General features: G+C 65.5%; 52 protein-coding genes, 2 tRNA genes and 8 pseudogenes (2 of these 62 running past the window's edge). 13 read left to right on the top strand and 49 right to left on the bottom strand.

All coding sequences use genetic code 11. From position 1 onward, the window contains the following. Positions 1 to 332 carry the 3' portion of a CNP1-like family protein gene (locus ACFJI0_RS02930; RefSeq protein ID WP_382323377.1) on the top strand. The gene continues 205 nt to the left of window position 1, outside the view, so 332 of the gene's 537 nt are visible here — the last part of the coding sequence; its start codon lies beyond the left edge, outside the window; its stop codon occupies positions 330 to 332. Between the two features lie 21 nt (positions 333 to 353). On the opposite strand, the gene proB is transcribed toward ACFJI0_RS02930, so the two are convergent. The 4 genes from proB to rplU all read right to left on the bottom strand — a co-directional run bounded on the left by proB (position 354) and on the right by rplU (position 3350). After that, positions 354 to 1484 carry a glutamate 5-kinase gene (proB, locus tag ACFJI0_RS02925; RefSeq protein WP_382325898.1) on the bottom strand — a complete coding sequence of 377 codons (1131 nt, stop codon included), beginning with the start codon at positions 1482 to 1484 and terminating at the stop codon, positions 354 to 356. Between the two features lie 69 nt (positions 1485 to 1553). Further along, positions 1554 to 2627 carry an Obg family GTPase CgtA gene (gene cgtA / locus ACFJI0_RS02920; RefSeq protein ID WP_382323376.1) on the bottom strand — a complete coding sequence of 358 codons (1074 nt, stop codon included), beginning with the start codon at positions 2625 to 2627 and terminating at the stop codon, positions 1554 to 1556. A gap of 140 nt (positions 2628 to 2767) precedes the next feature. Continuing rightward, positions 2768 to 3025: a 50S ribosomal protein L27 gene (gene rpmA, locus ACFJI0_RS02915; RefSeq protein WP_297397423.1), complete on the bottom strand. Its 258-nt coding sequence runs from the start codon at positions 3023 to 3025 to the stop codon at positions 2768 to 2770. 13 nt (positions 3026 to 3038) lie between these two features. Next, entirely contained in the window at positions 3039 to 3350 is a 312-nt protein-coding gene (rplU, locus tag ACFJI0_RS02910; protein ID WP_382161335.1) for a 50S ribosomal protein L21, read from the bottom strand. A 264-nt stretch (positions 3351 to 3614) separates the two neighbouring features. Between rplU and ACFJI0_RS02905 the strand changes: the two genes are divergently transcribed. From ACFJI0_RS02905 to ACFJI0_RS02870, 8 genes and pseudogenes are all read left to right on the top strand, one after another. Continuing rightward, positions 3615 to 4544, top strand: a complete 930-nt coding sequence (locus tag ACFJI0_RS02905) for a polyprenyl synthetase family protein (RefSeq protein ID WP_382325896.1) — start codon at positions 3615 to 3617, stop codon at positions 4542 to 4544. 51 nt (positions 4545 to 4595) lie between these two features. Then, a tRNA-Pro gene (locus ACFJI0_RS02900) sits at positions 4596 to 4672 on the top strand. A 158-nt stretch (positions 4673 to 4830) separates the two neighbouring features. Continuing rightward, a complete protein-coding gene (gene pilB / locus ACFJI0_RS02895; RefSeq protein WP_382161347.1) occupies positions 4831 to 6564 on the top strand; it encodes a type IV-A pilus assembly ATPase PilB in 1734 nt (577 codons plus the stop codon). 41 nt (positions 6565 to 6605) lie between these two features. Further along, positions 6606 to 7823, top strand: a complete 1218-nt coding sequence (locus tag ACFJI0_RS02890) for a type II secretion system F family protein (RefSeq protein WP_291121454.1) — start codon at positions 6606 to 6608, stop codon at positions 7821 to 7823. Further along, positions 7823 to 8686 carry a prepilin peptidase gene (locus ACFJI0_RS02885; RefSeq protein ID WP_382323375.1) on the top strand — a complete coding sequence of 288 codons (864 nt, stop codon included), beginning with the start codon at positions 7823 to 7825 and terminating at the stop codon, positions 8684 to 8686. Before ACFJI0_RS02890 ends, ACFJI0_RS02885 begins: the two co-directional genes overlap by 1 nt. Beyond that, positions 8683 to 9297 (top strand): dephospho-CoA kinase, encoded by a 615-nt coding sequence (gene coaE, locus ACFJI0_RS02880; RefSeq protein WP_382323374.1) that lies wholly within the window; start codon positions 8683 to 8685, stop codon positions 9295 to 9297. Before ACFJI0_RS02885 ends, coaE begins: the two co-directional genes overlap by 4 nt. A 43-nt stretch (positions 9298 to 9340) precedes the next feature. Further along, a pseudogene (gene zapD / locus ACFJI0_RS02875) lies at positions 9341 to 10097 on the top strand (cell division protein ZapD). A gap of 8 nt (positions 10098 to 10105) precedes the next feature. Next, entirely contained in the window at positions 10106 to 10309 is a 204-nt protein-coding gene (locus ACFJI0_RS02870) for a DNA gyrase inhibitor YacG (protein WP_382323373.1), read from the top strand. A gap of 30 nt (positions 10310 to 10339) precedes the next feature. Here the strand turns inward: ACFJI0_RS02870 and ACFJI0_RS02865 are convergent, their stop codons facing one another. The 5 genes and pseudogenes from ACFJI0_RS02865 to ACFJI0_RS02845 form a co-directional block, all read right to left on the bottom strand. Continuing rightward, the gene (locus tag ACFJI0_RS02865; RefSeq protein WP_382323372.1) at positions 10340 to 10792 is read right to left on the bottom strand and encodes an NUDIX domain-containing protein; all 453 of its coding nucleotides are present in this window, start codon (positions 10790 to 10792) and stop codon (positions 10340 to 10342) included. Beyond that, positions 10789 to 11667: an ATP-binding protein gene (locus ACFJI0_RS02860; protein ID WP_382161360.1), complete on the bottom strand. Its 879-nt coding sequence runs from the start codon at positions 11665 to 11667 to the stop codon at positions 10789 to 10791. Before ACFJI0_RS02860 ends, ACFJI0_RS02865 begins: the two co-directional genes overlap by 4 nt. Then, a pseudogene (gene argJ / locus ACFJI0_RS02855) lies at positions 11664 to 12912 on the bottom strand (bifunctional glutamate N-acetyltransferase/amino-acid acetyltransferase ArgJ). Before argJ ends, ACFJI0_RS02860 begins: the two are co-directional and overlap by 4 nt. A 78-nt stretch (positions 12913 to 12990) precedes the next feature. Next, a pseudogene (secA, locus tag ACFJI0_RS02850) lies at positions 12991 to 15775 on the bottom strand (preprotein translocase subunit SecA). A gap of 146 nt (positions 15776 to 15921) precedes the next feature. Beyond that, positions 15922 to 16873 (bottom strand): annotated as a pseudogene (locus ACFJI0_RS02845) (M23 family metallopeptidase). A 79-nt stretch (positions 16874 to 16952) separates the two neighbouring features. Here ACFJI0_RS02845 and ACFJI0_RS02840 point away from each other — a divergent pair. Beyond that, a complete protein-coding gene (locus tag ACFJI0_RS02840) occupies positions 16953 to 17243 on the top strand; it encodes a hypothetical protein (RefSeq protein WP_382323371.1) in 291 nt (96 codons plus the stop codon). A 29-nt stretch (positions 17244 to 17272) separates the two neighbouring features. On the opposite strand, the gene ACFJI0_RS02835 is transcribed toward ACFJI0_RS02840, so the two are convergent. The 6 genes from ACFJI0_RS02835 to petA form a co-directional block, all read right to left on the bottom strand. Then, a tRNA-Thr gene (locus ACFJI0_RS02835) sits at positions 17273 to 17348 on the bottom strand. Positions 17349 to 17365: 17 nt separating this feature from the next. After that, entirely contained in the window at positions 17366 to 17899 is a 534-nt protein-coding gene (locus tag ACFJI0_RS02830; protein WP_382323370.1) for a ClpXP protease specificity-enhancing factor, read from the bottom strand. A 39-nt stretch (positions 17900 to 17938) separates the two neighbouring features. Next, entirely contained in the window at positions 17939 to 18550 is a 612-nt protein-coding gene (locus tag ACFJI0_RS02825) for a glutathione S-transferase N-terminal domain-containing protein (protein WP_291121425.1), read from the bottom strand. A gap of 115 nt (positions 18551 to 18665) precedes the next feature. Further along, the gene (locus tag ACFJI0_RS02820; RefSeq protein ID WP_382323369.1) at positions 18666 to 19421 is read right to left on the bottom strand and encodes a cytochrome c1; all 756 of its coding nucleotides are present in this window, start codon (positions 19419 to 19421) and stop codon (positions 18666 to 18668) included. A 31-nt stretch (positions 19422 to 19452) separates the two neighbouring features. After that, a complete protein-coding gene (locus tag ACFJI0_RS02815) occupies positions 19453 to 20853 on the bottom strand; it encodes a cytochrome bc complex cytochrome b subunit (RefSeq protein ID WP_291121420.1) in 1401 nt (466 codons plus the stop codon). 37 nt (positions 20854 to 20890) lie between these two features. After that, a complete protein-coding gene (gene petA, locus ACFJI0_RS02810; RefSeq protein ID WP_291121418.1) occupies positions 20891 to 21499 on the bottom strand; it encodes a ubiquinol-cytochrome c reductase iron-sulfur subunit in 609 nt (202 codons plus the stop codon). Between the two features lie 207 nt (positions 21500 to 21706). On the opposite strand from petA, the gene mscL reads away from it, so the two are divergent. Next, positions 21707 to 22135: a large conductance mechanosensitive channel protein MscL gene (gene mscL, locus ACFJI0_RS02805; protein ID WP_382161377.1), complete on the top strand. Its 429-nt coding sequence runs from the start codon at positions 21707 to 21709 to the stop codon at positions 22133 to 22135. A 58-nt stretch (positions 22136 to 22193) separates the two neighbouring features. On the opposite strand, the gene pdxA is transcribed toward mscL, so the two are convergent. Together pdxA and ACFJI0_RS02795 are read right to left on the bottom strand one after the other, a co-directional pair. After that, the gene (gene pdxA, locus ACFJI0_RS02800; RefSeq protein ID WP_382323368.1) at positions 22194 to 23198 is read right to left on the bottom strand and encodes a 4-hydroxythreonine-4-phosphate dehydrogenase PdxA; all 1005 of its coding nucleotides are present in this window, start codon (positions 23196 to 23198) and stop codon (positions 22194 to 22196) included. 44 nt (positions 23199 to 23242) lie between these two features. Continuing rightward, positions 23243 to 24028 (bottom strand): Nif3-like dinuclear metal center hexameric protein, encoded by a 786-nt coding sequence (locus ACFJI0_RS02795; RefSeq protein WP_382323367.1) that lies wholly within the window; start codon positions 24026 to 24028, stop codon positions 23243 to 23245. A gap of 164 nt (positions 24029 to 24192) precedes the next feature. On the opposite strand from ACFJI0_RS02795, the pseudogene ACFJI0_RS02790 reads away from it, so the two are divergent. Further along, positions 24193 to 25342 (top strand): annotated as a pseudogene (locus tag ACFJI0_RS02790) (Do family serine endopeptidase). Between the two features lie 13 nt (positions 25343 to 25355). On the opposite strand, the gene tatC reads toward ACFJI0_RS02790, so the two are convergent. The 7 genes and pseudogenes from tatC to hisI form a co-directional block, all read right to left on the bottom strand. Further along, positions 25356 to 26156, bottom strand: a complete 801-nt coding sequence (gene tatC / locus ACFJI0_RS02785) for a twin-arginine translocase subunit TatC (protein ID WP_382161387.1) — start codon at positions 26154 to 26156, stop codon at positions 25356 to 25358. Then, positions 26156 to 26641: a Sec-independent protein translocase protein TatB gene (gene tatB, locus ACFJI0_RS02780; protein ID WP_382323366.1), complete on the bottom strand. Its 486-nt coding sequence runs from the start codon at positions 26639 to 26641 to the stop codon at positions 26156 to 26158. The genes tatC and tatB overlap by 1 nt, the downstream gene beginning before the upstream one ends. A gap of 93 nt (positions 26642 to 26734) precedes the next feature. Then, positions 26735 to 26982 (bottom strand): annotated as a pseudogene (tatA, locus tag ACFJI0_RS02775) (Sec-independent protein translocase subunit TatA). Positions 26983 to 27096: 114 nt separating this feature from the next. Continuing rightward, positions 27097 to 27459: a histidine triad nucleotide-binding protein gene (locus ACFJI0_RS02770; RefSeq protein ID WP_382323365.1), complete on the bottom strand. Its 363-nt coding sequence runs from the start codon at positions 27457 to 27459 to the stop codon at positions 27097 to 27099. 13 nt (positions 27460 to 27472) lie between these two features. Then, positions 27473 to 27862 (bottom strand): hypothetical protein, encoded by a 390-nt coding sequence (locus ACFJI0_RS02765; RefSeq protein WP_291121402.1) that lies wholly within the window; start codon positions 27860 to 27862, stop codon positions 27473 to 27475. 12 nt (positions 27863 to 27874) lie between these two features. After that, positions 27875 to 28255, bottom strand: coding sequence for a phosphoribosyl-ATP diphosphatase (locus ACFJI0_RS02760; protein WP_382323364.1), 381 nt, complete (start codon positions 28253 to 28255; stop codon positions 27875 to 27877). 6 nt (positions 28256 to 28261) lie between these two features. Continuing rightward, a complete protein-coding gene (gene hisI / locus ACFJI0_RS02755; protein ID WP_382163743.1) occupies positions 28262 to 28660 on the bottom strand; it encodes a phosphoribosyl-AMP cyclohydrolase in 399 nt (132 codons plus the stop codon). Positions 28661 to 28769: 109 nt separating this feature from the next. Here hisI and ACFJI0_RS02750 point away from each other — a divergent pair, with 109 nt between their 5' ends. Continuing rightward, positions 28770 to 29270, top strand: coding sequence for a LapA family protein (locus ACFJI0_RS02750; protein WP_382323363.1), 501 nt, complete (start codon positions 28770 to 28772; stop codon positions 29268 to 29270). A 9-nt stretch (positions 29271 to 29279) separates the two neighbouring features. On the opposite strand, the gene hisF is transcribed toward ACFJI0_RS02750, so the two are convergent. From hisF to pilQ, 25 genes and pseudogenes are all read right to left on the bottom strand, one after another. Beyond that, on the bottom strand, positions 29280 to 30059 hold the full coding sequence (hisF, locus tag ACFJI0_RS02745; RefSeq protein ID WP_382323362.1) for an imidazole glycerol phosphate synthase subunit HisF: 780 nt from the start codon (positions 30057 to 30059) through the stop codon (positions 29280 to 29282). Between the two features lie 8 nt (positions 30060 to 30067). Beyond that, complete coding sequence (gene hisA, locus ACFJI0_RS02740; RefSeq protein ID WP_291121393.1) at positions 30068 to 30808, bottom strand: 1-(5-phosphoribosyl)-5-[(5-phosphoribosylamino)methylideneamino]imidazole-4-carboxamide isomerase; 741 nt, start codon at positions 30806 to 30808, stop codon at positions 30068 to 30070. 27 nt (positions 30809 to 30835) lie between these two features. Continuing rightward, positions 30836 to 31498 carry an imidazole glycerol phosphate synthase subunit HisH gene (gene hisH / locus ACFJI0_RS02735; protein ID WP_382323361.1) on the bottom strand — a complete coding sequence of 221 codons (663 nt, stop codon included), beginning with the start codon at positions 31496 to 31498 and terminating at the stop codon, positions 30836 to 30838. A gap of 13 nt (positions 31499 to 31511) precedes the next feature. After that, positions 31512 to 32132, bottom strand: coding sequence for an imidazoleglycerol-phosphate dehydratase HisB (gene hisB, locus ACFJI0_RS02730; RefSeq protein ID WP_382161405.1), 621 nt, complete (start codon positions 32130 to 32132; stop codon positions 31512 to 31514). Beyond that, positions 32129 to 33217, bottom strand: a complete 1089-nt coding sequence (hisC, locus tag ACFJI0_RS02725; RefSeq protein WP_382323360.1) for a histidinol-phosphate transaminase — start codon at positions 33215 to 33217, stop codon at positions 32129 to 32131. Before hisC ends, hisB begins: the two co-directional genes overlap by 4 nt. Next, positions 33214 to 34605, bottom strand: coding sequence for a histidinol dehydrogenase (gene hisD, locus ACFJI0_RS02720; RefSeq protein ID WP_382323359.1), 1392 nt, complete (start codon positions 34603 to 34605; stop codon positions 33214 to 33216). The genes hisC and hisD overlap by 4 nt, the downstream gene beginning before the upstream one ends. Next, complete coding sequence (gene hisG / locus ACFJI0_RS02715) at positions 34602 to 35255, bottom strand: ATP phosphoribosyltransferase (protein ID WP_382323358.1); 654 nt, start codon at positions 35253 to 35255, stop codon at positions 34602 to 34604. Before hisG ends, hisD begins: the two co-directional genes overlap by 4 nt. Further along, positions 35252 to 36532, bottom strand: a complete 1281-nt coding sequence (gene murA / locus ACFJI0_RS02710) for a UDP-N-acetylglucosamine 1-carboxyvinyltransferase (RefSeq protein ID WP_382323357.1) — start codon at positions 36530 to 36532, stop codon at positions 35252 to 35254. The genes hisG and murA overlap by 4 nt, the downstream gene beginning before the upstream one ends. 8 nt (positions 36533 to 36540) lie before the next feature. Further along, entirely contained in the window at positions 36541 to 36786 is a 246-nt protein-coding gene (locus tag ACFJI0_RS02705) for a BolA family protein (RefSeq protein ID WP_291118478.1), read from the bottom strand. 9 nt (positions 36787 to 36795) lie between these two features. Continuing rightward, positions 36796 to 37551 carry an ABC transporter permease gene (locus tag ACFJI0_RS02700; protein WP_382323356.1) on the bottom strand — a complete coding sequence of 252 codons (756 nt, stop codon included), beginning with the start codon at positions 37549 to 37551 and terminating at the stop codon, positions 36796 to 36798. Beyond that, on the bottom strand, positions 37548 to 38486 hold the full coding sequence (locus tag ACFJI0_RS02695; protein ID WP_382161421.1) for an ABC transporter ATP-binding protein: 939 nt from the start codon (positions 38484 to 38486) through the stop codon (positions 37548 to 37550). The genes ACFJI0_RS02700 and ACFJI0_RS02695 overlap by 4 nt, the downstream gene beginning before the upstream one ends. A 119-nt stretch (positions 38487 to 38605) precedes the next feature. After that, the gene (locus ACFJI0_RS02690; protein WP_382323355.1) at positions 38606 to 38881 is read right to left on the bottom strand and encodes an STAS domain-containing protein; all 276 of its coding nucleotides are present in this window, start codon (positions 38879 to 38881) and stop codon (positions 38606 to 38608) included. A 4-nt stretch (positions 38882 to 38885) separates the two neighbouring features. Beyond that, complete coding sequence (locus ACFJI0_RS02685; RefSeq protein WP_382323354.1) at positions 38886 to 39515, bottom strand: phospholipid-binding protein MlaC; 630 nt, start codon at positions 39513 to 39515, stop codon at positions 38886 to 38888. Between the two features lie 122 nt (positions 39516 to 39637). Next, positions 39638 to 40375 (bottom strand): VacJ family lipoprotein, encoded by a 738-nt coding sequence (locus ACFJI0_RS02680; RefSeq protein WP_382323353.1) that lies wholly within the window; start codon positions 40373 to 40375, stop codon positions 39638 to 39640. A gap of 109 nt (positions 40376 to 40484) precedes the next feature. Continuing rightward, entirely contained in the window at positions 40485 to 40973 is a 489-nt protein-coding gene (gene mlaD / locus ACFJI0_RS02675; RefSeq protein ID WP_382323352.1) for an outer membrane lipid asymmetry maintenance protein MlaD, read from the bottom strand. A 15-nt stretch (positions 40974 to 40988) separates the two neighbouring features. Next, positions 40989 to 41771, bottom strand: coding sequence for a lipid asymmetry maintenance ABC transporter permease subunit MlaE (gene mlaE, locus ACFJI0_RS02670; RefSeq protein ID WP_297397875.1), 783 nt, complete (start codon positions 41769 to 41771; stop codon positions 40989 to 40991). Next, positions 41768 to 42595 (bottom strand): ABC transporter ATP-binding protein, encoded by an 828-nt coding sequence (locus ACFJI0_RS02665; RefSeq protein ID WP_382323351.1) that lies wholly within the window; start codon positions 42593 to 42595, stop codon positions 41768 to 41770. The genes mlaE and ACFJI0_RS02665 overlap by 4 nt, the downstream gene beginning before the upstream one ends. An 89-nt stretch (positions 42596 to 42684) precedes the next feature. Further along, entirely contained in the window at positions 42685 to 44151 is a 1467-nt protein-coding gene (locus ACFJI0_RS02660; protein WP_382323350.1) for a glutamate synthase subunit beta, read from the bottom strand. A gap of 35 nt (positions 44152 to 44186) precedes the next feature. Beyond that, positions 44187 to 48966, bottom strand: a pseudogene (locus tag ACFJI0_RS02655) (glutamate synthase-related protein). A 190-nt stretch (positions 48967 to 49156) separates the two neighbouring features. Continuing rightward, the gene (locus tag ACFJI0_RS02650; RefSeq protein ID WP_382323349.1) at positions 49157 to 49858 is read right to left on the bottom strand and encodes a transposase; all 702 of its coding nucleotides are present in this window, start codon (positions 49856 to 49858) and stop codon (positions 49157 to 49159) included. Next, positions 49837 to 51114 carry a CynX/NimT family MFS transporter gene (locus tag ACFJI0_RS02645; protein WP_382323348.1) on the bottom strand — a complete coding sequence of 426 codons (1278 nt, stop codon included), beginning with the start codon at positions 51112 to 51114 and terminating at the stop codon, positions 49837 to 49839. The genes ACFJI0_RS02650 and ACFJI0_RS02645 overlap by 22 nt, the downstream gene beginning before the upstream one ends. Further along, positions 51111 to 52301, bottom strand: coding sequence for a deoxyguanosinetriphosphate triphosphohydrolase (locus ACFJI0_RS02640; protein ID WP_382323347.1), 1191 nt, complete (start codon positions 52299 to 52301; stop codon positions 51111 to 51113). Before ACFJI0_RS02640 ends, ACFJI0_RS02645 begins: the two co-directional genes overlap by 4 nt. Then, positions 52301 to 53422 carry a 3-dehydroquinate synthase gene (aroB, locus tag ACFJI0_RS02635; protein ID WP_382323346.1) on the bottom strand — a complete coding sequence of 374 codons (1122 nt, stop codon included), beginning with the start codon at positions 53420 to 53422 and terminating at the stop codon, positions 52301 to 52303. Before aroB ends, ACFJI0_RS02640 begins: the two co-directional genes overlap by 1 nt. Positions 53423 to 53467: 45 nt before the next feature. Next, positions 53468 to 54031, bottom strand: a complete 564-nt coding sequence (locus ACFJI0_RS02630; protein ID WP_382323345.1) for a shikimate kinase — start codon at positions 54029 to 54031, stop codon at positions 53468 to 53470. Next, positions 54028 to 54783 (bottom strand): annotated as a pseudogene (gene pilQ / locus ACFJI0_RS02625) (type IV pilus secretin PilQ) (it continues 1381 nt past the right edge of the window). Before pilQ ends, ACFJI0_RS02630 begins: the two are co-directional and overlap by 4 nt.

The following is a 54783-nucleotide window of genomic DNA, read 5'->3' as shown; positions in this document are numbered from 1 at the left end:
GCTACGGTATCGACCCCAAGACCTTGAGCGTGGGCGAGGACGGTGTGGTGCGCTATGTGCTGGTCGCCCGCAGCTCCAGCGGGGCGCTCAATGTGCTGTACCAGGGCCTGCGTTGCCAGACGGCCGAAGTCAAGACCTATGGACGCTGGAACAACAACGCGTCCAGCTGGAACGTCAACGCCAAGGAAGCATGGCAAGAGCTGTCGTTCTCCGGACCCACCCGCCCCGCCATGTTGCTGGCACGGGCGGGCATCTGCGAAGGCCGAACCATCAACGGCAGCGCGCAGAAAATCCTGCACACCCTCAAACACGGCCGCCCGGAAACGCGCTGAGCGGGCCCGGGGGCGCTGGCCTTAGCCGCGCGCCAGGACGAGGTTGTCGCGGTGGATCATTTCGGGTTCAGCCACGTAACCCAGCAAACGCTCGAAGTCCTGCGATGACTTGCGGCAGATGAGCCGGGCCTCGCTGCTCGCGTAGTTGGCCAATCCGCGCGCCACTTCGGCCCCGCGCGCATCGCGCACCGCGATCACATCCCCTCGGGAGAACTCGCCGTCGACGCCCGTCATGCCGATAGGCAGCAGGCTCTTGCCTTCGCCCACGATCTTGCCGACCGCGCCATCGTCCACCACGACGGCGCCACGCAACTGCAAATGATCGGAAATCCAGCGCTTGCGCGCCTGGTGCTTGGGTGTCTGGGCCACGAGGCAGGTGCCGATGGCTTCACCCGCCGTCAGTCGCAACAGCACGTCGGGCTCGCGGCCCCAGGCGATGACCGTGGAGGCCCCGGAACCGGCGGCGCGTTTGGCGGCCAGTATCTTGGTGATCATGCCGCCCTTGCCAATGCCGCTGCCCGCGCCGCCCGCCATGGCTTCCAGGCGTGCATCGCCAGCGCGGGCCACGTGAACAAACTGAGCGGAAGGATCGCGCCGGGGATCGGCCGTGTACAAGCCCTTCTGGTCGGTCAGGATCACGAGCACGTCGGCCTCCACCAGATTGGCCACGAGCGCGCCCAGTGTGTCGTTGTCGCCAAACTTGATTTCGTCGTTGACGACGGTGTCGTTCTCGTTGATCACCGGCACCACGCCCAGCTGGAGCAATGTCAACAGGGTCGAGCGGGCATTGAGATAACGTTCACGGTCCGCGAGGTCGGCGTGCGTCAACAGCACTTGCGCGCTGCCGACGCCACAACCGCGCAGCTTGGTCTCGTACATCTGCACCAGGCCCATCTGCCCTACGGCCGCCGCAGCTTGAAGTTCGTTGATCTCCTTGGGCCGCACGGTCCAGCCCAGGCGTTTCATGCCTTCGGCCACCGCGCCGCTGCTGACCATGATGACCTCACGCCCCTGCTGCACCAGGGCCGCCAATTGCTGACTCCATTGCCCGATGGCTTCTTCGTCAAGGCCGCGGCCCTCGTTGGTCACCAAGCTGGAACCCACCTTGACCACGATGCGGCGAGCGGTCTTGAACACGGCCGCCGGGGCCATGCCATGCACATTCATTGAATCAACAGGCGGAGAAGTCGAGGCGGTGTCCATGGGTGGGCAGAATCGAAATCAGAGGGTGTCCGGACCATTCACGAAACGGGGATCCACATCCACAGGCGCTTGCATCGACTGATGCACCTGCGCGATGTGCTGGTAGATCTTCTGCACCAGCAGTTCGCAACCCTCGCGGGTAAGCGCTGAAATTTCGAAGACGGGCCCCTTGTATTTCAGGCGTTTCACGATGTCCTTGACCCGGGCCTCCCGCTCCTCGGTGGGCACCATGTCCAGCTTATTGAGCACAAGCCAACGAGGTTTCTCGTACAGCTTCTGATCGAATTTCTTCAACTCCGCCACGATGGCCTTGGCCTGCGCGACAGGATCGACCCCTTCATCGAAGGGCGCCACATCCAGCATGTGCAGCAGCAGGCGCGTGCGTTGCAGGTGCCGCAGGAACTGGTGTCCCAGGCCAGCGCCCTCCGACGCCCCTTCGATCAGCCCGGGTACATCGGCCACCACGAAGCTCTTCTCCGGCCCGACGCGGACCACACCCAGATTGGGATGCAAAGTGGTGAAAGGGTAGTCGGCGATCTTGGGGCGCGCGTTGGAGATGGCCGCGATCAAGGTCGACTTGCCCGCGTTGGGCATGCCCAGCAAGCCCACATCGGCCAGCACCTTGAGCTCCAGCTTCAGGCTACGCTTCTCGCCGGGCCAGCCGGGCGTCTTCTGACGCGGCGCGCGGTTCGTCGAGCTCTTGTAGTGCATGTTGCCGAAGCCACCATCGCCCCCCTTGGCGATCGTCACCTGTTCACCGGGCTGCAGCAACTCGAACAGCACTTCGCCGGTCTCCGCATCCGCGATGATGGTGCCGACCGGCATCTTGAGCACGATGTCGTCGCCCTTGACGCCAAACATGTCCGAACCCTTGCCGTGTTCGCCGCGATGCGCTTCGAAGCGGCGGGTGAACCGGAAATCCACCAGGGTGTTCAGGCTGGCGTCCGCCACGGCGTACACATCGCCACCACGGCCACCGTCGCCGCCGTCGGGCCCCCCGAACTCTTTGTATTTTTCATGCCGGAAAGATGCGCAGCCATTGCCGCCATCGCCCGCAGCGACATCGATCGTGGCTTCGTCCACAAATTTCATGACATGCTTTCCAGGAAGGAACTGCTAGAGAAGGGCCAAACAAAAAGCCCGCACGGGCGGGCCTTTTGCATTCAACGTATCACATGTGCCTCATCGCACTGCACCGATTTTTCAATCTTGCAGCACGGGAGCACGCCCGCTCAGACAGGGGTGATGCTGACAACCTGACGGTTCAGCGCGCCTTTGATGGCGAAGCTCACGTGGCCATCGACCGTTGCAAAAATGGTGTGGTCCTTGCCCACGCCCACGTTCATGCCGGGGTGGAATTTGGTACCGCGCTGACGCACGATGATCGAGCCAGCACTGACCAGCTCGCCACCAAACGCCTTCACGCCGAGCATCTTGGGCTTGGAATCGCGCCCGTTTCGCGTTGAGCCGCCGCCTTTTTTCTGTGCCATGTTGACTTACTCCTCAGGCTGCGATCGAAGCAATCTGCAGTTCGGTGAAATTCTGACGGTGCCCTTGGCGCTTCTGGTAGTGCTTGCGACGGCGCATCTTGAAGATGCTGACCTTGTCGTGCCTGCCGTGGGCCAACACCGTGACCGTGACCGTTGCGCCGGAAACCAAGGGAGTGCCAACCTTGATATCGGTGCCGTTGCCGACAGCGAGTACCTGGTCAAACACGATCTCTTGGCCCACATCCGCAGCAATCTGTTCTACTTTAATTTTTTCGCCAGCAGCAACACGATACTGTTTGCCACCGGTTTTTATGACCGCGTACATATGAACCTCTTTAAAAATTCCACGAATGGAAGCTCGGCGGACCCAATTCCACCAAGCCCTAGATTTTAGCATGTGCCCGGAAAACCGGCAAGCGGCTGGCATGCTACCGCCCTCGCGGCTCCCTGGCGCGGCCATTTTCAGAGGGCCTGGGGCACCGTTCCTATAATCCCAACCCGGCCCGACACCCCCTACCGATCCCGCGTTTCCACCTTGACCACCCCCATCAATTCCCCCGCCAGCCCCTTGGAGCTGATCCAGCCCGACATGCAGCGGGTGGACCAAGTCATCAGCGAACGCCTGACCACCGAGGTACCGCTGGTCCGGGAAGTTGCCCAGTACATCATCTCGGCGGGCGGCAAGCGCTTGCGCCCGGCCTTGCTGCTGCTGGTCAGCGGCGCGATCAACAGCCAGAACCCCCAGCGCCACACGCTGGCGGCCGTCGTGGAGTTCATTCACACCGCGACCCTGCTGCACGACGACGTGGTGGACGAGTCCACCTTGCGCCGGGGGCGCGAGACCGCCAACGAGCGGTTTGGCAATGCCGCCAGTGTGCTGGTGGGTGACTTTCTTTACTCCCGCGCCTTTCAGATGATGGTGGACATCAACGACATGCGCGTGATGCAGGTGCTGTCCGACGCCACCAACGTGATCGCCGAAGGCGAAGTGCTTCAACTCATGAACATGCACGACGCCACCATCGACGAGGCCGCGTACCTGCGCGTGATCCGCTCCAAAACGGCCAAGCTGTTCGAAGCCAGCGCCCGCTTGGCGCCCATCCTGGCGGGCACGGATGCCCATACCGAGGCCCTGTGCGCGGAGTACGGGCAGGCCCTGGGCACTGCCTTTCAGGTCATCGATGACGTGCTCGACTACGAGGGCAGTGCCGATGAACTGGGCAAGAACCTGGGGGATGACCTGCGCGAAGGCAAGGTCACGCTGCCCATCATTTGCGCCCTGCGTTCCGGCTCCGAGGCGCAGAAGGCGCTGCTGCGTCAGGCCATCGAACAGGGCGACGTGGCGCACCTCGATGCCATCAGGGACATCATTCTTCAAACGGGTGCCCTGGATGCGGCTCGGGTCAGTGCGCACGCGGAGGCCCAACGGGCAATCGAGGCCGCCAAGCAACTGCCGGTCAATGCCTACAGCGCAGCTTTGCTACAATTGGCGGCTGGCCTGCTTGAGCGTCGATCTTGAGCAGCCACGGAAGGCCAACGGCCTTCAGACGATCGACCATTTTCGGTCCATCGGGGTGTAGCTTAGCCAGGTAGAGCGCTACGTTCGGGACGTAGAGGCCGGAGGTTCGAATCCTCTCACCCCGACCAGTTTCCCCCTTTCAGACATTGCCGTTCAGACCGAGCCAACGACCGGCCGGTCGGATTTCGCGTCCTCGATACAACGGCCAGCGGGGGAATCCGCATTTCCGACACAAGTTGCCTCAATAATGGCGGGCAAGTCCTTGATTTACGATAAATAGAAATCTATGGCGTCCGTCGAAACCGTCCCCCAGGAGACCCCGTCCATGGCCTTGCCAGGCCTGGGCCGCGCGCTCGTGTCTGCGGGGAAGCTTGGCCAGAAGGCGGCTGAAGATCTTTATCGCAAAGCACAAAGCGGCCGCTCCAGCTTCATCGCAGAGCTGACCGGCTCAGGGGCTGTGTCCGCTTCGGATCTGGCCCACACCATGTCGGTGGCGTTTGCCGCGCCACTGCTCGATCTGGACGCGATCGACGTGCAACGCCTGCCCGCCGGCCTGCTCGATCCCAAGATCTGCAGCGACTACCGCATCGTCGTCCTGAGCAAACGCAACAACCGCTTGATGGTCGCGACGGCCGATCCAGCCGACCAACAGGCCGCCGAGAAGATCAAGTTCGCGACCCAGATGGGCGTGGACTGGGTGATTGCCGAGTACGACAAGCTCAGCAAACTGGTGGAGACCCAGACCACCAGCGTCAACGACACGATGGACAACATCATCGGTGGCGAGTTCGAGTTCGACGAGGCGGCCACTGAGACGAGCGTGAGCGACGTGACCGACAAGGCGTCGGAGGTCGACGACGCGCCCGTGGTCAAGTTCCTGCACAAGATGCTGATTGACGCATTCAACATGCGGGCATCCGACTTGCACTTTGAGCCTTACGAGCACAACTACCGGGTCCGTTTTCGGGTGGACGGCGAACTGCGTGAAATTGCGTCGCCGCCGATCGTGATCAAGGACAAGCTGGCGTCGCGGATCAAGGTGATCTCCCGCATGGACATCTCGGAGAAGCGTGTGCCCCAGGACGGGCGCATGAAACTCAAGATCGGACCGGACCGCGTGATCGACTTTCGGGTCAGCACCCTGCCCACCTTGTTCGGCGAGAAGATCGTGATCCGTATTCTGGACCCGAGCAGCGCCAAGGTCGGCATCGATGCCCTGGGCTACGAACCCGAGGAAAAAGAGCGGCTGTTGAACGCGATCAGCCGGCCATACGGCATGGTGCTGGTCACCGGCCCCACGGGGTCGGGGAAAACGGTGTCGCTGTACACCTGCCTGAACATCCTGAACAAGCCAGGCATCAACATTTCCACGGCGGAAGATCCGTCGGAAATCAACCTGCCGGGTGTCAATCAGGTCAACGTCAACGAGAAGGCGGGCCTGACCTTCGCGGCGGCCCTCAAGGCATTTCTGCGCCAGGATCCCGACGTGATCATGGTGGGTGAGATTCGCGATCTCGAAACGGCGGACATCTCGATCAAGGCCGCACAAACCGGTCACATGGTGCTGTCCACCCTGCACACGAACGACGCGCCGACCACACTGACGCGGATGATGAACATGGGCATTCCCACGTTCAACATCGCCTCCAGCGTGATCCTGATCACCGCCCAGCGGCTGGCCCGTCGCCTGTGCGCCACCTGCAAGGCGCCGCTGGACGTACCGCGCAAGGCCCTGGTGGACGCCGGATTCAAGCCGGAAGACCTTGATGGCACCTGGACGCCCTACAAGCCCGTGGGGTGCTCGGCCTGCAACAACGGCTACAAGGGCCGCGTCGGCATCTACCAGGTGATGCCCATTTCGGAAGAAATCCAACGCATCATCCTGCGTGGTGGCAGCGCGCTCGACATTGCCCAGCAGGCCGGCAAGGAGGGCGTTCGCACGCTGCGCGAATCGGGTCTGCTCAAGGTGAAGCTGGGCATGACTTCGCTGGAAGAAGTGCTCAGCGTGACCAACGAGTGATGCAGTTCCAGACACAAGGCTCAGAGGGATAGAGGGACACCATGGCAACCGCAGTATCCAAGAACGTCAAGGACGCCGTCTTCGAGTGGGAGGGCAAAGACCGCAACGGCAAGACCGTGCGTGGAGAAACACGGGCCGCGGGAGAAAACCAGGTGTTGGCTGCGCTGCGGCGCCAGGGCATCGTGCCCGGCAAGGTCAAGAAGCGCCGCATGAGTTCGGGCAAGCGCATCAAGCCCAAGGACATTGCCATCTTCACGCGCCAGCTGGCCACCATGATGAAAGCCGGTGTGCCCCTGCTCCAGGCGTTCGACATCGTCGGCCGGGGCAACGCCAACCCCAGCGTCACCAAGCTGCTCAACGACATCCGCACCGATGTGGAAACCGGCACCTCGCTGAGTTCGGCGTTTCGCAAACACCCGTTGTACTTTGACAGCCTGTACTGCAACCTCGTGGAAGCCGGTGAAGCCGCCGGTATTCTGGAGGAGTTGCTGGACCGCCTGGCGACTTACATGGAGAAGACCGAGGCGCTCAAGTCCAAGATCAAGTCGGCGCTGATGTACCCGATCGCCGTGATCATCGTGGCCTTCGTGGTGGTGACCATCATCATGATCTTCGTGATCCCCTCGTTCAAGGAGGTGTTCTCCTCCTTCGGCGCCGATCTGCCCGCGCCGACCCTGTTCGTGATCGCGATAAGCGAGTTCTTCACCGAGTACTGGTGGTTGATCTTTGGCGTCCTCGGTGGCGGCTTCTACTTTTTCATGCAGGCCTGGCGGCGCAATGAGAAGGTGCAGCGGTTCATGGACCGCCTGCTGCTCAAGCTGCCGATCTTTGGTCCATTGATCGAAAAATCGGTCATCGCCCGCTGGACGCGCACGCTGGCGACAATGTTCGCGGCGGGCGTGCCCCTGGTGGAAGCACTGGACTCGGTGGGTGGTGCATCGGGCAACTCGGTCTACGCCATCGCCACCGAACGGATCCAGCAGGAGGTGTCGACCGGCACCAGCCTGACCAACGCCATGACCAACGCCAACATCTTCCCATCCATGGTGCTGCAGATGTGCGCCATCGGTGAGGAGTCGGGCTCCATCGACCACATGCTGGGCAAGGCCGCCGACTTCTATGAAGCCGAGGTCGACGACATGGTGGCGGGCATCTCCAGCCTGATGGAGCCCATCATCATCGTTGTGCTGGGGACCGTCATTGGCGGTATCGTGGTGTCGATGTACCTTCCCATCTTCAAGCTGGGCCAGGTGGTTTGATGCTGGCGGAAGCGGGCGTGCCGGGCGCGGCGCTGCTGGGCTTGCTCGGCTTGTTGGTGGGCAGCTTTCTCAATGTGGTGATTCACCGCCTGCCCAAGATGATGGAACTGCGCTGGGCGGCCGAATGCGCGGATCTTCAGAACACGGTAGAGAATCCGGCAGCGGCCTCACCAGAAGCTGAAACATTCAACCTGATGGTGCCGCGCTCGCGCTGCCCGCATTGCGGACATCAGATCCGCTGGTTCGAGAACATCCCGGTGTTCAGCTACCTCGCGTTGCGCGGCCAATGCAGCCAGTGCAACGCGCCGATCAGCGTACGCTATCCGGCGGTAGAGTTGACGGCCGCGGTCCTGTTCGCCTGGTGCGGGTGGCAATGGGGGCTGGGCTGGGAGGCCCTGGCCTGGTGCGGCTTTTCTGCGGCGGTGCTGGCACTCGCGTGCATCGACTGGGACACCACGCTGCTGCCCGACGACATCACCCTTCCCTTGCTGTGGGCCGGCCTGTGCGCAGCAGGTCTGCGACTGACAGGCACCGCGCTCCCGGACGCTCTCTGGGGGGCTGTGGCAGGCTACCTGTCGCTCTGGCTGGTGTACTGGGCCTTCAAGCTGATCACGGGCAAGGAAGGCATGGGCTACGGTGACTTCAAGCTCTTCGCCGCCTTCGGCGCGTGGTTCGGCTGGCAAGCGTTGATCCCGGTGATCTTGATGGCCTCGGTGATCGGTGCCGTGGTGGGCATCGCCATCAAACTCAAAGGCAACCTGCGCGAGGGAGGCTATGTGCCTTTCGGCCCCTTCCTGGCATTGGCCGGCTTGACCTCGATGGTCTTTGGCCCTTCGGCCATTCTGGCCGCCATCGGCCTGTGAGCCAGACGCCTCACAGGCCGCCCCTGCGGCTGGGACTCACCGGTGGCATTGGCAGTGGCAAGAGCACGCTGGCGCGCCTGCTGCAGGCCCGTGGCGCCGGTGTGATCGATGCCGACGCCATCTCCCGCCGCAGCACCGAAGCCGGCGGCGCCGCGATGCCCGCCATCGCACACACCTTTGGCCCGGCATTCCTGGCTCCAGATGGCGCCCTCGACCGGCAGCGCATGCGCGATCACGTGTTCGCACACCCCGAAGCCCGCCACACGTTGGAGCACATCATCCATCCGCTGGTGGGCGCGGAAATCCAGCGCCAGGCCCAGGCATCGGCCTCTGCCTGTCTGGTGTTCGATGTGCCTCTGCTCGTCGAGTCCCCACGCTGGCGGCCTCAGCTGGACCGCGTGCTGGTGGTCGACTGCTCGCCCACCACGCAGATCCGCCGCGTGAACGCTCGCAGTGGATGGGACGCCACCACCACCGAAGCCGTGATGCGCAACCAGAGTCCGCGTGCCTTGCGCCTGGCCGCGGCCGACCTCGTGGTCTTCAACGACGCCGACGACCTGGCCCTGCTGGAGCGCGCCGCTGAGGCCCTGGCCAAGCGGTTCGGGCTATGATGAACCCCCACCCGCCGCTCCGTCCCGCGACCGCCCCGCTGCCGTGATCCTGTACGACTACCCCTTCAACGAACGCATTCGCACCTACCTGCGGCTTGAACAGCTGTTTCGTCGCATGGTGGAACTGGTGCCCCGCAGCCACCCGCTGGATCACCACTATGCGATCCAGACCATCTTCGAGATCATGGACGTGGCGGCCCGGGCCGACATGAAGTCGGATGTGCTCAAGGATCTGGACCGGCACAAGCAGCAACTCATCGGTTTTCGCGGCAATCCGATGATCGCGGAGCAGGCCCTGGAAGAGGTCATCCAGAAGCTGGAAGACTGCTTCACGCAACTGAGCGAAATGACCGGCAAGACCGGCCAGGCCCTGACTGAGAACGACTGGCTGATGAGCATCCGCAGCCGCATCGGCATTCCAGGCGGCACCTGCGAGTTTGATCTGCCCGGCTACTACCACTGGCAGCACCGGAGCGCGGAGGAACGCCGGGCCGATCTGCATCGCTGGTCGGTACCGCTGGCGCCCTTGGCCGAGTCCATCGTGCAGTTGCTCAAGATGCTGCGCGAATCGGGTTCGGCCCAGAAGGTGGTCGCGCCGGGTTGCGCAGTTCCAGCTGACCCTGCCGCAGGGCCGCAGCTTCCAGCTGCTGCGCTTGCGCATCGACCCGTCCACGGGGCTCATCCCCGAAATCAGCGGCAACCGGCTGATGCTGTCGGTGCGCCTGATGCGCCACGGCGAAGACGACCGCCTGCATCCAGCGCAGGAGGACGCCGCGTTTGAACTGACCCTGTGCGCCTGAGGTCGGCCGTGAGCGACAAAGCCACCCACACATCCGTCAGAACCGTCCGCTGCCCGAATTGCGGCGGGCCCAGCATCTACGCGCCGAGCAACGCGTACCGTCCGTTCTGCAGCGAGCGCTGCAAGCAGATGGATCTGGGTGCCTGGGCGAACGAGGAATTCGGCCTGCCGGAAAAGGAAGGTCAGAGCGACCCCGGCTTCGAACAAAGCTGAAACCGCCTCCCGCGGTTCAGCAGACCGACCTCAAACCGTCTGTTCGGCCGCCAGCCATTCCAGCACAGGCACGGTACCGGCCAGCACAGGGGCACACGACACCGGCAGGGTTTGCCAGCCAAACTGCTGGCCTTCGCGCATCTGCAGCTCACCGGTCCAGTCGCGCACCTTGCAGAAATGCAGCCGCACCAGTCCATGCGGGTAGTCCACCATCGACACTTTCCAGATGTGCGCGGTGCCGATGGTCAGGCCGATCTCTTCCTGAAGTTCGCGCCGCAGCGCCTGCTCCACGGTTTCACCCGCCTCCAGCTTGCCGCCCGGAAACTCCCAGTACCCGGCATACACCTTGCCCGGTGGACGGGATGTCAGCAGGAAAGCACCATCGGGAGCGATCAGCACGCCAACGGCCACGTCCACCACGGGCCGGTCGGCAGGACGCGGCGCGTCCTGGTCGGCATCGACCACCAGCACTGGCGCGCTCATGCCTGGATGGCGTGGGTGCCCGCGTAGTCGCGCGCGAACTGGTAGGCCACCCGACCGCTGCGCGAACCGCGCTCCAGTGCCCAGACCAGTGCCAAGGGCCGCGCCGCCGCAATGTCAGCGGCAGGCACACCCATCGAGCTGAGCCACTGCGCGACGATGGTGAGGTACTCGTCTTGGCTAAACGGGTAGAAGCTCACCCAGAGGCCGAAGCGCTCCGACAGGGAAATCTTTTCCTCCACCACCTCGCCCGGGTGCACCTCGCCATCCGCCGTGTGCGTGTAGGTGAGGTTTTCCTTCATGTACTCGGGCAGCAGGTGGCGGCGGTTGCTGGTGGCGTAGATCAGCACGTTGGGGCTCGCGGCCGAAACCGAGCCATCCAGGATGGACTTGAGCGCCTTGTAGCCTGGCTCGCCATCCTCGAAACTGAGGTCGTCGCAGAACACGATGAAACGCTCGGGCCGCTCAGCCACCACTTCGACGATGTCGGGCAAATCCACCAGGTCGGACTTGTCCACCTCGATCAGCCGCAGGCCTTGCGGCGCGTATTCGTTGAGGCAGGCGCGCACCAGCGAGGACTTGCCGGTACCGCGGGCACCGGTCAACAACACGTTATTGGCCGGCAGCCCCTGCACGAACTGCAGGGTGTTGCGCTGGATTTTTTCCTTCTGCCCGTCGATCTCCTGCAGATCGTCCAGGCGCATCGCACCCACGTGTCGCACCGGCTCCAGCACGCCATGGCCGCTGCTGCGCTTGCGGTAACGCCAGGCCACGGCGGCGGCCCAGTCGGGCGCCGACATGGGCTGCGGCAGCACCGCCTCGATCCGGGTGATGAGCTGCTCGGCGCGCTGCAGCAGGCGTTCGAAGTGCTCGTTCATGACCGGTAGTCGGCGTTGATGGTCACGTACTCGTGGCTGAAGTCGCAGGTCCACACGGTCTCGCTCGCCGTGCCCCGGCCCAGCCCGATTCGCACCAGGATCTCGGCTTGCTTCATGACACGCTGGCCGTCCTCTTCCTTGTAGGCCGGGTGGCGCCCACCGGCGCTGACCACATGCACGTCACCAAGGTGCAGATCGATGCCGTTGACATCCAGGTCGTGAATGCCCGCGTAGCCCACCGCTGCCAGGATGCGGCCCAGGTTCGGGTCGCTGGCGAAGAACGCCGTCTTCACCAGGGGCGAGTGAGCGACCGCGTACGCGGCCAGCAGACATTCCGAGGCGTCGCGGCCACCGTCCACCTGCACGGTGATGAACTTGGTGGCGCCTTCGCCGTCGCGCACGATGGCATGCGCCAACTGCCGCGCCACCGGGGTGAGTGCCGCCAGCAGCGCACGCCCTGCGAGGCTCTCCAGATCGGTGATGGGTGTGTTGCCCGCCCGCCCGGGTGCGCACCACGACAAAGGAGTCGTTGGTGCTGGTGTCGCCGTCCACGGTGACGCGGTTGAAGGAAGCATCGGCCAGGCGGCGCGCCAGCGCATTCATCAGCTCGGGCGCGACGGCGGCGTCCGTGGCCAGGAAACCCAGCATGGTGGCGATATTCGGCCGGATCATGCCCGCGCCCTTGGCAATGCCGGTGGCGCTGAGGGTCCGCCCGTCCAGCTCGAAGCGCTGGCTGAAGGCCTTGGGCAAGGTGTCGGTGGTCATGATGCCCTGAGCCGCGGAGAGCCATTGCGCGCCGCCCTCGGTCTGAGGCTGTGCCGCGTCAGCCAGCGCCAGCGGCAGGCCGGCCAGCAGACGGTCCAGCGGCAGCGGCTCCATGATCACGCCCGTCGAGAACGGCAGCACCTGTTCGTGGTGCAGACCGAGCGAGCGCGCCAGCGCGGTGCAGGTCTGGCGTGCGTTCGCCAGGCCCGGTTCACCGGTGCCGGCGTTCGCGTTTCCGGTGTTGATCACCAGCGCGCGGATCGACTGCCCGGACGCCAGGTGGTCCCGGCACACCTGAATCGGTGCGGCCGCATAGCGGTTCTGCGTGAACACCGCGCCCACGGCGCAGCCTTCATCGAGCAGGAACACCGTGAGGTCTTTGCGGTTGGCCTTGCGGATGCCCGCCTGCGCCACACCGATGCGCACACCCGCGACGGGCAGCAGATCGGTGGCGAAGGGGGCGTTGAGTTGAACAGGCATGTGAACTCCGTGGATGTACCGTGATGTCCGACGGCCGCGCGACGGCGGGCACCCTGGGGGGCCGCCCTCACGCCACCGTCAGTCCAGCTTGCCGTGGCAGTGCTTGTATTTCTTGCCGCTGCCACAGGGGCAGGGATCGTTGCGCCCCACGCGCGGCACGTCGCCCGCAGGGCGCGCGGCCGCGGCAATGGCCGCATCGGCGATGGTCTCGGCCTCGCCCGTTTCGGTCGGGGCGGTGTAGGTCACGTTGGCGATCTGCTCGGCGCGCTCTTCCAGCCGCTCGGCCGCCTCGGCCATCTGTTCGGCCGATTGCACGCGCACGTTCATGAGCACGCGGGTGACGTCGTTTTTGACGCTGTCGAGCAGTTGGCCGAACAGCATGAAAGCCTCGCGCTTGTACTCCTGTTTCGGCTGCTTCTGCGCATAGCCCCGCAGGTGGATGCCCTGACGCAGGTAGTCCAGGGCCGAGAGGTGTTCGCGCCATTGGCTGTCGATGGTCTGAAGGAGCACCACGCGCTCGAACTGGGTGAAGTTCTCCTCGCCCACCAGCGCCACCTTGCCCTCGAAGACCGTCTTGGCCGCCGCCTGCACGCGCTCGACGATTTCCTCGACATCGATGGCTTCCGCATCGGCCACCCAGCTGGACACGGGCGCTTCCACGGCCCACTCCTCGCGCAGCACACGCTCGAGCGTGGGCAGGTCCCATTGCTCTTCCACACTGCCCTCGGGCACGTACTGGTGCACGAGGTCGGTGAAGCAGCCTTCACGCAGTGCATCGATCTGCGCGCGCAGCGACGTGGCGTCCAGAATGTCGTTGCGCTGCTGGTAGATCACCTTGCGCTGGTCGTTGGAAACGTCGTCGTACTCCAGCAGCTGCTTGCGGATGTCGAAGTTGCGCGCCTCGACCTTGCGCTGCGCGCTCTCGATGCTGCGTGTGACGATGCCGGCTTCGATCGCCTCGCCCTCGGGCATCTTCAGGCGGTCCATGATCGCGCGCACGCGGTCGCCCGCGAAGATGCGCATGAGCGAGTCGTCCAGGCTCAGATAGAAACGCGAGGAGCCAGGGTCGCCCTGGCGGCCCGAACGGCCGCGCAGCTGGTTGTCGATGCGGCGCGATTCGTGGCGCTCGGTCGCGATGATGCGCAGACCGCCCAGCGCCTTGACCTTCTCGTGGTCCTGTTGCCATTGCTGGCGGATCGTCTCGATGCGGGCCGCCTTGGTCGCGTCGTCGAGTGACTCGTCGTTCTGCACCGCATCGACCATCTTCTCGAGGTTGCCGCCGAGCACGATGTCGGTACCGCGACCGGCCATGTTGGTGGCGATGGTGATCGCGCCAGGCCGGCCGGCCTGGATGATGATGTCGGCCTCACGGGCGTGCTGCTTGGCGTTGAGCACCTCGTGCGGCAGCTTTTCGGCCTGCAGCAGGCTGGCGATGATCTCGGAGTTCTCGATCGACGAAGTGCCCACCAGCACCGGCTGGCCGCGCTCGTGGCACTCGCGGATGTCCTCGATCGCCGCGACGTACTTTTCCTTGGTGGTCTTGTAGACCCGGTCCAGCTGGTCGTTGCGCTTGCTCGGCCGGTTGGGCGGGATCACCACCGTCTCCAGGCCATAGATCTCCTGGAATTCGTAGGCCTCGGTGTCGGCCGTGCCGGTCATGCCCGAGAGTTTGCTGTAGAGACGGAAATAGTTCTGGAAGGTGATGGACGCCAGCGTCTGGTTCTCTGGCTGGATGGCCGACGCCTTCTTTCGCTTCCACGGCCTGGTGCAGGCCGTCGCTCCAGCGACGGCCCGACATCAGACGGCCCGTGAACTCGTCGACGATGACGATCTCGCCGTTCTGGTTCACGTAGTGCTGATCGCGGTGGTAGAGGTGGTGCGCCTTCAGCGAGGTCACCAGGTGGTGCAGCAGCGCGATGTTGGCGGGGTCGTACAGCGAAGCCCCTTCGGGCAACAGGCCGGCCTGGCTCAGCAGGCGCTCGGCATTCTCATGGCCCTGCTCGGTCATGTGGATGGAATGCGCCTTCTCGTCCACGGTGAAGTCGCCGGGTTTGATCACCCCTTCACCCGTGCGCGGATCGGCCTCGCCCTCCTGTCGCACCAGGTGGGGCACCAGCTGCTTGATCGCCAGGTAGACCTGGGTCTGGTCTTCGGCCTGGCCACTGATGATCAGGGGTGTGCGGGCCTCGTCGATCAGGATGGAATCCACCTCGTCCACGATCGCGTAGTTCAGGCCCCGTTGCACGCGGTCGGCGGCCTCGTAGACCATGTTGTCGCGCAGGTAGTCGAAGCCGTATTCGTTGTTGGTGCCGTAGGTGATGTCGGCGCGGTAGGCGGCCTGCTTGTCCTCGCGCGGCGCCTGAGGCAGGTTGATGCCCACGGTCAGGCCGAGGAAGTTGTACAGCCGGCCCATCCACTGGGCATCGCGGCTGGCCAGGTAGTCGTTGACGGTGACGACGTGAACACCCTTGCCTGTCAGTGCGTTGAGGTAGACCGGCAGCGTGGCGGTCAGCGTCTTGCCTTCGCCGGTGCGCATCTCGGCCACCTTGCCATGGTGCAGCGCCAGGCCCCCCATCAGTTGCACGTCGAAGTGGCGCATTTTCATGACGCGCTTGCTCGCTTCGCGCACCACGGCAAACGCCTCGGGCAACAAGGCCTCCAGGGCTTCGCCCTGGGCGATGCGTTGCTTGAACGCCTCTGTCTGCGCCTTCAACTCGTCGTCGCTGAGCTGCTCGAACTTCGACTCCAGTCCATTGATGCGCTCCACCGTCTTGCGATAGGTCTTCAGAAGACGGTCATTGCGGCTACCAAAGATTTTGGTGAGGAAGTTTGCTGGCGATACGTGCGGGCCTGCGCCGGACACCCTGTGGATTCCGGGCAGGCAATTGGAGGTAGGAGGGCTCTCGCGAACCCGGAGAGCAAACGACGGGAAACTACCCGTGATGTGCCGACGGACGCAGGGCTTTCAAGAGCAAAGCGCGCATTTTACCCGCCGCACCTGCCCCGCGCTCAGGGCCTGCGGGGTCCGGGCCCTGTGGCCTTGGCCACGGCCATGTTTTCGCCCGCGGCCAGGAAGCGCTGCGGATCCTGGGGCACGCCCGAGACCCAGACTTCGAAGTGCAGATGCGGCCCGGTGGAGCGTCCCGTGGAGCCCACTTCCGCGATCTTCTGGCCCCGCTTCACGATATCGCCCTTCTTGACCAGCACCTTCGAGGCGTGGGCATAGCGGGTGATGAGGTCGTTGCCATGGTCCACTTCCACCATGTTGCCGTAGGCAGGGTGGTATTCCTGCACCACCACCATCCCGCCCGCGGCGGCCAGGATGGGGGTGCCCGGGATCGGACGGGAAATCCAGGCCCGTGTGCAGGGCGGAGCGCCCGGTGATGGGGTCGATGCGAAAGCCAAACGGCGACCCCACCTGCACGCCCGCCACCGGTTGCTCGGTCGGCACCATCGTGCGCTGGATCTTCTGGTCGAACAGGCGCGACTCCACCACCGTCAACCAGTCCACCCTCGAACCGCTGGTCTGGTCGATCCGCTCCAGCGCACCCATCAATTCGTCCATGCTCAGGTCACGGCCCCCCACCAGCGCGCCGCCGGCACCTGGCTTGGGCTTGAACTCCGCCGGGCTCAGGCCCGCCAGGCCTGCGACCCGTTCACCCAGCGAGTCGATCTGCACCATGCGCGCCTGCATTTCGCCCAGCTTGCGGGCCATGGCGTCGAGGTTGGCGCGCATGTAGGCGTTCTGGGTATTGGCTTCGTCCTGGTGCACCAGCCGCGCCACCGGCGCAAACCCGGGCCAGCCCTGGCGCACCCCCTCCAGAAACACCCAGTGGTACGTGGTGATCGCCCCCAGCATCAGCAGCACCGACGCGAGCACGCCGACACCGACGAGCTTGAGTCCACTGAGGTGCATGGCGCGGCTCTTCGCCAGCCAGGCGTCCGTGATAATGATGTGCACTGCTCTACCTTTCCAGGCTGCCCAGATTCAACCAGGCCACCTTCATCGCATGTCTACCGTCCCCCGATCCCACAACACCATGCTCAGCCTGGAGCAGGCCGTGGGAGCTGCGCCCACGCTCGCCGCGCTGCAGGAGCGCATCCGGGAGTCCCGTTGGTGCCTGGATCAGGTGCAACACCTGATCCCCGCCAGCTTGCGTCCGCATGTGCTGGCCGGCCCCTTGCAAGATCAGGAGTGGTGCCTGCTGGTGCGCAGTTCCGCCGCGTCGACCAAACTGCGCCATTTGCTGCCTTCGCTGCAACTGGCTTTGACCCAAAGGGGTGCGCAGGTTAACGCAATCCGCATCAAAGTCCAAACGCCGGGACGATGAGCGCGCCCTGAGCCTGCGCGGGCGGTGCCTGGTGCCGCTTGTCTGACTCGAACAGACGACCTATCGCTTACAAGGCGATTGCTCTACCAACTGAGCTAAAGCGGCGGGTTGAACGAAAAATTCTACTTGACGCGCTTGAGCTGGGGCCTGCCGCCCGGCCGACCAGGGCCTGCCGGTGGATCGGGCAGATCACCCGACGCGGGCGCGCCATCGCTGGGAACGGACCGCAGCGAGCCACGGGCGGGACCGTCGGAGGCCTCTTCGACACCCGAAGGTGCATCGGGCACCACAGCGGCGTCCACGGCGGGCCGGGAGGAAACGGCCGCCGCGGGCGGCGCTGGAAAGGCCATGCCTTGGCCGTTCTCGCGCGCATAAATGGCGATCACATGGCTGATCGGCACAATGATCTCGCGCGCCACCCCGCCGAACCGGGCCTTGAATTCGATGAATTCATTGCCCAGCTTGAGCGAGCTGGTGGCTTCCATGCTCACGTTGAGCACGATCTCACCGTTCTTCACGAACTCCATGGGCACCCGCACCGACGCATCGACCTGGACGGCGATGTAGGGCGAGAACCCATTGTCGGCACACCATTCGTGCAAGGCACGGATCAGGTACGGCCGCGTGGAGGGGATTTCCGGTTCGAAGGTACTCATGAAGTTTCTGGCTTGGTCCCCTGCGGGACCGCGTGCCGTTTACTTGCGCATCACCTTTTCGGACGGCGTGAGCGCCTCGATGTAGGCCGGGCGCGAGAAGATGCGCTCGGCGTACTTGAGCAGGGGAGCGGCGTTCTTGCTGAGTTCGATGCCGTAGAAATCCAGGCGCCACAGCAGGGGGGCGATGGCCACGTCCAGCATGGAGAAATTGTCACCCAGCATGAACTTGTTCTTCAGAAACACCGGTGCGAGCTGGGTCAGGCGATCGCGGATGTGCGAACGGGCCTTCTCCAGCGCTTTCTCGTTGCCCTTGGTGCTGCGCGATTCGAGCATCGACACGTGCGTGAACAACTCTTTCTCGAAGTTCAGCAGGAACAGGCGCACGCGCGCGCGGTCCACCGGGTCGCCGGGCATCAGCTGGGGATGCGGGAAGCGTTCGTCGATGTACTCGTTGATGATGTTCGATTCGTACAGGATGAGATCGCGTTCGACCAGGATAGGCACCTGGCCATACGGGTTCATCACGCTGATGTCTTCAGGCTTGTTGTACAGGTCGACGTCCCGGATCTCGAAATCCATGCCTTTTTCAAACAGCACGAAACGGCAGCGGTGGGAGTAAGGGCAGGTGGTGCCCGAATACAAGACCATCATGTGGGAGTCTCCTTAAAGCAAAAAACAGTGGCTTGCGAACATGCCCGTCGGGCATTGCAAACCACTGTGGAACGGTCGGGCCGGCCTCCCATGAGACCGCCCCAGCCGGATCGGATTATTTGACGTCTTTCCAGAAGGCCGCATTCAAGCGCCAGGCCACGATGGTGAAAGCCGCCAGGAACAGCATCACCCACACGCCGATGCGCACGCGGGAGTTCTGGGAAGGCTCGGCCATCCACTGCAGGTAGGCCACCAGGTCGCCAACGTTTTCTTCGTAGCGCGCATCGCTCAGGGTGCCGGGTTTGACCTGCTCCCAGCCTTTGACGCGGTCCACCTCGTGGCCGTGGCTCATCACCTTCTCGTGCACCGGACGGCGCTCGCCTTGCAGCTCCCACAGCGGGTGGGGCATGCCGATGTTCGGGAACACCAGATTGTTCCAGCCGGTCGGCTTGGTGTCGTCGCGGTAGTAGGTGCGCAGCAGGGTGTAGACGTAGTCGGCACCGGTGCCCGCGCCGCTGGAGCGCGAACGGGCGATCAGGCTGAGGTCGGGCGGGTTCACGCCGAAGAACTGCTTGGCCTGCTTCGGATCGATGGCGGCCTTCATCGTGTCACCGATCTTGTCGGTCGTGAAGGTGAGGTTCTCAGCGATCTGCTTGTCGTTCAGGCCGATGTCGCGCAGGCGGTTGTAGCGCATGAACGCCGCCGAGTGGCAGCTCAGGCAGTAGTTGACGAACAGTTTGGCGCCGTTCTGCAGGGCGGCCATGTCGTTGGTGCGCTGAGGCGCCTTGTCCAGGGGGAAGTTTCCACCAGCGGCCAGCGCCGCGCCCGACAAGCCCAGGGCCAGCATGAAGCCCAAGAGGATTTTTTTCATTTGCTTGACTCTCCGGATTGGCTCTGTGGGTTCAGTGGGGCTGGAACGTGACGCGCTGGGGCACCGGCTTGAATTCGCCGATGCGGCTCCACCAGGGCATCAGCAGGAAGAAGCCGAAGTAGAACAGCGTACCCAACTGGGACACCCGCTCGCCAATGGGCGACGGCGGTTGCACCCCGAGATAACCGAGGATCAGGAAGTTGATCACGAACACCGTGTACAGCCAGATGTTCCAGTTCGGGCGGTAGCGGATGGACTTGACCGGGCTGTGATCAAGCCAGGGCAGGAAGAACAGGATGATGACGGCGCCACCCATGGCGACCACGCCCCAGAACTTGGCATCGATGGACAGCATCAGCGCCACCAGCACCAGTGCGGCGATCACGATGCCACCCTTGATCGCGCCGGACACCTTGGCCTTGAGCGCACCCAGGACCGCCGCGATGACGACGATCGCCACCAGGGCGTACATCATTTCGGTGGTGATGGCACGCAGCATCGAGTAGAACGGCGTGAAGTACCAGACCGGCGCGATGTGCAGCGGCGTCACCAGCGGGTCGGCCGGGATGAAGTTGTTGTACTCGAGGAAGTAGCCGCCAAACTCGGGGGCGAAGAAGATGATCGCCGAGAACACCATCAGGAAGACCGAGACGCCCAGGATGTCGTGCACGGTGTAGTACGGGTGGAACGGGATGCCGTCCAGCGGCTTGCCCGATGCATCCTTGGTGGCCTTGATCTCCACACCGTCGGGGTTGTTGGAGCCCACTTCGTGCAGGGCGATCAGGTGAGCGACCACCAGACCCAGCAGCACCAACGGCACAGCGATCACGTGGAAGCTGAAGAAGCGGTTCAGCGTGGCGTCGCCCACCACGAAGTCGCCGCGGATCAGCAGCGCCAGGTCGGGACCGACGAAGGGAATGGCGGAGAACAGGTTGACGATCACCTGGGCGCCCCAGTAGGACATCTGGCCCCAGGGCAGCAGGTAGCCCATGAAGGCCTCGGCCATCAGGCACAGGAAGATCGCGCAGCCGAACACCCAGACCAGCTCGCGCGGCTTGCGGTAGCTGCCGTAGATGAGGCCGCGGAACATGTGCAGGTACACCACCACGAAGAACGCCGAGGCGCCGGTGGAGTGCATGTAGCGGATCAGCCAGCCCCAGGGCACGTCGCGCATGATGTACTCGACCGACGCGAAGGCGAGATTGGCGTCGGGCTTGTAGTGCATCACCAGAAAGATGCCGGTGACGATCTGGATCACGAGCACCAGCAGGGCCAGCGAGCCGAAGAAGTACCAGAAGTTGAAGTTCTTGGGCGCGTAGTACTCGGAGAGGTGCTCCTTGTACAGCTTGGATGCCGGGAACCGGTTGTCGATCCAGTTCAGCGCTTTCTGACCGATCGGCGCGTCGGGGGAAATTTCTTTGAATTCAGCCATGGGGATGCCTCTGTGATCCGTTGTCTGTCAGTGCCGCTCAGGCCTGCTTCTCTTCACCCACCAGCAAAGTGGTGTCGGACAGGTAGTAGTGCGGCGGCACTTCCAGGTTGTCGGGCGCCGGCTTGTTCTTGAACACGCGGCCGGCCACGTCGAAGGTGGAGCCGTGGCAGGCGCACAGGAAGCCGCCCTTCCAGTCGTCCGGCAGCGAAGGCTGCGGGCCGGGGGTGAGCTTGTCGCCGGGGGAACAACCGAGGTGGGTGCAGATGCCCACGGTCACGAGGAATTCGGGCTTGATGGAACGGTGGCGGTTCTTGGCGTAGGCCGGCGTCGGGTAGGCCGTGCGGTCCGAGTTCGGATCGGCCAGTTGACCCTCGATGGTCTCGAGCGCGGCGAGCTGCTCGGGCGTGCGACGCAAGATCCACACCGGCTTGCCGCGCCATTCGACAACGATCTTTTCTCCCGGCTGGATGCCGGAGATGTCCACTTCCACGGCGGCCCCGGCGGCCTTGGCCCGCTCGGACGGCTGGAAGGTGCTCACGAAGGGAACGGCGACGGCGGCTGCACCAGCACCACCCATGGCGCAGGAGGTGATCAGCCAGGTTCTGCGGCTGCGATCGACAGTCGCACCGGCGGTTGCTTCACTCATGGGGATCTTTCAATGGGGTCGAGACGGGACACTAGGGACAACCCGGCATTGTACTGGAGCAGTCAAGGGGCTTTACCGCTTGTCGGGGTGTGGGACTTGGCTATTGCCCGGGAGCGCTCGATACCAGCGGACGCCACGCACGACTGTGTGAGAATGCCTCTCGACTTTCCGCCATCCATTTCAATCACTCGCCAACCGGAGGACCTCATGGGCATGTTGCAAGAGTTCAAGGAATTTGCCGTCAAGGGCAACGTGATCGACCTCGCCGTGGGCGTGATCATCGGCGGGGCTTTCGGCAAGATCGTCACTTCCATGGTCGACGATGTGATCATGCCCATCGTGGGCGCCATCTTCGGCAGCCTGGATTTCACCAACCTGTACCTCGCGCTCGGCAAAGTGCCCGAGGGCACGCCCGCGACGCTGGCCGGCCTGAAAGCGGCCGGTGTGCCGACCCTGGCCTACGGCAACTTCATCACGGTGGCGCTGAACTTCACCATCATGGCGTTCATCATCTTCATCATGGTCAAGCAGATCAACCGCCTCAAGCGCGAAGCGCCCGCCGCCCCGGCCGAGCCGCCCGCAACGCCCGAAGACATCGCCCTGCTGCGCGAGATCCGCGACAGCCTGCGCAAGTAAGCGTCAGCCGCTTCCGACCACGCCGCACCCCTCACGGGGCTGCGGCGTTTTTCATGCCTCAGACGCCCGTGGCTGCCAGGGCCGCGTCGATGGCCGCCAGCAGGCTGGTGGCGCTGGCCTGGCCGGTGCCGGCGATGTCGAACGCCGTGCCGTGGTCGGGGCTGGTGCGCACGAAAGGCAGGCCCAGCGTGGTGTTCACGCCGTGCTCCAGACCCAGCAGCTTGACGGGAATGAGTCCCTGGTCGTGGTACATCGCCACCACCACGTCAAAAGCCCCCTGGCGGGCGCGCATGAACACCGTGTCGGGCGCGTGCGGCCCACTGGCCTGCACACCTTCCTGTTGCGCCTGTGCCACCGCCGGCGCAATGGTCTCGATTTCTTCCCGACCGAACAATCCCCCCTCCCCCGCGTGCGGGTTCAGCCCGGCCACCGCGATGCGTGGCGCGGCCAGCCCGGTTCGCCGGAAATGCGCGTCGGTGATGCGGATGGTCTGCAGCACCTGGGCCTGCGTCACGGCTTGCAGCGCCTGCTGCAAGGACACATGAATGCTCACCAGGACGGTGCTCAACCCGGGGCAGCTCAGCATCATGCGCACCGGTAGCGCAGAGATCGGCACGCCGGCGTGCGCCGCCGCGAGCGCCTGCAGCAACTCGGTGTGACCCGGGTGGTCGACACCGGCCGCCGCCAGCGCTTCCTTGTGGATGGGCGCGGTCACCAGGGCTCGGGCTCGTCCCGACAGGGTCGCCTGTGCGGCCCACCGAATGCAGTCGGCTGCCGCCAGCCCGGCCTCGGCGCTCACACGCCCCGTGGGCACCGGTCGGGCCAGCGAACACGCCTGCACCACCGCCATGCATCCCGGAGGCACCGCGTCAAGGTCCGACAACGCCTCGATTTCGGCCAGCATCAGCGCTTCGGCGGCCGAGCCCCGCTCCGCCGCCGTGGCGCGCAAGGCCTGGTGCATCGTCGCCACGTCGCCGGCCACCACCACCTGGCGCTGCAGCGCCGGCCGTTCACGAAACGCCTTGGCGATGATCTCGGGCCCGATGCCCGCGGGATCGCCCATGCTCAGAATCAGCGGAGGGGGTGGGAACGGCGGCATGTGGCGCTTCAGGCGGGGTTGTCGATGTCGATGAACACGTGCGCCAGCCCCAGCTGCGCGGCCACATGGGCACCGACGGCAGGCGCGCCATAGCGCTCGGACGCGTGGTGGCCGCAGGCGATGTAGGAGACGCCACATTCGCGGGCATAGTGCGCCTGCGGCTCGGAAATTTCGCCGGTGATGAACACATCCGCACCGGCCGCGATGGCCGCCTCGAAGTAGCCCTGCGCGCCGCCCGTGCACAGCGCCACATGGCGCACCGGACGATCGGGCTCGGCGACCAAGGTCACTGCACGCCCCAGGCACCGGGCCACATGATCGGCCAGTGCGGCGGCCGACTCGCTGCGGCGCTCGCCCATGAAGCCCAGGGCCTGCTCGCCGAAGCGGCCGCGCGCGTCGGCGTACACGGCCACTCCCAGCTGACGTGCAAGCTGCGCGTTGTTGCCCAGCTCGGGGTGCGCATCCAGCGGCAGGTGGTAGGCCAGCAAATTGATGTCGTGCGCCAGCAGCAGCGCCAGACGCTGCTTCATCCAGCCGGTCACGCGGCCGTCCTGGCCGCGCCAGAACAGGCCGTGGTGCACCAGGATGGCATCGGCGCCCTCCTTCACGGCGGCCTCGATCAGCGCACGGCTGGCGGTCACCCCGCTCACCAGCTTGCGCACTTCTGCCCGGCCCTCGACCTGCAACCCGTTCGGCCCATAGTCCTTGAACTGGGTTGGCTGCAGCAGCGTGTCAAGGGCATTGGTCAGGGCGGCGCGGGAAACGGCAGGGTGGTCGGTGCGCGGATCGGGCATGGGCGGTCGGCGTGGGGCAAGGCGGAGTCCTCCATTCTGACACCCCCTCCCCCACCGACCGGGTCGCCCGCGTCTTGAAGCCGTCGCCGTTCACGCCCATATGCGGGACAATATCGGCGGACGCGGCCGAGGCCGCGCCCCTCCTCAACCCGCTCGACATCCCCATGAAACGACTCTGGCTCCTGTTCGCCCAAACCGTCACTGTGCTCGTGGCGGCGTTGTTCGTGGTGGGCACCTTGCAGCCCCAATGGCTGGGCCGCCAGACTGCCGTGGTGCCCGTGTTCGAAGCCCCATCGGGCACGCCGGTAGCGACGGTCGAGGGCACCGGGAGCTTTCGCGCCGCCGCCCGCACCGCATCGCCGGCCGTGGTGAGCATCAACACCAGCAAGGCGCCAGCCCACAACCCGCAAAGCGCGGATCCCTGGTTCCGGTTTTTCTTTGGCGACCAGGCCCCCTCGCAGCAGCAAAGTGGCCTGGGATCGGGCGTGATCGTCAGTCCTGCCGGCTACGTGCTCACCAACAACCACGTCATCGAAGAAGCCGACGAGATCGAGGTCATCCTCAACGACGGCCGCAAGGCCGTGGCGGAGGTGATCGGTACCGACCCGGAAACCGATCTGGCGATCCTGAAGATCAACCTGACCGACCTGCCCGTGATCACCCTGGGCAACTCCGATGCGCTGGAAATCGGCGACCAGGTGCTGGCCATCGGCAACCCGTTTGGCGTGGGCCAGACCGTCACCAGCGGCATCGTCAGCGCGCTTGGCCGCACCCAGCTGGGCATCAACACCTTCGAGAACTTCATCCAGACCGATGCCGCCATCAACCCGGGCAATTCGGGCGGCGCACTGGTGGACGTGAGCGGTCAGCTGATGGGCATCAACACCGCGATCTACTCACGCTCCGGCGGCTCGATGGGCATCGGCTTTGCCATCCCCACCTCCACCGCGCGCAGCGTGATGGAAGCCATCGTGAAGGACGGACAGGTCACGCGCGGCTGGATCGGCGTGGAGCCCCAGGACCTGAGCCCCGAACTCGCCGAGAACTTCGGCATGCAGCCGGGCACGGGCGTCATCATCAGCGGCGTGCTGCAGAACGGGCCCGCCGCCCAGGCCGGCATTCGTCCAGGCGATGTGATCACCGCCGTGGCCGGCCGCTCGGTGAACAACGTCGCGCAGCTGCTGTCGGCCGTGGCGCAACCTGTCGCCGGGCACGCCCGCGTCGCTCGATGTGGTGCGGCGCGAGGGCAAGACGAAGATCGAGGTCACACCGGGCCGGCGCAACCTGCCGCGTCAGCAAGCCACCCCACGCTGAAGCGCGGGATCGATCAAGCCGCCGGCTTTTCTTCTTCCTTGGCTTCTTCGTCGGTCTTGGCCGACGCCTTGATGAACCACTGCGCGCCCCAGATGCCCAGCTCGTAGAGCAGGCACATGGGCACGGCCAGCGCCAGCTGGGAGATCACGTCCGGCGGCGTCACGACGGCCGCGATGACGAAGGCCACGACGATGAAGTAGCCCCGGAACTCCTTGAGCTTCTGCACCGTCACCATGTTCATCTTGACCAGCAGCACCACGACGATGGGCACCTGGAACGCCAGGCCAAAGGCGAGGTACAGCGACAGAATGGCCTCCACGTATGAGGCGATATCGGGCGTGGCGGCCACGCTCGCGGGCGTGAACTTCTGGATGAAGCCGAACATTTTGTCCAGCACGAAGAACTGCACGAACGCGATGCCGATGTAAGCCAGCAAGCTGCCCAGCACGATCAGGGGCACGGCGAAGCGCTTCTCGTGGCTGTACAGACCGGGCGCCACGAAGGCCCATACCTGGTACATCCACCAGGGCAGGGACAGCAGCAGCGCCGCCATCGCCAGCACCTTGATCGGCACGAAGAAGGGCGAGAACACGCCCACGGCGATCAGCTTGGCGTCGGGCGGCATGTGGGCCCGGATAGGCACCGCGATCAGGTCGATCAGCCCGCTGGGGCCGGGCCAGACGGCCAACAGGGCCATGCAGATCGCCAGGCCGATGATGCCGTACAGAAGCCGGTCGCGCAGCTCCATCAGGTGCTGGACAAACGGCTGCTCGGAACCGGCGAGTTCGTCGGTGGAATCTTTGGGATCGGACATCAACGGGGAGCGGAAGAGGAGCGGGGCCGGAACCGGGCCACGCGGGCCGCACCCGACTGGGTGCGGGTGCGCACGCCGGTGCGGGCCTTGAACCACTGGGGCATCGCCTTCTGCTTCAGGCGCCAGTTCTTCTTGGGGTGTTTGTAAACCGGTGGGGTTTCGAGTGAGCCGTTGGAACCATAGGTGGTGGACGTGCCATCCAGGCCAGCGGTCGCGTCCGACCACGATTTCTCGAAATCGTTGGCACCGCTCTGCACCGAGGCCTCCACGTCGCGCGCCGCCTCGGTCACCGAGTCCTTCATCTTCTTGAGCTCTTCGAGCTCCATGGAGCGGCTGACCTCGGCCTTGACGTCCGACACGTAGCGCTGCGCCTTGCCCAGCAGGGCGCCCACCGTGCGGGCGACGCGAGGCAGCTTTTCGGGGCCGATGACGATCAACGCCACCGCCCCGATGAGGGCGAGCTTGGAAATGCCCAGATCAATCATGTGTCGGCCATCCTGCGGGCAATGTTGGGCGGGAGGTCCGCCCGGAAACGGTGCTGCCTAGGGTATTCAAACCCACCGCGGGCAGCAGGAGCATCAGCTTTTGTGCTTGGCTTCGACGTCGATCGTGTTCTTGTCGGTGCGGGTGTCCTGCGTCACCTGCCCTGCGGGGGCCGCCGCCGTGTTGTCGGCGGGGGTCTGGCGCAGCCTTCCTTGATGCCGTCCTTGAAACCCTTGACCGCACCGCCCAGATCGGAACCGATGTTCTTGAGCTTCTTGGTGCCGAACACCATCACCACGATCAGCAGCACGATCAACCAGTGCCAGATGGAAAACGAACCCATGAGTTACTCCAGATAAGGAAATAGGGAAGCGAGAGCCGCTATGCGTGGGATTCTAAGCCCCGGTGGGAGTTCAGCCGCCCTCGCGGCGCAATACCAGGGCCCGCCGGACGGCACTTATCCACGCAACCAGGGCCGGGGACCACCCATCACGTGCACGTGAAGGTGGTGCACCTCCTGCCCGCCTTCCCCACCGTTGTTGCACACGATGCGAAATCCGCCTTCGGGGTATGGATTGCAACCCTGCTCCAGCGCCAGGCGCGGGGCCAGGGTCATGATGCGGCCCATCAGCCGCTCGTGCTCAGGGCCCAACTGGGCCATGGAGGGGATGTGCGCCTTCGGTACCATGAGGAAATGCACCGGTGCCCAGGGGTGGATGTCGTGAAAGACGTAAAGGTCTTCGTCTTCGTAGACCTTTTTCGACGGGATCTGGCCGGCAATGATCTTGCAAAAGATGCAATTCGGGTCGTGAGCGCTCATGGGATCGGAGGTGTTAGTCGGGCATAGCCTGGCTGGCGTTCATGCGCACCATGCCCTTGACGATGCGGTAGAGGAACCAGATGGAGATCAGGCACCAGGCAATCCAGCCGGGCGCCAGGAACAGCAGCCACAGCGGCAGGGTCACCAGGTACAGCACGGCGGCCCAGATGACGGTGCGGATGCGCCAGGAGAAATGGCTCGCTTGCCAGGTGCCCTCGGCATCGCTTTTTTTCACGAGGTCGACGATCAAGGCGATGATGAGCAACACCGGGCTGGCCTGCGCGCCGGGCAACACCGCCGCCACGGCCACGATCAGGTGCAAGAGGTAGCTGACCCAGCCCACCGTCTTGAGAGACTGGGCCTTCTCGCTGTCGACCGCCTTGACGTCAATGATGTCGCTCATCACAAGCTCCTTTCAGCCAGCTTCCGGACCGGCTGCAGCCTCTCGCTGCAGCACTTTGCGCATCGCCTTTTCCTCCAGGCCGCTCAGGCCCTCGCGGCGCACCAGTTCGGCCACCACGTCGGCCGGGCTCAGGTTGTAGTGCGCCAGCGCGATCATGCTGTGGAACCAAAGGTCGGCGATTTCGTTGACCAGCTTCTGGGGGTCGCCGCCATGGTCGGCGTCCTTGGCCGCCATCACCGCCTCGGTGGCCTCTTCGCCGATTTTTTTCAGGAAGGTGTCGGGCCCCTTGTGCAACAGGCGAGCCACGTAGCTTTTTTCGGGATCGCCCCCGTTGGCCGGTTTGCGGCTTTCGATCACGGCGGCCAGGCGCGCCAGGTCATCGGTGGTGGACATGTCGGTTCACTTGTAGATCGATTCGGGGTCTTTAAGCACGGGCTCGACGGCGTGCCATTGGCCGCCCTCGAAACGCTGGAAGAAGCAGCTGTGGCGGCCGGTGTGACAGGCAATGCCGGGTTCGTGCCCCAGTTGCGTGACCTTGAGCAGCACCACGTCGTTGTCGCAGTCCATGCGGATGTCGTGCACGGTCTGCACGTGGCCCGACTCCTCCCCCTTGAACCACAGCCGTTCGCGTGAGCGGCTGTAATAGACCGCACGGCCCAGTTCGGCCGTCTTCTGCAGCGCCTCGCGGTTCATCCAGGCGAACATCAACACGTCGCCCGAGGCGGCTTCCTGCGCGATCACAGGCACCAGGCCTTGCGCGTCCCACTTCACTTCATCGAGCCAGTTCATGGCAGGAATCTACCATGGGGCCCGGGCTTGACGCCCCTGGCGGCCGGAATGCCGTTAGGATGGTCCAGGCACCGGTCCGAGGCACACCGCCCCGTCCCCAACCATGACAAGGAACACCATGAAACTCCGCACCCTGCTCCTGGTCCTCTTCATCCTGTTCATCGCGGGCTTCGTGGCCCTGAACTTCGAACAGATCCTGCAACCCACCGCGCTCAATTTCGGTTTCACCCAGGTGCAAGCGCCCATGGGCCTGGTGTTGCTGGGCATGCTGGCCCTGGTGCTCGTGGTGTTTCTGGTCGCGCTGGTGTACTACCAGACGCTGCATCTGATGGAGGTCCGCCGCATCACCCGCGAGGCGGCCGACCAGCGCCTGCTGGCCGACAAGGCCGAAGCTTCGCGCTTCACCGAGCTGCGGCAATACCTGCAGACCGAACTGCAGGCCACCACGGCACGCGAACAGGCGTTGTCGGAGAAGGTGCACACCAAGCTGGACCAGGTCCAGTCCGCGCTGACCCAGGTGATCGAGCAGACCGGCAACAGCGTGAGTGCGAGCGTGGGCGAGCTGGAAGACCGGCTGGAGCGCCAGCTTCCACCCCGCCACAGCGGCGACCACCTCTGAAGAAACGCCTCAGCGCCGGACCGGGATGCCGCGTTCGGCCATGCGCGCCTTGGCCTGCGCCACGGTGAACTCGCCGTAGTGGAAGATGCTGGCGGCCAGCACGGCATCCGCCCCACCCTGTTGCACGCCATCGGCCAGGTGGTCAAGGTTGCCCACGCCCCCCGAAGCGATCACCGGCACGCTCACCGCGTCGGCCACCGCGCGGGTCAGCGCCAGATCGAAGCCGGACTTGGTGCCATCGCGGTCCATGCTGGTGAGCAGGATTTCGCCGGCACCGAAGTCAGCCATCTTCGAGGCCCAGGCCACGGCGTCCAGGCCGGTGTTCTTGCGCCCACCGTGGCTGTAGACGTCCCAGCCTTCGCCGCGCTGGGCCAGGTCGTCGCCCTGGCGGCGCTTGGCGTCGATCGCGACCACGATGCACTGCGCACCGTACTTGTCCGACGCGTCGCGGATCACCTGCGGGTTGGCGATCGCAGCCGAGTTGAAGCTGGTCTTGTCGGCGCCGGCATTGAGCAGGCGGCGGACGTCTTCCACCGTGCGCACGCCACCACCCACCGTGAGCGGAATGAAGACCTGCGAAGCGACGGCCTCGATGATGTGCAGGATCAGGTCCCGGCCATCGGAGGTGGCGGTGATGTCCAGGAAAGTGAGTTCGTCGGCACCCTGCTCGTTGTAGCGGGCGGCGATTTCCACCGGGTCGCCCGCATCGCGCAATTCCACGAAGTTGACGCCCTTGACGACGCGGCCGCCGGTGACGTCCAGGCAGGGAATGATGCGCTTGGCAAGCATGGGCTGCGTTATCCGTTGAGGTCGTCGGCCAGCTGCTGCGCGGCCTCGAAGTCGAGGTCGCCGCTGTAGATCGAGCGGCCACAGATCACGCCTTCGACGCCTTCGTCTTCCACGGCGCACAGCGCGCGGATGTCTTCCAGGTTGGACAGGCCGCCCGAGGCGATCACGGGAATCGACAGCGCCTGCGCCAGCTTGACGGTGGCCTCGATGTTGATGCCCGAAAGCATGCCGTCGCGGCCGATGTCGGTGTAGATGATGCCTTCGACGCCGTAGTCCTCGAACTTCTTGCCCAGGTCCACCACCTCGTGGCCGGTGAGCTTGCTCCAGCCATCGGTGGCAACCTTGCCGTCCTTGGCGTCCAGGCCCACGATGATGTGGCCGCCGAACGCCGTGCAGGCGTCCTGCAGGAAGCCTGGGTTCTTCACCGCCGCCGTGCCGATGATCACGTAGCGCAGGCCGGCGTCCAGGTAACGCTCGATGGTGTCGAGGTCGCGGATGCCACCGCCCAGCTGCACGTCCACTTCCGAACCCACCTCCTTGAGGATGGCGCGGATCGCCTGCTCGTTCTTGGGCTTGCCAGCAAAGGCACCGTTGAGGTCCACCAGGTGCACACGGCGCGCGCCCTTGTTGACCCAGCTGCGGGCGATGGCCGCCGGGTCTTCGCCGAACACCGTGGATTGGTCCATGTCGCCCTGTTTGAGGCGAACGCACTGGCCGTCTTTCAGATCAATGGCAGGAATCAGCAGCATGATGGTGTGGGTGAAGGGCGGATGGACTCAGGGATTCCAGGACAGGAAATTGCGGTAGAGCGCCAGCCCCTGATCGGCGCTTTTTTCCGGGTGAAACTGGGTGGCAAAAATATTATCGCGGGCAATGGCCGCCGCAAAGCGCCCGCCGTAGTCCGCTTCACCCACGCTGTGCACTGCCTGGGCAGGCCGGGCGTAGAAGCTGTGCACAAAATAGAAATAGGCGCCGTCCGCGATGCCCGACCACAGCGGGTGGGCCGGGCCCCGGCCCAGTTCGTGGAACACGGGGTTCCACCCCATCTGGGGCACCTTGAAACGGCTGCCATCGGCCTGCAAACGCCCTTCCAGCTGGAAACGCACGACTTCGCCGGGGATCAGGCCCAGGCCGTCGGTCGGTCCTTCCTCGCTGCGGTCCAGCAACATCTGCATGCCCACGCAGACACCGAACAGCGGTTTGTGGGCGGCAGCGTGCAGCACGGCCTCCAGCAAACCGGACGCGGCAAGCTCACGCATGCAATCGCCCATGTGGCCCTGGCCGGGCAGCACCACGCGGTCGGCGTCCAGCACCTCCTGGGCCTGGGCGGTGACGCGCACCTCCACGTCCTGCGCGCGCGCCACGTGTTGCACCGCCTGCGATACCGAGCGCAGGTTCCCGCTGCCGTAGTCCACCACGGCGACCGTCTTGCGTTTCATCGGGGTGAAGAACTCAGAGCGAGCCTTTGGTCGAGGGAATCACGTCGCCCATGCGCGGGTCGCGCTCCAGGGCCATGCGCAGTGCACGGGCGAAAGCCTTGAACACGGTTTCGGCCTGGTGGTGGGCGTTTTCGCCGTGCAGGTTGTCGATGTGCAGGGTCACGCCGGCGTGGTTGACGAAGCCCTGGAAGAACTCGAAGGCGAGCTGCGTGTCGAAGCCACCGACCATGCCGCTCTTGAACGGCACGCGCATGTGCAGGCCCGGGCGGCCCGAGAAATCGATCACGACGCGCGACAGGGCCTCGTCCAGCGGCACGTAGGCGTGGCCGTAGCGGCGGATGCCCTTCTTGTCGCCCACGGCCTGCGCAAAGGCCTGGCCCAGCGTGATGCCCACGTCTTCCACCGTGTGGTGGCCGTCGATGTGCAGGTCGCCCTTGGCCTGCACGTCGAGGTCGATCAACCCGTGGCGGGCGATCTGGTCCAGCATGTGGTCGAAGAAACCGATGCCGGTGGACAGGCTGGCCTGTCCCGTGCCGTCGAGGTTGATGCGCACGCCGATCTGCGTCTCCGAGGTGTTGCGTTGCACTTGGGCCACGCGGTCGGACACGGCGGGGGCGGGAGGCGTCTGGGTCATAGGGCGGTCTGGAGGGCTCGGATCAGCTGGGCGTTTTCCGACGGTGTACCCACCGTCAGGCGCAGACAATGGGTCAGCAAAGGATGCATTCTAGAAACATTCTTCACCAGAATCCCCTGGGCCTTGAGCGCATCGAAGCAGCGTTGTGCATCGGGCACACGCACCAGCACCATGTTGGCCTCGCTCGGGAAGGGTGTGACGCCCGGCATGGCCGCCAGCGCGTCGATCAGCAAAGCGCGCTGTTCGCGGATCTGCGAGGCCTGGTCGGCGAAAACTTCGGCGTGCTCCAGCGCGAACAGGGCGCACTCGGCGTTGAGCACGCTCACGTTGTACGGCGGGCGCAGTTTGTCGATCTCGTGCACCAGCGCCTGCGCACCCACCATGTAGCCGATGCGCACGCCGGCCAGGCCGAACTTGGAGAGGGTGCGCATGAGCAGCACGTGCGCATGGGCCGCCGGCTGGGCGCGGATCTCGTCCAGCCAGCTGTGGCTAGAGAACGGCTGGTAGGCCTCGTCCATCACCACCAGGCCACCGAAACCGGCCGCCTCGGCGATCAGGCGGCGGATGGTGTCCGCGTTCCAGAGGTTGGCGGTGGGGTTGTTGGGGTAGGCGATGTAGGTGATGGCCGGCTTGTGCTCGCGCATCGCGGCCAGCATGGCCGGCTCGTCCAGCTCGAAATCGGCCGTGAGCGGCACGCCGACGAATTTCAGCCCCTGCAGCTGGGCGCTCATGGCGTACATGACGAAACCCGGCAGGGGGGCCAGGATGGTGGCGCCCGGCAGGTCGCAGCCCATGGCCAGCAGCGAAATCAGTTCATCCGAGCCATTGCCCAGCATAAGGCCGCAGCCCGCAGGCAGGTCCACGTGACGGGCCAGTGCCTGCCTGAGCTCGTCGATGCGGGCGCCGGGGTAGCGGTGGATCGCCACCGCGCCCAGGCGCGCGCCCAACTCGGCCTGCAGGGCGGGCGGCAGGGCGAACGGGTTCTCCATCGCATCGAGCTTGACCATGCCGGTCGAGTCCTGGATGGCGTAGGCGTGCATGGACTGCACGTCCTGGCGGATCGTGTTCAAAGGGTTCTGGCTCATGAGGCACCCCGCATCGGCGGCACGTCCTTGAGCCGCATTTCGGCCGCGCGCGCATGCGCCTGCAGGCCCTCGCCATAGGCCATTTCGGCCGCGATGGCGCCCAGGCTCTGCGCGCCGGCCTGGCTCACCTCGATCAGGCTGCTGCGTTTCTGGAAGTCGTACACGCCCAAAGGCGAGGAAAAACGCGCGGTGCCGCTGGTGGGCAACACGTGGTTGGGGCCGGCGCAGTAGTCGCCCAGGCTTTCGCTGGTGTACGCGCCGAGGAAGATGGCACCCGCGTGCCGCAGCAGCGGCTCCCAGCGGTGCGGCTCGCTGCTGGACACCTCCAGGTGCTCGGGCGCGATGCGGTTGCTGATCACGCAGGCCTCTTCCATGTCACGGGTGTGGATCAGCGCTCCCCGGTCGTTCAGGCTCTTGGCAATGATGGCCGCGCGCGGCATGCTGGGCAGCAGGCGGTCGATCTCGCGCTGCACCGCGTCGATGTAGGCCGCGTCCGGGCACAGCAGGATGCTCTGGGCCAACTCGTCGTGCTCGGCCTGGCTGAAGAGGTCCATCGCCACCCATTCGGCTGGCGTGCTGCCGTCGGCCAGCACCAGGATTTCGCTCGGGCCGGCGATCATGTCGATACCCACGGTGCCGAACACGCGCTTCTTGGCGCTGGCCACGTAGGCGTTGCCGGGGCCGGTGATCTTGTCGACCTTGGGCACGGTGGCCGTGCCGTAGGCCAGCGCGGCCACCGCCTGCGCGCCGCCGATGGTGAAGGCGCGGGTGACGCCGGCCACATAGGCCGCAGCGAGCACCAGGTCGTTGCGCTCGCCGCGCGCCGAGGTGTCCGAACCACTGCCGCCAGTCGCGGCACTGCCGCGCACCGGCGTGGGCACCACCATGATGATTTCCTGCACGCCGGCCACGTGCGCGGGCACGGCGTTCATGATCAGGCTGGACGGGTAGGCCGCCTTGCCGCCGGGCACGTAGATGCCCACGCGGTCCAGCGGCGTCACCTTCTGGCCCAGCAAGGTGCCGTCCTCGTCGCGGTAGCTCCAGCTTTCGCCGCCGGCCTTCTTCTGCGCTTCGTGGTAGCTGCGCACGCGGCGCGTGGCGGCCTGCAAGGCCTCGCGCTGGGCCGAGGGCAGGCCATCGAACGCGGCCTTGAAGTCGGCTTGCGTCAACTCCAGGTCGGCCATGCCGTCCGCCGTCAGGCCGTCGAAGCGCGCCGTGTATTCCAGCACCGCCGCATCGCCGCGCTCGCGCACATCGGCCAGGATGTCGGCCACGCGCTGCTCGATCGCCCCGTCGGTCTCGGCCGACCAATGCAGGCGGGCCGCAAACTGCGCCTCGAAATCCGCGGCGGTGGTGGACAGGCGGGCTGGGCGGGCGGAGAGGCTCATGAGGAGACGGGATCCTTTTCGATGGCTTGCGCGAAGGCGTCGATGATGGGTCGGATGGCCGCCTGCTTGAGCTTGAGCGAGGCCTGGTTGACCACCAGGCGAGCGCTGATGTCCATGATGCGTTCGACCTCGACCAGGTGGTTGGCCTTGAGCGTGTTGCCGGTGGAGACCAGGTCGACGATGGCGTCGGCCAGGCCGGTCAGCGGCGCCAGCTCCATGCTGCCGTAGAGCTTGATCAGGTCCACGTGCACGCCCTTGCCCGCGAAGAACTCGCGCGCGATGGTGGTGTATTTGGTGGCGACCTTCAGGCGCGAACCCTGGCGCACGGCCGAGGCGTAGTCGAAGTCGGCGCGCACCGCCACGCTCACGCGGCAGCGCGAGATGTGGAGGTCCAGCGGCTGGTACAGGCCCTGCGCACCGTGTTCGATCAGCGTGTCCTTGCCGGTCACGCCGATGTCGGCACCGCCATATTCCACATAGGTGGGCACATCGGTCGCACGCACCAGCACCACACGCACCTCGGGGTTGCTGGTCGGCAGGATGAGCTTGCGCGACTTCTCGGGGTCTTCCAGCACCTCGATGCCCGCGGCCTTGAGCAGCGGCAGGGTCTCGTCGAAGATGCGGCCTTTGGAGAGGGCGAGAGTGATCATTTGATGCGTTCGATGTCCGCGCCGATGCCGCGCAGTTTGGCTTCCATCTGGTCGTAACCGCGGTCCAGGTGGTAGATGCGGTCGACGATGGTTTCACCGTCGGCCACGAGGCCGGCGATCACCAGGCTGGCCGAAGCGCGCAGGTCGGTGGCGATCACGGTGGCACCCGACAGGCGAGGAATGCCCTCGATGATCGCCACCTTGCCGTCCGTCTGGATGCGCGCGCCCAGCCGCACCAGCTCGTTGACGTGCATGAAGCGGTTTTCGAAGATGGTCTCGGTCACCTTGCTCGCGCCGTCGGCGATGCAGTTGAGCGTCATGAACTGGGCCTGCATGTCGGTCGGGAAGCCCGGGTACTCGGTGGTGCGAAAGCTCTGCGCCTTCAGGCGGCCGGAGGCGCGCACGCGGATGAAGTCACCACGCGCGTCTTTGCCGGCCTCGATCTGGGCCCCCGCCTCGCGCAGCTTGTCGATCACGGCGTCGAGGTGGTCGGCGCGGCCATGGCGCAGCACCACGTCGCCACCCGCGGCGGCCACGGCGCACAGGAAAGTGCCGGTCTCGATGCGGTCGGCCACCACCTGGTGCGTGCAGCCCTGCAGGCGGTCCACGCCCTGCACGTGGATGCGGCTGGTGCCGTGGCCCTCGATCTTCGCGCCCATGGCGATCAGCATTTCCGCCAGGTCACCGATCTCGGGTTCCTGCGCCGCGTTCTCCAGCACCGTCTCGCCCTGGGCGAGCGCGGCGGCCATGAGGAAGTTCTCGGTGCCGGTGACGGTCACCATGTCGGTGGCGATGCGCGCGCCGTGCAGGCGCGTCTTGCCCGCGGGCAGCTTCGCGACCATGTAGCCGTGCTCGACCACGATCTCCGCGCCCATGGCCTGCATGCCCTTGATGTGCTGGTCCACCGGCCGGGAGCCGATGGCACAGCCGCCCGGCAGCGACACGCGGGCGTGACCAAAGCGCGCCAGCAGCGGGCCAAGGACCAGCACCGACGCGCGCATGGTCTTGACCAGCTCGTACGGCGCCTCGGCCTTGATCGGGTCGGCCGCCTGCAGGGTGATGCCGCTGCGGTCCTCCTGGGTCTGCGTCTGCACGCCCATGTTGTCGAGCAGCTTGCGCATGGTGACCACATCCTGCAGACGCGGCAGGTTGTTCAGCGTCACCGGCTCGGAGGTGAGTAGCGCGGCGCACAGTTCGGGCAGCGCGGCATTCTTGGCGCCGGAGATGGTCACCTCACCCTGCAGGGTGCGGCCGCCGTTGATTCGCAGTTTGTCCATGGGGCGCGTCAGTTACGGGGTTGTGTGGCCCATTCGGCGGGCGTGAAGGTCTTCATCGACAGGGCATGCACCTCGTCGGTCTGGATGCGTCCGCCCAGCGTGCCGTAGACGGCCTGGTGGCGCTTGATCAGCCGCTGGCCCTCGAACGCGGGCGAGACGATGACCGCCGCCCAGTGGCGGCCGTCACCGGTGACTTCGAGGTGCTCGCAGGGCAGGCCGGCGGCGATGAGGGATTGCAGTTCTTCAGCGGTCATGGGGTTTCGTCAGTGCCGGATCTTGTAGCCGGTCTTGAGCAGGTGCAGCGCGATCGCGCTCACCAGGGCCAGCGCGCTGCCCACCAGGGCCAGGCTGATCCAGGGCGACACGTCGCTCACCCCGAAGAAGCCATAGCGGAAGCCGTCGATCATGTAGAAGAACGGGTTGAGGTGGCTCACGCGCTGCCAGAAAGCGGGCAGGGAATGGATGGAGTAGAACACGCCCGAGAGGAAGGTCATGGGCATGATGATGAAGTTCTGGAACGCGGCCATCTGGTCGAATTTCTCGGCCCAGAGCCCGGCGATCAGCCCCAGCGTGCCCAGCAGCGCCGCGCCCATGAAGCCGAAGGCCAGGATCCACAGCGGCGCCACCATCGAGGGCTGAGCGAACCACCAGGTGACCAGCATCACGCCCAGGCCCACGGCCAGGCCGCGCACGATGGACGAACCCACGTAGGCCACGAACCAGGCGCGGTGCGACAGCGGCGTGAGCAGCAGGAACACCAGGTTGCCCATGATCTTGCTCTGGATCAGCGAGGACGAACTGTTGGCAAAGGCGTTCTGCAGCACGCTCATCATCACCAGGCCGGGCAGCAGGAAGGCGGTGTAGCTCACCGAGTCGTAGACCTGCACCCTGTCTTCGAGCACGTGGCCGAAAATCATGAGGTAGAGGATGGCCGTGATGACGGGCGCGGCCACGGTCTGGAAGCCGACCTTCCAGAAGCGCAGCACTTCCTTGTAGAACAGGGTCTGCCAGCCGGTCATGCTGCGACCTCCGCGGGCGAGCTGGCGCGCGGTTGCGCACCAGTGAGGTCCAGGAACACGTCTTCCAGATCGGCCTTGCGGATCTCGATGTCCTCGGGCGAGACGCCCACCTCGCGCAGGCGCGCCAGGATGCGCTCGACCGCCAGCGCGTCGTTGGCCGGCAGCTGCACCACGCGGCCGGTGATGCGGGCCTGCACGGCGAGATCGATCGGCAGGGCCGCGTCGGTCTTGAAGCGCAGCACGTTGGAGGCCGCACGCGCCAGCAGCGCGGAGGTGGATTCGAGCGCCACCACCCTGCCCTGCTTGAGCATGGCGATGCGGCCGCACAGGGCCTCGGCCTCTTCCAGGTAGTGCGTGGTCAACAGCACCGTGCTGCCCAGGCGCTTGTTGAGGTCCGAGACGAACTGCCAAAGGGTCTGACGCAGCTCCACGTCCACGCCAGCGGTGGGCTCGTCAAGCACGATCACCGGCGGCTTGTGCACCAGCGCCTGCGCGATCAGCACGCGGCGCTTCATGCCGCCCGAGAGCTGGCGCATGTTGGCCGTGGCCTTGTCGGCCAGGCCCAGGCCTTCGAGCAGTTCGTCGATCCAGGCGTCGTTGCGCTGGATGCCGAAGTAACCGGACTGGATGCGCAAGGCCTCGCGCACGTTGAAGAAGGGGTCGAACACCAGTTCCTGCGGCACCACGCCGAGCTGGCGGCGGGCGGTGGCGTAGTCGGCCTGCACGTCGGCGCCGTGCACCAGCACGCGGCCCGAGGTGGCGCGCGCCAGGCCCGCGAGCACGCTGATGAGGGTGGTCTTGCCCGCACCGTTGGGGCCGAGCAGGCCGAAGAACTCGCCGGGTTCGATGTCGAAGGACACCGATTGCAGCGCGTGCAGGTCACCGCGCGGGGTCGAGTAGGTCTTGGAAACGTGCTGGAAGGAGACGGCTGGCATGCGCGGGCGGGACCCATGGGTCACCGGCCACGGGGCAGGACATCTGGCGCCCGCCGGTGAACCGGGTATTTTATGCGCGCCCCTCCCGCCGCGCTGGCGCGGGGTCGCTTGGCCGCGCCTCAGGCCGCGAGCAGTTCGTGCACGCCGTAGAGCGAGGCGAGGTCTTCCAGCCGCCGGGGCCAGCCGCTGACCTGCAAGGCCTTGCCCTGGGTCAACAGGCGGCGGCGCAGCTCCAGCAGCACCGACAGCGCCGAGGAGTCGAACACCTGCAACGGGCGGGCGTTGACCACCACCGTGGCCTCCGACTGGCCGGCCAGCTCACCGCCGAGGCGCGCCAGGGTCTGGTCCGCCTCGACCAAAGTCAGCCGCTCGGGCAATTCAAGCGTGGTAGGCATGGCGTCAGCTGGCCTTGGGGGCCGCACCGCTCTTGTTGCGCTGCGCCAGCGAAGCGATCAGGCCGTCGATGCCCTTGCTGCTGATTTCCTGGGCGAACTGGGTGCGGTAGGTTTCGACCAGCCAGACGCCAAGCACGTTCAGGTCATAGATCTTCCAGCCGGCGGGCGTCTTTTCCATGCGGTAGTCGAGCTGGATCGGATCGCCCTTGCCCCGCACCTCGGAGCGCACCACCACCTCGGTGTCCTCGGGCTTGGAGCGCATCGGGCGGAAGCTCAGGGTCTGGTCCCGGACCTCGCCCAACGCGCCCGAATAGGTGCGCACCAGCAGGGTCTTGAACTCGTCCTGCAGCTGCTTCTGCTGCTCGGGCGTGGCCTGGCGCCAGTAGCGGCCCACCACGGAAGCGGTCATGCGCGAGAAATTCACGTTGGGCATGATCTTGCTGTCCACCAGCGCGATGATGCGGTTCACGTCACCCGCCTGGATGGCCGGGTCGGCCTTGATGGTGGCCAGCACCTCGGCGGACAGGCGCTTGACCATGGCGTCCGGCGCCTCGTCCTGTGCGAGCGCGGGAAGCGAGACAACACCCGCTGCGGCAGACATCAACAGGGCGGCGAGCCAGGAGCGGCGTTTCATCATGTGGTTCCTTTCGAGGCCAGGCGGCCTTGCTGCAGACACCGCAGCGTAGTTCATCCGAGGGCCCGGATTGTGAAGCGGTTCCCCCTCAATCGTTGCGATTCGTATCCGTGTGGCCGTCCTCACTGCTCACCGTCGCCGAGCCCGATGCCCTTGTCGATCAGGTCTTCGATCTGGTTTTGCCGGCGGTTGAGGTAGAAATCGCGCATGAAGCTGTATTTGTCCAGTGCGGCGTCGTCCAGCAGGGTGCCGGCGCGCAGCAGCCCGGCGCGGGTGTCGACCACGCGCAGCGCCATCAGGGAGTTGCGCGTGGGCACATGGTCCACACCCGTCACGGGGTCGCCGACCACGTCCACGATCAAGCCCGTGCCGTCGCGCACCGACGAGGGCCCCAGGAGCGGCAGCACCAGATAAGGGCCCGACGGCGCGCCCCAGCGACCCATCGTCTGGCGAAAATCCAGGCGCGTGCGGGGGATGCCCATTTCACTGGCGATGTCGAGCAAGCCGGCCAGGCCGAACACCGTGTTCACGCTGAAACGCATGAGGTTTTCGGTCGCCTCGCGCGGGCGTAGTTGCAGGCCGGCATTCACCGAGGACCAGAGGTCGCCCAGGTTGCCGAAGAAGTTGCCCACGCCGGTGCGCACCGGGCTGGGCGTGACCTTCTGGTAGGCGGTGGCGACGGGCTTGAGCACCGCCGTGTCCACGGCATCGTTGAACTGGTAGACGCCACGGTTGAACGGTTCGAGCGGATCGCGCGGGTTGGCGTCCGGGCCCGTGGCGCAGCCGGCCATCAATGAAAACGTCAGCGCCAGCGTGGCGCCTTTGCAGACCGCCCCGATGGGGCTGTGAAGGTGTGTCATGTTGTGGGTTCCCCTGGGTTGTGCACCCGGCTGTTGTTTTTGCGAACAGCCTGCATTTTCGGCGCCCCTGGAATGCCTTCGTGAGGGGCGTTGCAAAGCCCCCACAGCGCTATTTCGCCGTTTCGGCTTCCTTGTTGTTGCTGCCATCGGCGGCGCGGCTGAAGAGAAACTGGCTGATCAGGTTCTCCAGGACGATGGCCGATTGCGTCTGGGTCACCACATCGCCGTCGGCGAAGTTGCGCTCGTCGCCACCCGGCTCGATGCCGATGTACTGCTCGCCGAGCAGGCCACTGGTGAGGATCTTGAGCGAGCTGTCCTTGGGGAAGGCGTAGCGCGATTGCAGCTCCAGCCGGATGTTGGCCTGGAAAGTCTTGTCGTCGAAGGTGATGGACTCGACACGACCGACCAACACGCCGGCGCTGCGCACGGCCGCCTTGGGCTTGAGGCCGCCGATGTTGTCGAAGCGGCCGACCACGTGGTAGGTCTTCTCGAAATTCAGGCTGAGCAGGTTGGCCGACTGCAGCGCGAGAAACAGGATGGCGGCCGCGCCGATCAGCACGAACAGCCCCACCCAGACGTCATTTTTGGAAGTTTGCATGTCCGTCCACTCCAATCAGATGCTGAACATCATGGCGGTGAGGACGAAGTCCAGCGCCAGCACGCTCAGCGAAGCCACCACCACCGTGCGGGTGGTGGCGCGAGAAACCCCTTCGGGCGTGGGATGCGCATCGAAGCCCTGCAGCAGGGCCACGAAGGTGACGGCGAAGCCGAACACCACGCTCTTGATGATGCCGTTGCCCACGTCGGCCCAGACGTCCACCCCGCCTTGCATCTGGCTCCAGAAGGCGCCGCCGTCCAGGCCGATGAGCAGCACGCCCACCACCCAGCCACCCACGATGCCCACGGCGCTGAACACCGCGGCGAGCAAGGGCATGGTGATGACGCCAGCCACGAAACGCGGCGCCAGCACGCGGCGCACCGGGTCGACGGCCATCATTTCCATGGCGCTGAGCTGCTCGCCGGCCTTCATGAGGCCGATCTCGGCCGTGAGCGAGGTGCCGGCGCGGCCCGCGAACAGCAGGGCCGTGACCACCGGGCCGAGTTCGCGCATGAGCGAGAGCGCCACCAGCAGGCCCAGCGCCTCGGTGGCGCCGTAGCGCTGCAGCGTGTAGTAACCCTGCAGGCTGAGCACGAAGCCGACGAACAGGCCGGAGACGCTGATGATGGCCAGTGAGTGGTTGCCCAGGAAATGGATCTGGTCGCGCACCAGCGAGGGCCGGCGCAGCGCGGCCCCCATCAGCCACACCAGGCGCCCGAACAGGCGGGTGCCATGGCCGATGCCGGCGAGTTGCAGGCGCACCGCACGGCCCACGCGGGCGGGATGCAGGGCATTCATGGGCGTGCTCCCCGGCGGGTGGGGCCGAAATCTTCCAGGAGTTCCGGGCCCGGGTGGTGGAAACGCACCGGCCCGTCGGGCAGGGCGTTGACGAACTGGTGCACCAGCGGATCCTGACTGTGCCGCACTTCCTCGGGCGTGCCCTGGGCGGCGATCTTGCCGTTGGCCAGCACGATCACTTGGTCGGCGATATGGAAGGTTTCGTCGAGGTCGTGCGAGACCACGATGCTGGTCAGCCCCATGGCATCGTTGAGCTGGCGAATCAGGCGCGCGGCGGTGCCGAGCGAAATCGGGTCCAGGCCGGCGAAGGGCTCGTCGTACATCACGAGTTCGGGGTCCAGCGCGATCGCGCGCGCCAGCGCCACGCGCCGGGCCATGCCGCCGGAGAGCTCGCTGGGCATGAGGTCGCGTGCACCGCGCAGGCCGACCGCGTTGAGCTTCATCAACACGATGTCGCGCACCATGGCTTCGGGCAACTGCGTGTGCTCGCGCAACGGGAAGGCCACGTTGTCGAACACACTCATGTCGGTGAACAAGGCGCCGAACTGGAACAGCATGCCCATGCGCCGACGCGCTTCGTACAGCGCCTTCGGGCCCATGGTGGTGACGTCCTGTCCGTCGAACAGGGTCTGGCCGGACTGGCCGCGGATCTGACCACCGATCAACTTCAGCACCGTGGTCTTGCCGCCGCCGGACGCACCCATGAGCGCCGTGACCTTGCCACGCGGCACGGTCAGCGAGATGTTGTCGAGGATGGCGCGCTCGCCGTAACCGAAGGTCAGGTTGCGCAGTTCGACCAGAGGGGAGGTGGAGTCGGTGGGCATCAAACAAAAACCGGGCAGTTCAGCGCCCGGTTTTTGGATGATACGGGATTCAGGGGTAAACCCTCGACGCCGTTTTGTTTCGATAAATGTCAGCGAGGCAGGTCGGAGAAGCCCATCAGGAATTCGTCCACCGCGCGCGCGGCCTGGCGGCCTTCGCGGATCGCCCACACCACCAGACTCTGGCCACGGCGCATGTCGCCAGCGGCGAACACCTTGGGCACGTTGGTCGCGTAGCCACCCGTGAAGTCGGTGCTGGCCTTGGCGTTGCCGCGCGCGTCCTTCTCGACACCGAAGCCGTCCAGGATGGTGGCGACCGGGTTCACGAAGCCCATGGCGAGCAGCACCATGTCGGCCTTGTAGGTCTTTTCCGTGCCGGGGATCTCGACCAGCTTGCCGTCCTTCATCTCGACGTGCACGGTCGTGAGGCCGGTGACCTTGCCTTTTTCGCCGATGAATTCCTTGGTGGAGATGGCGAACTCGCGCACGCAGCCTTCCTCGTGGCTGGAGCTGGTGCGCAGCTTGAGCGGCCAGTAGGGCCACACCAGGGGTTTGTTCTCTTCTTCCGGCGGCTGCGGCATCACCTCGAACTGCGTGACGCTGACCGCGCCGTGGCGGTTGCTGGTGCCCACGCAGTCGCTGCCGGTGTCGCCGCCGCCGATCACGATGACGTGCTTGCCGTCGGCGCGCAGCTGGCCCTTGAGCTTGTCGCCGGCGTTGACCTTGTTCTGCTGCGGCAGGAACTCCATCGCGAAATGGATGCCGTCGAGATCGCGGCCAGGCACGGGCAGGTCGCGGCTCTGCTCGGAGCCGCCGGTCAGCAGCACGGCATCGAAGTCCTTCTGCAGCTGCTCGGGCGTGACGGTTTCCTTGGCCCAGTTCGTGACCTTGCTGCCCTTGGGCAGGGTGCCGACCATGACGCCGGTGCGGAACACCACGCCTTCGGCTTCCATCTGCTTGACGCGCAGGTCGATGTGGCTCTTCTCCATCTTGAAGTCGGGAATGCCGTAGCGCAGCAGGCCACCGACGCGGTCGTTCTTCTCGAACAGGGTCACGTCATGACCGGCGCGCGCGAGCTGCTGTGCCGCGGCCATGCCGGCCGGGCCCGAACCCACCACGGCGATCTTCTTGCCGGTCTTGTGGCGCGGCGGCTGCGGCTGCACCCAGCCTTCGGCCCAGGCGCGGTCGATGATGGCGTGCTCGATCGACTTGATGCCCACGGCATCGTCGTTCACGTTCAGCGTGCAGGCAGCCTCGCAGGGCGCGGGGCAGATGCGGCCGGTGAACTCGGGGAAGTTGTTGGTGCTGTGCAGCACGGTGATGGCGTTCTGCCAATCGCCCTGGTACACGAGGTCGTTGAAGTCCGGAATGATGTTGTTGACCGGGCAGCCGCTGTTGCAGAACGGCGTGCCGCAGTCCATGCAACGCGCGGCCTGAACCTTGGATTGCGGCTCATTGAGGCCGACGACAAATTCCTTGTAGTGCTTCAGGCGCTCGGGCACGGGCTTGTAGCCCTCTTCCAGACGCTCGTATTCCATGAAGCCGGTGACTTTTCCCATGATGCGATTCCTTCGTGTTCGTGCGTGCGGCGGGCTTACTTGGCGGGCGCCGTGGCTGTTTTCGCCGTGGTCTGGGCCTTGGTGGTGACGACGGCGGCGGCCTTGCGGGCGTGGATCTCGCCCAGGGCGCGCTTGTATTCGTTCGGGAACACCTTCACGAACTTGCCGCGCGACTGCGCCCAGGTGTCGAGCAGTTCGCGCGCGCGCTTGCTGCCGGTCCAGCGGTTGTGCTCCTCCAGCAGCTTCTTCAGCTGCGCTTCGTCGCTCAGGTCGCGGTGCCAGATGGCGCGGTCCAGCGTGGCTTCCTGCTCGGTGGCGGACAGCACCTTTTCCAGGCTGACCATGGCCGTGTTGCAGCGCTTGGCGAAGTCGCCGTCCTCGTCGTACACGTAGGCAATGCCGCCGCTCATGCCGGCGGCGAAGTTGCGACCGGTCTTGCCCAGCACCACCACGGTGCCGCCGGTCATGTATTCACAACCGTGGTCGCCCGTGCCTTCCACCACCGCGGTGGCGCCCGACAGGCGCACCGCGAACCGCTCGCCGGCCACGCCGCTGAAGAAGGCTTCACCGGTGGTGGCGCCGTACATCACGGTGTTGCCCACGATGATGTTGCGCGTGGCTTCGCCGCGGAAGTCGATGCTGGGGCGCACCACCACGCGGCCGCCGGAGAGGCCCTTGCCGGTGTAGTCGTTGGCGTCGCCGATCAGGTACAGCGTGATGCCGCGCGTGAGGAAGGCGCCGAACGACTGGCCGCCCGTGCCCTCGAGCTGGATGCGGATGGTGTCGTCCGGCAGGCCTTCGGGGTGCACCTTCGTCACGGCGCCCGAGAGCATCGCGCCCACCGAGCGGTTGACGTTGCGCGCCACCTCGATGAACTGCACGCGCTCGCCCTTGTCGATCGCCGCGCGCGACTTCTGGATCAGGATGTTGTCGAGCGACTTCTCCAGCCCATGCTCCTGATTCTGGGTGTGGAAACGCGGTACGTCGGCCGGCACGATCGGCTGCGCCAGCAGGCGGCCGAAGTCCAGGCCGCGCGCCTTCCAGTGTTCGATGCCCTGCTTCATGTCCAGCAGGTCGGCGCGGCCGATCAGGTCGTCGAACTTGCGGATGCCCAGCTGCGCCATGATCTGGCGCGCTTCTTCGGCGATGAAGAAGAAGTAGTTCACCACGTGCTCGGGCTTGCCGCTGAATTTCTTGCGCAGCACCGGGTCCTGCGTTGCGCACGCCCACCGGGCAGGTGTTGAGGTGGCACTTGCGCATCATGATGCAGCCCTCGACCACCAGCGGCGCGGTGGCGAAGCCGAATTCGTCGGCGCCGAGCAGGGCACCGATCACCACGTCGCGGCCGGTCTTCATCTGGCCGTCGGCCTGCACGCGGATGCGGCTGCGCAGGCGGTTGAGCACCAGCGTCTGCTGCGTTTCGGCCAGGCCGATTTCCCAAGGGCTGCCGGCGTGCTTGATGGACGACCAGGGCGAGGCGCCCGTGCCGCCGTCGTGGCCCGCGATCACCACGTGGTCGGCCTTGCACTTGCGCACGCCCGCGGCGATGGTGCCCACGCCGATCTCGGACACCAGCTTGACGCTGATGCTGGAGTGCGGCGCGACGTTCTTCAGGTCGTGGATCAGCTGCGCCAGGTCCTCGATGGAGTAGATGTCGTGGTGCGGCGGCGGCGAAATCAGACCCACGCCCGGCACGCTGTGGCGCAGCTTGCCGATGTAGTCGCTCACCTTGCCACCGGGCAGTTGGCCGCCCTCGCCGGGCTTGGCGCCCTGCGCCATCTTGATCTGGATCTGATCGGCGCTGTTGAGGTACTCGGCCGTGACCCCGAAGCGGCCCGAAGCCACCTGCTTGATCTTGGAGCGCATGGAGTCGCCCGCCTGCAGCTCGTAGTCCACCTCGAAGGTGTCCTTGCCCAGCAGGTCCGACATGGTCTGGCCCTGCTTGATCGGGATGCCCTTGAGCTCGTTGCGGTAACGCAGGGCGTCCTCGCCACCTTCACCGGTGTTGCTCTTGCCGCCGATGCGGTTCATCGCCACGGCCAGCGTCGCGTGGGCCTCGGTCGAGATGGAGCCCAGCGACATCGCGCCGGTGGCGAAGCGCTTGACGATCTCCGCCGCCGGCTCGACCTCGTCGATCGAGATCGCGGTGCTGGGGTTGATCTTGAACTCGAACAGGCCACGCAGCGTCATGTGGCGGCGGCTCTGGTCGTTGATGAGCTGCGCGTACTCCTTGTACGTGTTCCAGTTGTTCGCGCGCGTGCTGTGCTGCAGCTTGGCGATGGCGTCGGGCGTCCACATGTGCTCCTCGCCCCGGGCGCGCCAGGCGTATTCGCCGCCGGTTTCCAGCATCGTGGCCAGCACCGGGTCGTCGCCGAAGGCGGCTTTGTGCATGCGAATGCCTTCTTCGGCGATCTCGAACACGCCGATGCCGCCCACGCGGCTGGCGGTGCCGGTGAAGTACTTGTCCACGGTCTCGCTGTTGAGGCCGATCGCCTCGAACAGCTGCGCGCCGCAGTAGGACATGTAGGTCGACACGCCCATCTTGGACATGATCTTGGACAGGCCCTTGCCGATCGCCTTGACGTAGTTGTAGATCGCCTTGTCCGCGCTCAGGTCGCCCGGCAGGCCCTGGCTGATCGCGGCCAGGGTTTCCATGGCCAGGTAGGGGTGCACGGCCTCGGCACCGTAGCCGGCGAGCACGGCGAAGTGGTGCACTTCGCGCGCCGTGCCGGTTTCGACCACCAGGCCGGCGGTGGTGCGCAGGCCTTCACGCACCAGGTGCTGGTGGATCGCGGACAGCGCCAGCAGCGCGGGAATGGCGATCTGCGTGGCGCTGACGGCGCGGTCGCTGATGATCAGGATGTTCTTGCCACCCTTGATCGCGTCCACCGCGCTCGCGCACAGGGAGGCCAGCTTGGCTTCCACGCCTTCGCGGCCCCAGGCCGCGGGGTAGGTGATGTCCAGCGTGTGGCTGCGGAACTTGCCCTGCGTCACGGCATCGATGTCGCGCAGCTTGGCCATGTCGGCGAAGTCGAGTACGGGCTGGCTCACTTCCAGGCGCATCGGCGGGTTGACCTGGTTGATGTCCAGCAGGTTGGGCTTGGGACCGATGAAGGACACCAGCGACATCACGATCGCTTCGCGGATCGGGTCGATCGGCGGGTTGGTCACCTGCGCGAACAGCTGCTTGAAGTAGTTGTAGAGCGGCTTGTTCTTGTCGGAGAGCACGGCCAGCGGGCTGTCGTTGCCCATGGAGCCGATGCCCTCTTCGCCGTTGGCGGCCATCGGGCTCATCAGGAACTTGATGTCTTCCTGCGTGTAGCCGAAGGCCTGCTGGCGGTCCAGCAGCTCGGGCGCCACGCGCTCGACGCCAGCGGACTGCGGCTCGGTGGCAGTGATGCGCTGCTCTTGCGCGGACTCGCCGGCCACCGGCGTTTCCACGTCATCGAGGCGGATGCGCAGGTTGTCGATCCACTGCTTGTAGGGCTTGCTGTTGGCGAGGTTGGCCTTGAGCTCCTCGTCGTCGATCATGCGACCCTGTTCCAGGTCGATCAGGAACATCTTGCCCGGCTGCAGGCGCCACTTGCGCACGATCTTGTTTTCCGGCACGGGCAGCACGCCCGACTCGGAGCCCATGATCACGAAGTCGTCGTCGGTGATGCAGTAGCGCGACGGGCGCAGGCCGTTGCGGTCCAGCGTGGCGCCGATCTGGCGGCCGTCGGTGAACACGATGGAGGCCGGGCCGTCCCAGGGCTCCATCATCGCGGCGTGGTACTCGTAGAAGGCCTTGCGGCGGCCGTCCATGGTGGTGTGCTGCTCCCAGGGCTCGGGAATCATCATCATCACGGCCTGGGCCAGCGGGTAACCCGCCATGGTGAGCAGCTCGAGGCAGTTGTCGAAGGTGGCGGTGTCGGACTGGCTGGCGAAGCTGATCGGGTACAGCTTCTGCAGGTCGGCCCCCAGCACCGGCGAGGACATCACGCCCTCGCGCGCCTTCATCCAGTTGTAGTTGCCCTTGACGGTGTTGATCTCGCCGTTGTGCGCGACATAGCGGTACGGGTGGGCGAGCGGCCATTCGGGAAAGGTGTTGGTCGAGAAACGCTGGTGCACCAGACCCAGGGCCGAAACGCAGCGCTCGTCTTCCAGATCACGGAAGTAGGTGCCCACCTGATCGGCCAGCAACAGGCCCTTGTAGACCACCGTGCGGCTGCTCATGCTGACCACGTAATACTCTTTGCTGTGGGTCAGCTTGAGGCGCTGGATGTTGGCGCTGGCCGTCTTGCGGATCACGTACAGCTTGCGCTCCAGCGCGTCCTGCACGATCACGTCGTTGCCGCGGCCGATGAAGACCTGGCGGATGATCGGCTCCTTCTCGCGCACCGTGGGCGACATGGGCATGTCGCGGTTGACCGGCACGTCGCGCCAACCCAGCAGCACCTGGCCTTCGGCGGCGATCGCACGCTCCATCTCCTGCTCGCAGGCCAGGCGGCTGGCGTGCTCCTTGGGCATGAAGATCATGCCCACGCCGTACTCCCCCGCCGGCGGCAGCGCCACGCCCTGGGCCGCCATCTCCTCGCGGTACAGCGCGTCGGGCAGCTGGATCAACAGCCCTGCCCCGTCGCCCATGAGCTTGTCGGCGCCGACCGCACCCCGGTGATCCAGGTTCTCCAGGATCTTCAGACCCTGCTTCACGATGGCGTGGCTCTTCTCGCCTTTGATGTGGGCCACGAAACCCACGCCACAAGCGTCGTGCTCGTGGGAAGGGTCGTACAGACCGTGTTGCTGGAGGTGCTGTTGTTCGGCTGCCGTGGTCATGGCGCTTCCTTCTCGGTTCGTGGGCGTAAATGCAAAAACGGGACTGCGAGCTTATTGCATTGCAACAACAATGCCAAGCAGATTAAATGGGGTCAGATTCCATTTAAATCCCGACAAATTTGATCGATGTTTTATTGGGGACAGATTAAAAACGCTTTGATGAAGCGTTCCAGGCCTTCGGAGCCTTGCGTCAGGTTTCGTTGGAGGAGGTGGACGCGGGACGGCCCGGGCGGCCGCGCGCAATCCGGCGCGGGGTGCGTTTTTGCAACTCCGCGGCAAAGTCCGCATCCCCGAGCGCCCAGCCGTGCAGCGTGGCGTCGGTGATGGCGCCCTGCTGCGCCACCGATTGCCCCGCATGCACCAACTCGGTGTACGCCGCTTCGCGCGCGAACGGGGTGTTGCCCAGCCCCCAATACACGGCGGGCGGTGTGATCCGCCGGTCCGGCGTCTGCCCGATGTAGTGGCGATGGCTTGACCAGGGATGGTTTTTCGGGTCCACCACCAGGCCAGCGCGCACGGGGTTCAAGTCCAGATAGACCATGCAAGCCAGCAGGTAGCGTTCGGTCTGAACCAGCGTGGATTTGTAGCGCCCTTCCCACAGGGTGCCAGTGCGGTGGTACAGGTCGTTGAAATAACGGACGTAGCGCCGCCCCACCGCCTGCATCATGAGCGGTACACCCTCCGCCGTTTCGGGCGTGAGCAGCAGATGGAAATGGTTGTCCATCAGCACATAGGCGTTGAGTGCCACTTGGTGCTTGCGCGCGTTGTCGCCCAACAGCTCCAGCAGGAACTCGCGGTCGGCGTCGCTGCGCACGATGTCCTGGCGGTTGTTGCCGCGCTGGATCACATGGTGCGGGTAACCGGCGACGGTCAGGCGGGGAAGACGGGCCATGGTGCGGTCAGGTGGGCGTCGCCGCGAAGCGGCTCCGAAGGGAATCCGACCCCGATTATGGTCGGGCGCGCCAGGCGGCCTGCAGCCGCCCCGCCAGCAGCACACCGAGCAAGGAGGAAGCGCCTGTCACGGTCCAGGTCCATTGCCAGCCGCCGACCAGGGTCGGCGGACCAGGCCACCAGCGGCGGCCCGAGAAATTGACCCATGGCAGAGAACTGCTGCATCCAGCCCACCGTGGTGGACACCGTCTCGTTGTCGGGAGCGAGTTTGACCGCCAGGCCAAACAGCGTCCCGGGAATCAGCCCACCCACCCCGGAGAAGACCAACACCGCAAGGTACTGCGCCACCGGGTAACCCTCGGCGCCAAAGGCCACCCAGGCCCCCACACCCATCGCGACATAGGCCAGCGCCAGCACCACACCAGGGCGCGCGCCCCTGGCGAGCCACCAGCCCCCGCCAATGTTGCCGACCATGTTGATGCCCGCGGCCAGGGCGCTGAGCACGGCCACCGTGGCGCCGGTGTACCCGGCCTGGTGGTAGATCGTCGGCAGGAAACCGACCACGGCCAGCCATTGGCCCGAATACAGGAAGAACGCCAAGGCCATCAGCCAGGGGCCGGGCGCCCGCAGGGTCCGTCGAAGCCGTGGGCCCAGGGCCGTGGCGCTGGATGCGGACTGCGCTTGTGCGTCCGGGGTCACCCATTTCGCCAGTCCGACCGCCGCCAACAGGGAAAGCAGCGCCAACAGCAACCAGGCCCAGCGCCAACCGACGGCGGAGAGCAAGGGCACGCCGAGCAGCAGGGCCAGCGAAGTGCCCAGGGGCATGTACGCCCCCCACCAGCCGAGCGAGCGGGACAGCGTGGGCGCATGGTGCACGCGTTGCCGCAGCAGGCCCGGCGCCGGCAACACGGCCGAGAGGAAGCCCATGCCCTCGATCACCCGCGTGGCCAGCAACACGTGAACGTTGGGGGCCAGCGCGCCCAGCGCACTTCCCGTGGCCAGCAACAGCAAGCCGGCCAGCATGAAGCGGCGAGGACCCAGCCGATCCGCCATCAGCCCCACCACCAAGCCCAGCGTCATGCCCGCCAGCTGCACCAGCGACAACAGGAACCCGGCTTGCACCAGACTCAATCCCAGGCTCTCGCGCAACACCGGAATCGCCACCGGCAGTTTGCCCACGTGCAAGGCGCAGGTGACGCCTACGGCGACCACCAGGGCCGCCAGCGGCCGCGAAGCGAGGCCGGGAGACGCCGTCATGGGAACAGCACGGCGCCATAAAGGCGCTCGTGCTCACGGATGGCAAATCGGTCTGTCATGCCAGCGATGTAGTCCGCCACCGCCCTGGCCAGGTGTTGTTTGCGCCCATGCGCCTCGGGCAATTCGCCAGGCGCGTTCATGTAGCGATCGAACAAGTCACTGACCACGCGGCGCGCACGATCCGTGGTCTCCATCACCTGCGGATGGCGGTAGAGATTGCGAAACAGGAAACTTTTCAACACTTGCGAGCGTTCCCTCATGCCATCGGAGAAGGCCACCAGCGGCGGACCCGCGCGCACGGCGTCCGCGCTGTGAACCTGCGCCGTCGAGAGCCGCGCGCGCGTGGTGTCGATCACGTCATAGACCTGGTCGCTGAGCATGAGACGGATGGACTCGAACAACAGGCGGCGCCCCTGCAGCTGCGGATGCGCCTTCAAGGCCGTGCGGCGGTAGTGCTCGAACAGCTCCACGTCGGCCATCTGGTCCAGGGTCAACAAGCCCGAGCGCACACCGTCGTCGATGTCGTGCGCGTTGTAGGCGATCTCGTCGGCCAGGTTGCACAACTGCGCCTCCAGCGAGGGCGATCCCCCCTGCAGGAACCGCGATGCCACGCCGCCCGGCTCCTGTTGCTCCAGCCGCTGGGCGTTGGCCCGGGAGCAGTGTTTGAGAATGCCTTCGCGGGTCTCGAAGCAAAGGTTCAAACCGTCGAAGGCGGGGTAGCGCTCTTCCAGTTCATCGACCACGCGCAGACTCTGGAGGTTGTGTTCGAACCCCCAGCTGTCGGTATCGCCGGGCAGCGCTTGCGCGGACGCGGCCTTGAGGCACGCGTTGAGGGCATCCTGCCCGGCATGGCCAAAGGGCGTGTGGCCCAGATCGTGGGCCAGGGCAATGGCCTCGACAAGGTCTTCGTTGAGGCGCAGCGAGCGCGCGATGCTCCGACCCAGCTGAGCGACCTCCAGCGAATGGGTCAGGCGCGTGCGGAACAGGTCGCCTTCGTGGTTCAGGAACACCTGGGTCTTGTAGACCAGCCGCCTGAACGCGGTCGAATGGATCACACGGTCCCGGTCGCGTTGGAACGCGGTGCGGGTCGGCGCTTCGGGCTCAGGATGGCGACGTCCCCGACTGAGCGCCGGATCGCTGGCGAAATCCGCCAGCCCGGTGGGCAGGGGGGTGGTCGGCACGGCCATCAGGCCCGGCAACTGGCTTCGATCACCTGAGCCACCACCGCGTCGGGGGCGCTGCGCATGCTGGCGTGGCCCGGGGCATCGATCACCACGAACTTGATGGCCCCACCCTCGGACTTCTTGTCCACCCGCATCAACTCCAGGTAGCGGCCCACATTGTCCTGGGCGTCCAGCACCGGCGCCACCGTGGGCAAGCCCGCGCGCCGAACCAATGCGGTCAGGCGTTCGACAAAAGCGGTGTCCACCAGACCCAGGGCCGCCGACAGGCGCACCGCCATGACCATGCCGCAACCCACCGCTTCGCCATGCAGCCAAGCCCCATAACCCATACCCGCTTCGATGGCGTGCCCGAAGGTGTGGCGAAAATTCAGAATCGCGCGCATGCCCGACTCGCGTTCGTCCTGGCCCACCACCCAGGCCTTGATCTCGCAGCTGCGGCGCACGGCGAAAGCAAGCGCGTCGGCGTCGCGCGCCATGAGTGCGTCCATGTTGCTTTCGATCCAATCCTGGAAAGCCATGTCGGCGATCGGTCCGTACTTGATGACCTCGGCCAACCCCGCGCTGAGCTCCCGCTCGGGCAAGGTCTTGAGCGCGTCGAGGTCGCACAGCACACGCCGAGGCTGGTAAAAGGCCCCGATCATGTTTTTGCCCAACGGGTGGTTGATGGCCGTCTTGCCCCCCACGGACGAATCCACCTGCGCGAGCAAGGTGGTTGGCACCTGCACGAAAGGGACGCCACGCATGTAGCTCGCGGCAGCGAATCCCGTCATGTCGCCGACCACCCCACCGCCCAGCGCAAAGAGCACGGTCTTGCGGTCGCAACCGTTGGACAACAAGGCATCAAAAATGAGGTTGAGCGATTCCCAGGTCTTGTACGCCTCGCCATCGGGCAGCACCACGGTGTGAATCGCCTTGTAGCGCGGCGCCAGAGAGTCGACCAGGCGGTCCCGGTACAAAGGCCCCACCGTCTGGTTTGTGACGATCATGGCGCTGGCGGCACTGGGAAGATCGGCATAACTCTCGGGCGCGTCCAGCAGGCCGGCACCAATGACGATGCCATAGCTGCGATCGCCGAGATCGATGTCCACCCGTTGGGTGCGCGGGGCCGTGTGCGATGAAGTCATGGACACCGAGTTTATTCGGTGTCCATCCCGAAGGTCTGGAAAGCGCTAAGGCGCGCCGGGGACTGGTGGGCGCGTGGAAGCGGGCGCCACCGACCCATCGAGCTCCAGCTGCATCACGATCATGTTGACCAGCGTGCGCACCGAAGGGCGACCGGTCTCGATGACGAAATGCGCGGTCTGACGGTAGAGGGGATCGCGCACGTCGAACAGGTCGCGAATGCGCTGCAACGGATCTTCCACTTGCAGCAAGGGCCGGTTGCGGTCGTACCGCAGTCGGCGGTACACCTCTTCCGGTGTGGATTTCAGGTAGAAGACCTTGCCACGCCCGTGCAGGTGCTCGCGGTTTTCGGGCCGCAAGACCGACCCGCCGCCAGTGGACACGACAGCGACCGGTCCTTGCGTCAACTCATCGATGACAGAGGCTTCGAGGTCGCGAAAACGCGCTTCGCCCTCCCGCTCGAAAAACTCCCGGATCGAACAACCCAGGCGCTGCTCGATCACGTGGTCGGAATCGAAGAAGGGGAGAGCGAGGCGTCGGGCCAGTTGCCGCCCGACCGTCGACTTGCCGGATCCCGGCAAGCCGATCAGATAGCTCGATGAAACGCTCAATTGATTGCCGCGCGCCCCAATACACGTGGTGTGATGAAGATCAGGAGTTCGGACTTGTTCGCGACGCGGTTGCGCGACTTGAACAGGTTGCCCACGGCGGGCAAGTCGCCCAGCAGGGGCACCTTGTTGACTTCATCGCGTTCGGTCTGCTCGAAGATGCCACCGATCACCACCGTTCCGCCGTTCTCCACCAGCACCTGCGTCTGCACGTGTTTGGTGTTGATCGCGATACCGTCCGGCGTCGACTCACCACGGCTGTCCTTGTTGATGTCGAGGTCGAGAATGATGTTGCCCTCGGGCGTGATCTGCGGCGTCACTTCCAGCTTCAAGTTGGCCTTGCGGAACGCAATCGCCGTGGCACCGCTGGAGGTTGCCGTCTGGTAGGGGAATTCCGTGCCCTGTTCGATCAAGGCCTTGACCTGATCGGCGGTGACCACACGCGGGCTCGACACGATACGACCCTTGCCATCCGATTCGAGCGCCGAAATTTCAAGGCTCAGGAAGCGGGACGCACTCGGGTTGAACAGCGACAGTGCAAAAGAGGCCGCCTGTGCGTTGCTGGGATTGGCGGGCAGGTTGACGAAGGGCGCCGACGTCAGCGTAGGGCCCCCGAGCGACGACGCGGCGCCGTAGTTCGAACCGAAGTTGCCCTGAATCGGGCTGCCGTTGGCCGAGCCCACACCAAAGCCGCGAACACCACCACCCAGCCGCACGCCCAGGGATTTGCCAAAAGTGTCATCGGCTTCCACGAT

Source organism: Hydrogenophaga sp. UC242_53 (assembly GCF_042696965.1).
Lineage (GTDB): Bacteria > Pseudomonadota > Gammaproteobacteria > Burkholderiales > Burkholderiaceae_C > Hydrogenophaga.
The sequence above is the reverse complement of the archived record's forward strand: the minus strand, read 5'-3'. Positions and strand labels throughout refer to the sequence as shown.

Bases quoted from the DNA above. Each gene is read 5' to 3' on its own strand.
- proB (WP_382325898.1), bottom strand. From the start codon at position 1,484: ATGGCCCCGGCGGCCGTGTTCAAGACCGCTCGCCGCATCGTGGTCAAG.
- cgtA (WP_382323376.1), bottom strand. From the start codon at position 2,627: ATGAAATTTGTGGACGAAGCCACGATCGATGTCGCTGCGGGCGATGGC.
- rpmA (WP_297397423.1), bottom strand. From the start codon at position 3,025: ATGGCACAGAAAAAAGGCGGCGGCTCAACGCGAAACGGGCGCGATTCC.
- rplU (WP_382161335.1), bottom strand. From the start codon at position 3,350: ATGTACGCGGTCATAAAAACCGGTGGCAAACAGTATCGTGTTGCTGCT.
- ACFJI0_RS02905 (WP_382325896.1), top strand. From the start codon at position 3,615: ATGCAGCGGGTGGACCAAGTCATCAGCGAACGCCTGACCACCGAGGTA.
- pilB (WP_382161347.1), top strand. From the start codon at position 4,831: ATGGCGTCCGTCGAAACCGTCCCCCAGGAGACCCCGTCCATGGCCTTG.
- ACFJI0_RS02890 (WP_291121454.1), top strand. From the start codon at position 6,606: ATGGCAACCGCAGTATCCAAGAACGTCAAGGACGCCGTCTTCGAGTGG.
- ACFJI0_RS02885 (WP_382323375.1), top strand. From the start codon at position 7,823: ATGCTGGCGGAAGCGGGCGTGCCGGGCGCGGCGCTGCTGGGCTTGCTC.
- ACFJI0_RS02865 (WP_382323372.1), bottom strand. From the start codon at position 10,792: ATGAGCGCGCCAGTGCTGGTGGTCGATGCCGACCAGGACGCGCCGCGT.
- ACFJI0_RS02860 (WP_382161360.1), bottom strand. From the start codon at position 11,667: ATGAACGAGCACTTCGAACGCCTGCTGCAGCGCGCCGAGCAGCTCATC.
- ACFJI0_RS02840 (WP_382323371.1), top strand. From the start codon at position 16,953: ATGCTCAGCCTGGAGCAGGCCGTGGGAGCTGCGCCCACGCTCGCCGCG.
- ACFJI0_RS02830 (WP_382323370.1), bottom strand. From the start codon at position 17,899: ATGAGTACCTTCGAACCGGAAATCCCCTCCACGCGGCCGTACCTGATC.
- ACFJI0_RS02825 (WP_291121425.1), bottom strand. From the start codon at position 18,550: ATGATGGTCTTGTATTCGGGCACCACCTGCCCTTACTCCCACCGCTGC.
- ACFJI0_RS02820 (WP_382323369.1), bottom strand. From the start codon at position 19,421: ATGAAAAAAATCCTCTTGGGCTTCATGCTGGCCCTGGGCTTGTCGGGC.
- ACFJI0_RS02815 (WP_291121420.1), bottom strand. From the start codon at position 20,853: ATGGCTGAATTCAAAGAAATTTCCCCCGACGCGCCGATCGGTCAGAAA.
- petA (WP_291121418.1), bottom strand. From the start codon at position 21,499: ATGAGTGAAGCAACCGCCGGTGCGACTGTCGATCGCAGCCGCAGAACC.
- mscL (WP_382161377.1), top strand. From the start codon at position 21,707: ATGGGCATGTTGCAAGAGTTCAAGGAATTTGCCGTCAAGGGCAACGTG.
- pdxA (WP_382323368.1), bottom strand. From the start codon at position 23,198: ATGGGCGATCCCGCGGGCATCGGGCCCGAGATCATCGCCAAGGCGTTT.
- ACFJI0_RS02795 (WP_382323367.1), bottom strand. From the start codon at position 24,028: ATGCCCGATCCGCGCACCGACCACCCTGCCGTTTCCCGCGCCGCCCTG.
- tatC (WP_382161387.1), bottom strand. From the start codon at position 26,156: ATGTCCGATCCCAAAGATTCCACCGACGAACTCGCCGGTTCCGAGCAG.
- tatB (WP_382323366.1), bottom strand. From the start codon at position 26,641: ATGATTGATCTGGGCATTTCCAAGCTCGCCCTCATCGGGGCGGTGGCG.
- ACFJI0_RS02770 (WP_382323365.1), bottom strand. From the start codon at position 27,459: ATGAGCGCTCACGACCCGAATTGCATCTTTTGCAAGATCATTGCCGGC.
- ACFJI0_RS02765 (WP_291121402.1), bottom strand. From the start codon at position 27,862: ATGAGCGACATCATTGACGTCAAGGCGGTCGACAGCGAGAAGGCCCAG.
- ACFJI0_RS02760 (WP_382323364.1), bottom strand. From the start codon at position 28,255: ATGTCCACCACCGATGACCTGGCGCGCCTGGCCGCCGTGATCGAAAGC.
- ACFJI0_RS02750 (WP_382323363.1), top strand. From the start codon at position 28,770: ATGAAACTCCGCACCCTGCTCCTGGTCCTCTTCATCCTGTTCATCGCG.
- hisF (WP_382323362.1), bottom strand. From the start codon at position 30,059: ATGCTTGCCAAGCGCATCATTCCCTGCCTGGACGTCACCGGCGGCCGC.
- hisA (WP_291121393.1), bottom strand. From the start codon at position 30,808: ATGCTGCTGATTCCTGCCATTGATCTGAAAGACGGCCAGTGCGTTCGC.
- hisH (WP_382323361.1), bottom strand. From the start codon at position 31,498: ATGAAACGCAAGACGGTCGCCGTGGTGGACTACGGCAGCGGGAACCTG.
- hisB (WP_382161405.1), bottom strand. From the start codon at position 32,132: ATGACCCAGACGCCTCCCGCCCCCGCCGTGTCCGACCGCGTGGCCCAA.
- hisC (WP_382323360.1), bottom strand. From the start codon at position 33,217: ATGAGCCAGAACCCTTTGAACACGATCCGCCAGGACGTGCAGTCCATG.
- hisD (WP_382323359.1), bottom strand. From the start codon at position 34,605: ATGAGCCTCTCCGCCCGCCCAGCCCGCCTGTCCACCACCGCCGCGGAT.
- hisG (WP_382323358.1), bottom strand. From the start codon at position 35,255: ATGATCACTCTCGCCCTCTCCAAAGGCCGCATCTTCGACGAGACCCTG.
- murA (WP_382323357.1), bottom strand. From the start codon at position 36,532: ATGGACAAACTGCGAATCAACGGCGGCCGCACCCTGCAGGGTGAGGTG.
- ACFJI0_RS02705 (WP_291118478.1), bottom strand. From the start codon at position 36,786: ATGACCGCTGAAGAACTGCAATCCCTCATCGCCGCCGGCCTGCCCTGC.
- ACFJI0_RS02700 (WP_382323356.1), bottom strand. From the start codon at position 37,551: ATGACCGGCTGGCAGACCCTGTTCTACAAGGAAGTGCTGCGCTTCTGG.
- ACFJI0_RS02695 (WP_382161421.1), bottom strand. From the start codon at position 38,486: ATGCCAGCCGTCTCCTTCCAGCACGTTTCCAAGACCTACTCGACCCCG.
- ACFJI0_RS02690 (WP_382323355.1), bottom strand. From the start codon at position 38,881: ATGCCTACCACGCTTGAATTGCCCGAGCGGCTGACTTTGGTCGAGGCG.
- ACFJI0_RS02685 (WP_382323354.1), bottom strand. From the start codon at position 39,515: ATGAAACGCCGCTCCTGGCTCGCCGCCCTGTTGATGTCTGCCGCAGCG.
- ACFJI0_RS02680 (WP_382323353.1), bottom strand. From the start codon at position 40,375: ATGACACACCTTCACAGCCCCATCGGGGCGGTCTGCAAAGGCGCCACG.
- mlaD (WP_382323352.1), bottom strand. From the start codon at position 40,973: ATGCAAACTTCCAAAAATGACGTCTGGGTGGGGCTGTTCGTGCTGATC.
- mlaE (WP_297397875.1), bottom strand. From the start codon at position 41,771: ATGAATGCCCTGCATCCCGCCCGCGTGGGCCGTGCGGTGCGCCTGCAA.
- ACFJI0_RS02665 (WP_382323351.1), bottom strand. From the start codon at position 42,595: ATGCCCACCGACTCCACCTCCCCTCTGGTCGAACTGCGCAACCTGACC.
- ACFJI0_RS02660 (WP_382323350.1), bottom strand. From the start codon at position 44,151: ATGGGAAAAGTCACCGGCTTCATGGAATACGAGCGTCTGGAAGAGGGC.
- ACFJI0_RS02650 (WP_382323349.1), bottom strand. From the start codon at position 49,858: ATGGCCCGTCTTCCCCGCCTGACCGTCGCCGGTTACCCGCACCATGTG.
- ACFJI0_RS02645 (WP_382323348.1), bottom strand. From the start codon at position 51,114: ATGACGGCGTCTCCCGGCCTCGCTTCGCGGCCGCTGGCGGCCCTGGTG.
- ACFJI0_RS02640 (WP_382323347.1), bottom strand. From the start codon at position 52,301: ATGGCCGTGCCGACCACCCCCCTGCCCACCGGGCTGGCGGATTTCGCC.
- aroB (WP_382323346.1), bottom strand. From the start codon at position 53,422: ATGACTTCATCGCACACGGCCCCGCGCACCCAACGGGTGGACATCGAT.